General features: G+C 70.5%; 43 protein-coding genes and 3 pseudogenes (2 of these 46 only partly in view). 24 read left to right on the top strand and 22 right to left on the bottom strand.

Features of this window, described 5'->3' with window-relative positions; all coding sequences use genetic code 11:
* From ACZ3IJ_RS01210 to ACZ3IJ_RS01240, 7 genes are all read left to right on the top strand, one after another.
* A protein-coding gene (locus tag ACZ3IJ_RS01210) for a universal stress protein (RefSeq protein WP_467465545.1) crosses the window boundary here: on the top strand, positions 1–146 show its 3' portion. Its footprint begins 865 nt before the window's first position; the window shows 146 of its 1,011 coding nt (coding positions 866–1,011); its start codon lies off the left edge, out of view; the stop codon is at positions 144–146.
* A 127-nt stretch (positions 147–273) separates the two neighbouring features.
* Positions 274–465 (top strand): hypothetical protein, encoded by a 192-nt coding sequence (locus ACZ3IJ_RS01215; protein WP_467465547.1) that lies wholly within the window; start codon positions 274–276, stop codon positions 463–465.
* 244 nt (positions 466–709) lie between these two features.
* Positions 710–1,123, top strand: a complete 414-nt coding sequence (locus ACZ3IJ_RS01220; protein ID WP_467465548.1) for a CBS domain-containing protein — start codon at positions 710–712, stop codon at positions 1,121–1,123.
* 217 nt (positions 1,124–1,340) lie between these two features.
* Entirely contained in the window at positions 1,341–1,799 is a 459-nt protein-coding gene (locus tag ACZ3IJ_RS01225) for an Hsp20/alpha crystallin family protein (RefSeq protein WP_467465549.1), read from the top strand.
* 9 nt (positions 1,800–1,808) lie between these two features.
* Positions 1,809–2,297, top strand: a complete 489-nt coding sequence (locus tag ACZ3IJ_RS01230) for a flavodoxin domain-containing protein (RefSeq protein WP_467465550.1) — start codon at positions 1,809–1,811, stop codon at positions 2,295–2,297.
* Between the two features lie 50 nt (positions 2,298–2,347).
* Positions 2,348–2,938 carry an Rv1733c family protein gene (locus ACZ3IJ_RS01235; RefSeq protein WP_467465551.1) on the top strand — a complete coding sequence of 197 codons (591 nt, stop codon included), beginning with the start codon at positions 2,348–2,350 and terminating at the stop codon, positions 2,936–2,938.
* A complete protein-coding gene (locus ACZ3IJ_RS01240; RefSeq protein ID WP_467465552.1) occupies positions 2,931–5,672 on the top strand; it encodes a cation-translocating P-type ATPase in 2,742 nt (913 codons plus the stop codon). The genes ACZ3IJ_RS01235 and ACZ3IJ_RS01240 overlap by 8 nt, the downstream gene beginning before the upstream one ends.
* 49 nt (positions 5,673–5,721) lie before the next feature.
* Here ACZ3IJ_RS01240 and ACZ3IJ_RS01245 read toward each other — a convergent pair whose 3' ends face one another.
* The 3 genes from ACZ3IJ_RS01245 to ACZ3IJ_RS01255 all read right to left on the bottom strand — a co-directional run bounded on the left by ACZ3IJ_RS01245 (position 5,722) and on the right by ACZ3IJ_RS01255 (position 7,915).
* Positions 5,722–6,627 (bottom strand): potassium channel family protein, encoded by a 906-nt coding sequence (locus tag ACZ3IJ_RS01245; protein WP_467465553.1) that lies wholly within the window; start codon positions 6,625–6,627, stop codon positions 5,722–5,724.
* Between the two features lie 219 nt (positions 6,628–6,846).
* Positions 6,847–7,500 (bottom strand): CBS domain-containing protein, encoded by a 654-nt coding sequence (locus ACZ3IJ_RS01250; protein ID WP_467465554.1) that lies wholly within the window; start codon positions 7,498–7,500, stop codon positions 6,847–6,849.
* Between the two features lie 10 nt (positions 7,501–7,510).
* The gene (locus ACZ3IJ_RS01255; protein WP_467465555.1) at positions 7,511–7,915 is read right to left on the bottom strand and encodes a cyclic nucleotide-binding domain-containing protein; all 405 of its coding nucleotides are present in this window, start codon (positions 7,913–7,915) and stop codon (positions 7,511–7,513) included.
* A 583-nt stretch (positions 7,916–8,498) separates the two neighbouring features.
* Between ACZ3IJ_RS01255 and ACZ3IJ_RS01260 the strand changes: the two genes are divergently transcribed.
* From ACZ3IJ_RS01260 to ACZ3IJ_RS01270, 3 genes are all read left to right on the top strand, one after another.
* Positions 8,499–9,539 (top strand): zinc-dependent alcohol dehydrogenase family protein, encoded by a 1,041-nt coding sequence (locus ACZ3IJ_RS01260; protein ID WP_467465556.1) that lies wholly within the window; start codon positions 8,499–8,501, stop codon positions 9,537–9,539.
* A gap of 75 nt (positions 9,540–9,614) precedes the next feature.
* Complete coding sequence (locus ACZ3IJ_RS01265; RefSeq protein WP_467465557.1) at positions 9,615–10,355, top strand: HAD family hydrolase; 741 nt, start codon at positions 9,615–9,617, stop codon at positions 10,353–10,355.
* Complete coding sequence (locus ACZ3IJ_RS01270; protein WP_467465558.1) at positions 10,352–12,742, top strand: glycoside hydrolase family 65 protein; 2,391 nt, start codon at positions 10,352–10,354, stop codon at positions 12,740–12,742. Before ACZ3IJ_RS01265 ends, ACZ3IJ_RS01270 begins: the two co-directional genes overlap by 4 nt.
* Before the next feature lie 8 nt (positions 12,743–12,750).
* Here the strand turns inward: ACZ3IJ_RS01270 and ACZ3IJ_RS01275 are convergent, their stop codons facing one another.
* Both ACZ3IJ_RS01275 and ACZ3IJ_RS01280 read right to left on the bottom strand, forming a co-directional pair.
* Positions 12,751–13,749, bottom strand: a complete 999-nt coding sequence (locus tag ACZ3IJ_RS01275) for an Acg family FMN-binding oxidoreductase (protein ID WP_467465559.1) — start codon at positions 13,747–13,749, stop codon at positions 12,751–12,753.
* 22 nt (positions 13,750–13,771) lie between these two features.
* The gene (locus ACZ3IJ_RS01280; protein ID WP_467465561.1) at positions 13,772–14,395 is read right to left on the bottom strand and encodes a CBS domain-containing protein; all 624 of its coding nucleotides are present in this window, start codon (positions 14,393–14,395) and stop codon (positions 13,772–13,774) included.
* Positions 14,396–14,639: 244 nt separating this feature from the next.
* Between ACZ3IJ_RS01280 and ACZ3IJ_RS01285 the strand changes: the two genes are divergently transcribed.
* The 4 genes from ACZ3IJ_RS01285 to ACZ3IJ_RS01300 are packed head-to-tail and all read left to right on the top strand — an operon-like array spanning position 14,640 to position 20,816.
* Entirely contained in the window at positions 14,640–15,542 is a 903-nt protein-coding gene (locus tag ACZ3IJ_RS01285) for a universal stress protein (protein WP_467465562.1), read from the top strand.
* Entirely contained in the window at positions 15,539–16,399 is an 861-nt protein-coding gene (locus ACZ3IJ_RS01290; RefSeq protein WP_467465563.1) for a universal stress protein, read from the top strand. The genes ACZ3IJ_RS01285 and ACZ3IJ_RS01290 overlap by 4 nt, the downstream gene beginning before the upstream one ends.
* Positions 16,400–16,405: 6 nt before the next feature.
* Positions 16,406–19,024, top strand: a complete 2,619-nt coding sequence (locus tag ACZ3IJ_RS01295; RefSeq protein WP_467465564.1) for a cation-translocating P-type ATPase — start codon at positions 16,406–16,408, stop codon at positions 19,022–19,024.
* A gap of 49 nt (positions 19,025–19,073) precedes the next feature.
* Positions 19,074–20,816, top strand: a complete 1,743-nt coding sequence (locus ACZ3IJ_RS01300) for a sensor histidine kinase (protein WP_467466248.1) — start codon at positions 19,074–19,076, stop codon at positions 20,814–20,816.
* Here ACZ3IJ_RS01300 and ACZ3IJ_RS01305 read toward each other — a convergent pair.
* The 6 genes and pseudogenes from ACZ3IJ_RS01305 to ACZ3IJ_RS01330 form a co-directional block, all read right to left on the bottom strand.
* Positions 20,813–21,499 carry a response regulator gene (locus ACZ3IJ_RS01305; RefSeq protein WP_467465565.1) on the bottom strand — a complete coding sequence of 229 codons (687 nt, stop codon included), beginning with the start codon at positions 21,497–21,499 and terminating at the stop codon, positions 20,813–20,815. The genes ACZ3IJ_RS01300 and ACZ3IJ_RS01305 overlap by 4 nt on opposite strands.
* A 66-nt stretch (positions 21,500–21,565) precedes the next feature.
* Positions 21,566–22,195 carry a CBS domain-containing protein gene (locus ACZ3IJ_RS01310; RefSeq protein ID WP_467465566.1) on the bottom strand — a complete coding sequence of 210 codons (630 nt, stop codon included), beginning with the start codon at positions 22,193–22,195 and terminating at the stop codon, positions 21,566–21,568.
* Positions 22,195–22,542, bottom strand: a pseudogene (locus ACZ3IJ_RS01315) (cyclic nucleotide-binding domain-containing protein); the annotation flags it as partial. The pseudogene ACZ3IJ_RS01315 and the gene ACZ3IJ_RS01310, both read right to left, overlap by 1 nt.
* 167 nt (positions 22,543–22,709) lie before the next feature.
* The gene (locus tag ACZ3IJ_RS01320; RefSeq protein WP_467466249.1) at positions 22,710–23,255 is read right to left on the bottom strand and encodes a flavodoxin family protein; all 546 of its coding nucleotides are present in this window, start codon (positions 23,253–23,255) and stop codon (positions 22,710–22,712) included.
* A gap of 14 nt (positions 23,256–23,269) precedes the next feature.
* Positions 23,270–23,914 (bottom strand): hypothetical protein, encoded by a 645-nt coding sequence (locus tag ACZ3IJ_RS01325; protein WP_467465567.1) that lies wholly within the window; start codon positions 23,912–23,914, stop codon positions 23,270–23,272.
* A 439-nt stretch (positions 23,915–24,353) separates the two neighbouring features.
* Positions 24,354–25,676, bottom strand: a complete 1,323-nt coding sequence (locus ACZ3IJ_RS01330) for an ROK family protein (RefSeq protein ID WP_467465569.1) — start codon at positions 25,674–25,676, stop codon at positions 24,354–24,356.
* Positions 25,677–25,855: 179 nt separating this feature from the next.
* On the opposite strand from ACZ3IJ_RS01330, the gene ACZ3IJ_RS01335 reads away from it, so the two are divergent.
* From ACZ3IJ_RS01335 to ACZ3IJ_RS01350, 4 genes are read left to right on the top strand one after another with little or no spacing between them, the layout of a single operon-like run.
* Positions 25,856–27,169: an ABC transporter substrate-binding protein gene (locus tag ACZ3IJ_RS01335; protein WP_467465570.1), complete on the top strand. Its 1,314-nt coding sequence runs from the start codon at positions 25,856–25,858 to the stop codon at positions 27,167–27,169.
* A gap of 14 nt (positions 27,170–27,183) precedes the next feature.
* A complete protein-coding gene (locus ACZ3IJ_RS01340) occupies positions 27,184–28,179 on the top strand; it encodes a carbohydrate ABC transporter permease (protein ID WP_467465572.1) in 996 nt (331 codons plus the stop codon).
* 31 nt (positions 28,180–28,210) lie between these two features.
* Positions 28,211–29,050, top strand: coding sequence for a carbohydrate ABC transporter permease (locus ACZ3IJ_RS01345; RefSeq protein WP_467466251.1), 840 nt, complete (start codon positions 28,211–28,213; stop codon positions 29,048–29,050).
* Between the two features lie 34 nt (positions 29,051–29,084).
* Positions 29,085–30,440, top strand: coding sequence for a GH1 family beta-glucosidase (locus tag ACZ3IJ_RS01350; RefSeq protein ID WP_467465573.1), 1,356 nt, complete (start codon positions 29,085–29,087; stop codon positions 30,438–30,440).
* 179 nt (positions 30,441–30,619) lie between these two features.
* Here the strand turns inward: ACZ3IJ_RS01350 and ACZ3IJ_RS01355 are convergent, their stop codons facing one another.
* Positions 30,620–31,639, bottom strand: a complete 1,020-nt coding sequence (locus tag ACZ3IJ_RS01355; protein ID WP_467465574.1) for a LacI family DNA-binding transcriptional regulator — start codon at positions 31,637–31,639, stop codon at positions 30,620–30,622.
* A gap of 296 nt (positions 31,640–31,935) precedes the next feature.
* Between ACZ3IJ_RS01355 and ACZ3IJ_RS01360 the strand changes: the two genes are divergently transcribed.
* The 4 genes from ACZ3IJ_RS01360 (at position 31,936) to ACZ3IJ_RS01375 (ending at position 40,409) form a co-directional block, all read left to right on the top strand.
* Positions 31,936–34,137 (top strand): discoidin domain-containing protein, encoded by a 2,202-nt coding sequence (locus ACZ3IJ_RS01360; RefSeq protein ID WP_467465575.1) that lies wholly within the window; start codon positions 31,936–31,938, stop codon positions 34,135–34,137.
* Between the two features lie 256 nt (positions 34,138–34,393).
* Entirely contained in the window at positions 34,394–36,568 is a 2,175-nt protein-coding gene (locus ACZ3IJ_RS01365) for a discoidin domain-containing protein (protein ID WP_467465576.1), read from the top strand.
* A gap of 139 nt (positions 36,569–36,707) precedes the next feature.
* Complete coding sequence (locus ACZ3IJ_RS01370; protein ID WP_467465577.1) at positions 36,708–37,799, top strand: DUF1996 domain-containing protein; 1,092 nt, start codon at positions 36,708–36,710, stop codon at positions 37,797–37,799.
* 174 nt (positions 37,800–37,973) lie between these two features.
* Positions 37,974–40,409 carry a glycoside hydrolase family 3 C-terminal domain-containing protein gene (locus ACZ3IJ_RS01375; RefSeq protein WP_467465578.1) on the top strand — a complete coding sequence of 812 codons (2,436 nt, stop codon included), beginning with the start codon at positions 37,974–37,976 and terminating at the stop codon, positions 40,407–40,409.
* Between the two features lie 486 nt (positions 40,410–40,895).
* Here the strand turns inward: ACZ3IJ_RS01375 and ACZ3IJ_RS01380 are convergent, their stop codons facing one another.
* A complete protein-coding gene (locus ACZ3IJ_RS01380; RefSeq protein WP_467465579.1) occupies positions 40,896–42,038 on the bottom strand; it encodes an ABC transporter substrate-binding protein in 1,143 nt (380 codons plus the stop codon).
* A gap of 122 nt (positions 42,039–42,160) precedes the next feature.
* Positions 42,161–44,827: a SpoIIE family protein phosphatase gene (locus ACZ3IJ_RS01385; RefSeq protein ID WP_467465580.1), complete on the bottom strand. Its 2,667-nt coding sequence runs from the start codon at positions 44,825–44,827 to the stop codon at positions 42,161–42,163.
* Positions 44,828–45,369: 542 nt separating this feature from the next.
* Between ACZ3IJ_RS01385 and ACZ3IJ_RS01390 the strand changes: the two genes are divergently transcribed.
* Together ACZ3IJ_RS01390 and ACZ3IJ_RS01395 are read left to right on the top strand one after the other, a co-directional pair.
* On the top strand, positions 45,370–47,433 hold the full coding sequence (locus ACZ3IJ_RS01390; RefSeq protein WP_467465581.1) for a SpoIIE family protein phosphatase: 2,064 nt from the start codon (positions 45,370–45,372) through the stop codon (positions 47,431–47,433).
* A 287-nt stretch (positions 47,434–47,720) separates the two neighbouring features.
* Positions 47,721–47,789, top strand: a pseudogene (locus ACZ3IJ_RS01395) (DUF1345 domain-containing protein); the annotation flags it as partial.
* Positions 47,790–48,010: 221 nt separating this feature from the next.
* On the opposite strand, the gene ACZ3IJ_RS01400 reads toward ACZ3IJ_RS01395, so the two are convergent.
* From ACZ3IJ_RS01400 to ACZ3IJ_RS01435, 8 genes and pseudogenes are all read right to left on the bottom strand, one after another.
* Positions 48,011–50,215 carry an ATP-binding SpoIIE family protein phosphatase gene (locus tag ACZ3IJ_RS01400; protein WP_467465582.1) on the bottom strand — a complete coding sequence of 735 codons (2,205 nt, stop codon included), beginning with the start codon at positions 50,213–50,215 and terminating at the stop codon, positions 48,011–48,013.
* A 48-nt stretch (positions 50,216–50,263) separates the two neighbouring features.
* Entirely contained in the window at positions 50,264–51,130 is an 867-nt protein-coding gene (locus ACZ3IJ_RS01405) for a phytanoyl-CoA dioxygenase family protein (protein ID WP_467465583.1), read from the bottom strand.
* Positions 51,131–51,383: 253 nt separating this feature from the next.
* Positions 51,384–51,812, bottom strand: a complete 429-nt coding sequence (locus ACZ3IJ_RS01410) for a hypothetical protein (RefSeq protein ID WP_467466276.1) — start codon at positions 51,810–51,812, stop codon at positions 51,384–51,386.
* Positions 51,813–51,951: 139 nt separating this feature from the next.
* A pseudogene (locus tag ACZ3IJ_RS01415) lies at positions 51,952–53,136 on the bottom strand (sodium:solute symporter family transporter); the annotation flags it as partial.
* Between the two features lie 141 nt (positions 53,137–53,277).
* Positions 53,278–54,378, bottom strand: coding sequence for a phosphotransferase family protein (locus tag ACZ3IJ_RS01420; RefSeq protein WP_467466252.1), 1,101 nt, complete (start codon positions 54,376–54,378; stop codon positions 53,278–53,280).
* Complete coding sequence (locus ACZ3IJ_RS01425; RefSeq protein ID WP_467465584.1) at positions 54,378–55,616, bottom strand: acyl-CoA dehydrogenase family protein; 1,239 nt, start codon at positions 55,614–55,616, stop codon at positions 54,378–54,380. Before ACZ3IJ_RS01425 ends, ACZ3IJ_RS01420 begins: the two co-directional genes overlap by 1 nt.
* Positions 55,617–55,645: 29 nt before the next feature.
* Entirely contained in the window at positions 55,646–56,428 is a 783-nt protein-coding gene (locus tag ACZ3IJ_RS01430; protein WP_467465585.1) for an SDR family oxidoreductase, read from the bottom strand.
* Between the two features lie 3 nt (positions 56,429–56,431).
* A protein-coding gene (locus ACZ3IJ_RS01435) for a class I adenylate-forming enzyme family protein (protein ID WP_467465586.1) crosses the window boundary here: on the bottom strand, positions 56,432–57,671 show its 3' portion. It continues 440 nt past the right edge of the window; only the last 1,240 of its 1,680 coding nucleotides appear in the window; its start codon lies off the right edge, out of view; the stop codon is at positions 56,432–56,434.

Here is a 57,671-nt window from a genome sequence, read left to right on the forward strand (position 1 = left end):
CGGCATGGGCCGATCGGGCCCGTTCCCGTACGACCGACCGGCCCCGGCCGACCGGCCCGCTCGGCACTGGGTCGCGACGACGTCCACGCGGGACTGTGGGGCGAGAGGACGACCCCGGTCCGTCCGCCGGTTCCGCGGAGAGGTGAGCACCATGCAGTGCATCCGGATCAGCCCCCGGCCCCGTCGGCCCGGCAGGTCGAGGCCCCTCGATCTGCGGACCCCGTCCGGCCGACCCCTGCCGTACTGAGGTGCCCGAGAGCCACGGAGGCTGCCATGGAACCGATACGAAGCGTCGTACCGTTCACGGAACTCGGCCGGTCGGACGTCGGCCGGGTCGGAGGCAAGAACGCCTCGCCGGGGGAGCTGACCAACCGGCTCGGTGCCGCGGGCATACGCGTACCGCCGGGCTTCGCCACCACCGCCGAGGCGACGCTCGTCGGCGGCGCGGGACGAAAGGGGCGGTGACCATGCCGAGGAGGACACGGCACAGAGTCGCCCAGGACACCGAGTCCGCGGTCCGGGCCCGTCGACAGGCGGCGGCCACGGACACGCGGCGCGGTCGCCCCGGCGACCGACGACAGCCCGCAGAGGTCGTGAACGGGCGCCCCGGGCGCCCGGTACACACCATCAGGGTGTCGACGCTCTTCCTCTGAACCCATGGCGAACCGGCCGTATCACGAACAGGGGGGCAGGAAAGGAGGACGCGGCCATGACGACCGCAAGGGAAATCATGCACACCGGTGCGAGCTGCGTGCAGGAGAACGAGAGCCTGATGGACGCGGCGCGCCTCATGAGCGAACTGGACGTCGGCGCGCTGCCCATCTGCGGGCCGGACAACCGGCTGCACGGCATCATCACCGACCGTGACATCGTGCTGAAGTGCCTGGCCAAGGGCAAGGACCCCCACCACATGACGGCCGGACTCCTCGCCCAGGGCAAGCCGATCACGGTCGACGCGGACGCCGACAGTGACCAGGTGCTGCGCACCATGCAGGACCACCGCGTCCGCCGCGTGCCCGTGATCGACGACCATCGCCTCGTCGGGATGATCAGCGAGGCGGACCTGGCGCGGCACCTGCCGGAGGAACGGGTGGGCCACTTCGTCGAGGAGATCTGTCGCTGATCGCAGTGGCGACGTGGCGCACCGTGGGCCAGTCGGTCCTTCCCGGTGGGGCCCGTTCGGCCCCGTCGAACAACCCGCTTGGACGCTGCGCCACCTGGCCTCCCGGGCGGACGATGGGGTTACGGAGTCGGACCGGGCGCCTGGCCGATCCGCCGCCCGTCCGCACCGACTGGGGTCCACTGTGCCTTCCCGGACCCCGTACACGAGGAGCAGAACGATGACCGGACACCACGTGGAACGCAGGCACAGCCTCTTCCCCGACTTCGACGCCTGGTTCGGCCGGGAGTTCCCCGGGTTGCCCGGATGGCGCCCCGCCACCGCCGCCCACTCCATCCCGGTGGAGGTGTCCAGCAGTGGCGGCGAGTACGTGCTGCGGGCCGAGCTGCCGGGGATGGACTCGGACGACATCACGATCACTGTCGACGAGAACCTCATCACCGTGACCGCAGAGCACAGCGAGAGCAAGGAGGACAAGGAGCACTCGGAGTTCCGCTACGGATCGTTCCGCAGGACCGTGCGTCTTCCGGGCACGATCCCGGCCGACGACGTCGAGGCGTCGTACGCGGACGGCATCCTCACCGTCCGCGTCCCGATGCCCGACGAGGAGGAGGCGACGAAGGTGCGGACGATTCCCGTCAAGCGGATCGCCAAGCCCGCCGAGGAAGCGGAATCATGAACACCAAGCGTGTCCTGGTCGCCTACGGCAGCAAGGCCGGAGCGACCGCCGGAATCGCGGAAGAGATCGGCCAGACGCTCCGGGACGACGGCTTCGACGCTGTCGTCCTGCCGGCCGACACCGTCACCGACGTCAGCGGCTACGACGGTCGTCCTCGGTGGAGCTCTCTACGCCGGGCACTGGACCGGCAAGGCCCGCCGGTGTGCGCGGCGTAACGCCGAACAACTCCGGCATCGGCCTTTGTGGCTCTTCAGCAGCGGCCCCGTGGACACGTCGGCGGACGAACACGACGTCCCGCCCGTACGCGGGGTCGCCCGGCGGATGAAGAAGCTCGGTGCTCGTGAGCACATGACCTTCGGCGGCGCCGTGACCGGCGAGACGTCGGACCCGGTCGCCCGGCACATGGTGAGCCGCGGCAAGGGCGGAGACTTCCGCAATCCGGAACGGATCCGGGCATGGGCCCACCACATAGGAACGGAACTCGGCGCCCCGACCTGACGGCGGGCGGCTGACGGTCCGGCGAGTCCACTCCCTTCGGGAGGTGCGGCATGCTTCACCACGAGCCGTCGGAGAGCGGGACCATCCCGCCCAGGGGAACAGCACGGCGCGCCGCTTTGGTCTTCGTCCTGCTGGTCTCTCTGATCTGCGGCGCGGTGAGCGCCGGGATGCTCTGGAACGCCGGAGCGAAGGCCGACCGTGAACTCGCCGCCCGACACCACCAGGTGCAGGCGACCACCACCGGACCGGCCAAGGACCCGCCTGCGGTCGCACGCTATGGAGCGACGCCCAAGTCCGTCGCACCAGCGGTCTGGGAACAGCCCGACAACGTCCGGCGGACCGGCACGATTCAGGTCCCTCCCCGGACGCCCGAGGGGCGCACCCTGACGATCTGGGTGGACGACAACGGCACCCCCGCCCGCCCCCCGAACAGCGCCGCCGACCGCGCGCTGACCTCACTCTCGGGCGGAAGCATCGCCGCGGCCGCCGTCGGAGCGATGGGGGCCGGGGCTCTCTTCCTCGTACGACGGTGGAGCGGAGCCCGTCTGCTCGCGGCCTGGGAACAGGAATGGGAACAGGTCGAACCCGTGTGGTCCGGACGGCTCCGTCGGGGGAGCGCTCCGGGGCAGGACGATGACTGACCGAGCGGCCACGGGGCGGGCCGCCACCCCGGCCGTGTCGCTGCCCTTCGACCCCAGCGAGCCCCTGCCCCGGTTGCGCCGGGAACTGGCCACCGGGCCCGAAGGGCTGTCTGCTCGCGAGGCCGCCCGCCGGCTCGCCGTCCACGGGCCCAACGAGGTCCGGCGGAAGGCCCGCTCCTCCTTCGCGCGGGAGCTGGTCGGGCAGCTGGTCCACCCCCTGGCCCTTCTGCTCTGGGCGGCCGCCGCCCTGGCATTCGTCGCCGATCTCGGAGTGCTCGGCTGGGCGATTCTGGCGGTCGTCGCCGTCAACGCGGCCTTCGCGCTGCTTCAGGAACGTCAGGCCGAGCGGGCGGTGGAGACCCTCGCGCGCTATCTGCCCGAGCACGCCCTCGCCGTACGCGACGGCCGGCCCCTCACGGTGGAGGCCCGCGACCTGGTGCCCGGCGACGTGATCCTCCTGGAAGAGGGCGACAAGGTACCGGCCGACGCACGCCTCACCGAAGGGGGCGTGGAGGTCGACCTGTCGATGCTCACAGGGGAGTCCGTCCCCGCCGAACGCATGGCTGCCGCCGGGCTCCTCGGTGCCCCGCTGCTGGAGGAGCCGAACCTCGTCTTCAGCGGGACCACCTGCGTGGAGGGACAGGCCCGGGCCATCGTGTTCGCCACCGGAAGCCACACCGAACTCGGCCGGATCGCCGCCCTCAGCCAGCGGACCCGGCGCGAGGCGAGCCCGCTGGAACGACAGGTCAAGAAGGTCGCCTGGCTCATCGCCGGGGTCGCGACCGGCATGGGGGCCCTGTTCCTGGTCGTCGGGGTGGCCGTCGGACTGCCGGTGACCGACTCCCTCATGTTCGCCATCGGGCTCCTCGTCGCCAACGTCCCCGAGGGACTGCTTCCGACCATCACGCTGGCCCTCGCCGTCGGCGTGCGCGCGCTGGCGCGCGAGGGTGCCTTGGTGAAGCGGCTCAGCGCCGTGGAGACGCTCGGTTCCACGAGCGTCATCTGTACGGACAAGACCGGCACGCTGACCCGTAACCGCATGCGCCTGCGAGCCCTCTGGACCGCCGGTCACGGAGCGGAACCGGGACCCTGGACACAGGAGTTGGTACGAGCGAGCGCCCTCTGCACCACCGTCACCCGTGAGGATGAGGGTGAGCTGCACGGGGATCCGACCGAGGCCGCCCTCGTCGCCGGCGCCACCGACCACGGGGCCCCGGTGGAGCTGGCCCGGCGCGACACGGGACGGCGCGGTCTGTTCCGCTTCGATCCGAGGCTGCGGCTGATGTCCGTCGTGCAGGACGACGAGGCGACGGGGCGTCTGCGGATCATCGCCAAGGGAGCGCCCGAGGCGGTCCTGGATCGGGTTCGTCCCGGCTCCGACACGGACGCCGTCCGCTCGGCGGCCGAGGAACTGGCCGCGGGCGGCATGCGGGTCCTGGCCGTGGCCGCACGCGACCTGCCGCCGGGCTCGGCGCCGCCGTCACGCCGTCAGGACGCCGAGTCGGGACTGGAGCTGCTCGGCCTCGTCGGCCTGTACGATCCGCCGCGCCCCGAGGTGGCGGAGGCAGTGCGCCGCTGCCACGAGGCCGGGGTACGCGTGCACATCGTCACGGGGGACAGCGGAGCCACGGCTGCGGCGGTTGCCCGGGAAGTGGGCATCGGGGTGCCCCGTCTGCACGTGGTCGCGGCCTCCGAGTCGCTGGGCGACGACGAGCTCGACCAGATCCTCGTGCACGGCGACGCCGAGATCGTCTTCGCCCGCTCCTCGCCCGAGACGAAACTCAAGGTGGCCGACACCCTGCGGGCCCACGGCCGGATCGTGGCCATGACCGGCGACGGGGTCAACGACGCCCCGGCGCTGCACCGCGCGCACATCGGGGTCGCCATGGGGCGCTCCGGCACCGATGTGGCCCGCGAGGCCGCCACCATGGTGCTCACCGACGACGACTTCGCCACCATCGTGACCGCCGTCGAGTCCGGGCGCCGGGTCTACGACAACGTACGCAAGTTCATCGTCTACATCTTCGCCCACGCGACCCCGGAGATCGTGCCCTTCCTCGTCTTCGCGCTCTCCGCCGGCGCGGTGCCGCTGCCCCTCACCGTGCTGCAGATCCTCGCCATCGACCTCGGTACCGAGACGCTTCCCGCTCTCGCCCTGGGGCGGGAACGCTCAGAGCCCGGCATCATGCAGCGCCCGCCCCGGCCACGGCACCAGGGAGTGATCTCCCGCGACATGCTGGTCCGGAGCTGGGGATACCTGGGCCTGGTGTCGGCTGCCCTCGTCATGGCGGGCTACTTCTACGTGCTGTGGCGCGCGGGCTGGCAGCCGGGCGATCCCACGGGCACGGGCAGCCCCTTGCACCACGCCTACGTGACGGCCACCACGGCCACCTTCGCAGGCATCGTCACCTGCCAGGTCGGGACAGCCCTCGCGGCCCGCACCGATCACGCCGCGCTGCGCGACATCGGGGTGTTCTCGAATCCGCTGCTGCTCGCCGGTATCGGCTTCGAGCTCGCCTTCACAGCCGCCCTCGTCTACGCGCCCCCGCTCCAGCACCTCTTCGGCACGGCCGCCCTTCCCCTGGACGTCGTCCTGCTCATCGCGACCTTCCCGGTCCTGGTGTGGGGCACGGACGAGCTGCGGCGCGCCCGCCGGCGACGTCAGCCCGCATCCGCGGCGCGCTCGGCCCCGGCGGTCTCGGTCCCGCCCTGGTCGAGGCGGAAGGGCGGATAGGCGTCCGTCATGAGGCTCGCGTAGGCGGCGACGCCCCCACCTCTCAGGATCACCCGCTTCCGTTGCCCGGCGCAGGTCGGGCCGGCCCAGGGGAGCGTCCGTGGTCGTGGGCGTAGGCCCTGAAGACGTGCTCAGGGGTCTCGCCCGTGCGCAGAAATCGCTCGTCGAGCACGGTGGCCAGGTCCTCCAGAGCCGTGCGGAGCACCGATGCGGAGAGCCGGACGTCCGGATGACGTGCCTCCGCCGCCTGGTCGGCCAGGCCGACGGCGTGGCCGAGCTGGCCGGCCAGGGAGGTGTTCTCGTCCCCGTCGTAGAAGTAGTACGACTCGGCGTACTGCAGGAAGTCGACGGTGATGGTGGAGAGGGCCGAGGCGAGACCGTCCAGGAGAGCGGCGCCCCCGTCTGAGTCCAGAGCCGCGGCGGTGACCCGGCTGCGCCGCACGTGGGACAGCCGCAGGGCGAGCGCCCGACGGCGGGCCAGGGCCGGGTAGATGCCGAGGATCCAGGCGACGGTCGCCGACAGCAGGACGAATCCCACCAGGGCCTCCATGGGGGCGAGCACGCGCAGCCAGCCCGAGGCCGGCGCGATGTCCCCCAGACCGAGCGTGGCCAGGGTGACCAGGGAGACGTAAAGAGCGTCGATCGGACCCGCGTGCTGGGCGGGGGCGAGCCCCGTGGCGTACGAGAAGTCCTCGGGCATGTGGGGCCAGTAGATGAGCCCCCATCCCACGGCCACCGTGAGCGCCCAGACGGCGAGGACCGTCACCATGCCCATCGGGCCGGCGAGACCGGCCGACCGCCACCGCGCGCCGAGACGGGCCGACAGCCACCACATGGACCTCATCACCAGCCTGCTCAGACCACCGTGGCGGGTCGGGTGCCAGAGGGTGTGGAAGAGGTCCCGGAGGACGAACAGCACCAGGAAGGCGCCTGCGAGCATCGGAAGCCACGTCATTACGGCACTTTGCCCCGGCGGCGACGCACCCCCTCCACCCGGCCGCCGATCTCAGCCCGGTGGCGGACGGTGGGAGGCAGGGGCACCCCTGCCGTCGGGCACCCGCCCGCGCCTCGATGCGTGGCGAGATCCGCTTCGAAGCCGGCGCGGGCCCCTCTTCACGTTCTCGAGCAGCTCCCACGGCGGACCCCTGACCTCCATGGGATCGGAGTGGCATGGCTACGTCCGGTCCTGGATGGTGAGTTCGCACCGCACATCCACCACCCCTTCGACCGCCCGCGCCAGGCGTGCCGCGAGTGGGACGCGCGCGCCGTCGCGGACCTCGCCGGACAGCGTCACGACACCTGCCTCGACACGAACGTCGACCTGGTGGCGGGAGAGCGGGAACAAGTGATCGATGACCTCGTGGCGTACTTCGTCTGCGAGCTCCTCGTCCGACCGGAGGAACACTTTGAGGAGGTCGGACCGGCTCACGATCCCCTGGATCGCGCCGCTCGCGTCCACGACCGGCAGCCGCTTGACGCGATGCGCGGCCATGAGGCGCGCGGCCTGCGGCAGGGGCGCCTCGGGGGCGACGGTGACGGCGGGCGAGGTCATCAGGTCCCCGGCCCGTCGCGAACCGGCCTTGGCGGTGGCGTCGAGCCGGCGCGCCTGTTCGACGAGTCCCAGGCGGCGGTCGTGGAACTCCTCCTTGAGCAGCAGGTCCGCCTCCGAGACCACGCCCACGACACGGCCCTCGCCCTCGACGACGGGGACGGCGGTCACCTTCCACCGCTGCATCGCGGTGACGATCTCCTTGAAGTCCGCGCCGGGCAGGACCGCGACGACCTTCTTGGTCATGACGTCGGCGACGGTGAACGGCTGGGATGTCATCGCCTGTTCCTCACGTGAGGAGCCGTCGCTCCATCGCGGCGGCCACGGCGGCGGCCAGGGCCTCGTCGATCGCGGTGTCCTGCGCACACAGCTCCCGCACGGCCTGTCCGTCGAATTCGAGGGCGTGGACCTCGGTGGTCGCCGTGGCGCCATGGCGCCAGTGGTACGGAGGGAGCATTCCGGAGCAGCCGAGGAGGTCGCCGGACACGAGCGTTTCGACGAGCGCGGTGCCGTGATCGGGGTGGCGCTCGTGCAGGCTGACGCGTCCCGACTCGATGATCCAGAAGCGGTCGGCGGGCTGTCGTTCGCGGAAGATGGGCGTGTCCGCGGGAATGCGGACCGGCCTGGACTGTCGCAGCAGCCGGTCGCGTGCATCCGGTGCGAGTTCGCTCAGCAGCATGGTCATCGTGCTCATACCGTGCCTCCAGCCCTTTCACGTATAGAATCCAGCGCCGCGTTCGGGCTCCGGGAGGGCCGACAGGGCCCACCCGGGGGGCCGACAGGCCCCTCTCAGCGGACCGGCACGGCCTCACCGGACCGGGGAACGACGGCCGTCCACTCCAGCTCGCGGTCGATGCGATCGCGGCCCACGCCGATCCCAGGATGTGCCCGCAGTGGTGGAGCGTCAGCGAGGTGCCGGCCGTGATCTCGACGTCCTCGCCGACCGGGACCGGATCGAAGGACGCGAGCGTCCTCTCGACATCGGAGTCGTCGTAGAGCGGCTTGGCCGGGCGGTGCGGGCGCTGGAGAGGATCGGCCCCCGGAACGCCGGACGACGTCCGCGGCGTCGGGGGCGAACCGCTCCCGGTTGCGCCGTCGCAGGGTCGCGAAACCCTGGAGGAGTCCGCAGTCGAGGCCCTCGCATCGGGACCGGCCGGGCCCGGAGGGTCCGAGCGGGCCCTTTTCGGGGGCCGATCGGCTCATGTGCGTCCGGAGGGCTCCGCAGAACCTGGTGGAGCAGGACTGCAGCGACGTGCGACAGGAAGTGGGTGGGCGCCATGAAGGCACTTGTCTTCCAGGAACCGGGCCGTATCGCCTGGCAGGACGTACCCGACCCGGCCGTCGAGGATCCCGCCGACGCGATCGTCCGGGTCGACGTCGTCACCATCTGTGGCACGGACCTGCACATCCTGAAGGGAGACGTGCCGGAGGTGACGCCCGGCCGGGTCCTCGGACACGAGGCGGTGGGAACCGTTGTCGAGACCGGAGGCGACGTCCGCACGGTGCGGCCGGGAGACCGTGTCCTGGTCTCGTGCATCTCCGCCTGCGGCAGGTGCAGGTTCTGCCGTGAGAGCCGATACGGGCAGTGTCATGGCGGAGGCGGCTGGATCCTCGGCCACACGATCGACGGCACACAGGCCGAGTACGTCCGAGTGCCCTTCGCCGACCTTTCGGTCCACCCGTTGCCGGCTTCGATCGACGGCTCCGACGCCGTCCTGCTGGCCGACATCTTTCCCACGTCCTACGAGGTGGGGGTTCTGAACGGAGGTGTGCGCCCCGCCGACACGGTGGTCGTCGTCGGCGCCGGCCCCATCGGTCTCGCCGCCGTCACCACCGCGGGCTTCTACAGCCCGGGCCGGATCATCGCCGTCGACCTCGCCGAGTCGCGGCTGGTGGCTGCCCGGTCGCTCGGCGCGGACGCCACCGTGAACGCGGGCGAAGACCCGGAACAGCTGGTCGCCGATCTGACCGAGGGCCTGGGCGCCGACGTCGTCATGGAGGCCGTCGGCGTTCCGGAGGCGTTCGAGCTGTGCACGCGAATGGTCCGGCCCGGCGGCCGGGTCGCCAACATCGGAGTCCACGGCAAGCCGGCGACTCTCCACCTCGAAGACCTGTGGATCAAGGACGTCACGATCACCACCGGCCTCGTGGACACCTCGTCCACGCCCCTGCTGCTGCGCATGATGGCGGCCGGGCGGCTGCCCTCCTCGTCCCTGGTCACACACCGCTTCGCGTTGGGACAGATGGAGGAGGCGTACGACGTCTTCGGTCGCGCGGCGGAGACGGGTGCCCTCAAGGTCGCGCTCGCCGGGTCATAGGACGTGGCGATGCGCCGCCCCCACCACCGTCCGGCACGGGCTGCTCGGGTGGCCGACCGAGACCCCGGACCACGCATGCCCCGAAGCCTGGTCCTGGACACGGACGGCGTGCTCCTCGACTCGGCCCGTCTGCACGCGGCGGCGTGGAAGACCGCATTGGACGCCTGCATAGAAGCGGTGGGGGGCGAGGACCAGCCGCCCTTCGACGCGGAAGCCGACTACCGGCGGTTCGTCAACGGCAGGTCCCGATACGACGGGGCGGCGGCCTTCCTCGACGCCCGGGGCCTCGGTCTCCCGGCGGGAACAGCCGGTGACCCGCCCGGCTGCGCGACGGTCTGGGCGGTCGCGGCACGCAAGGAACACGCGTTCGTCGATCTGCTCCGCACGGAAGGCGTCACGGCCTTCCCCGATGCCCTGCCGGCTCTCACGGCCCTGCGCACGAGGGGCGTGCCATGCGCCGCGGTGTCGGCCTCCCGGCACGCCCGGGCGCTGATCCGTGCCGCGGGGCTCGCGGGTCTCCTCGCGGTGATCGTGGACGGCGAGGACTCCGCTCGGCTCGGCCTGGCCGGCAAGCCGGATCCCGCGCTCTTCCTGCGGGCGGCGTCCCTCCTCGGCAGCCGCCCGCCGGAGGCCGCGGTCGCCGAGGACGCGCTCGCCGGGGTCGAGGCGGCGAGGCGCGGCGGTTTCGGGCTCGTCGTCGGTGTCGACCGCACACCGCTGCGGAGCGCGGCCGGCGCGCTGAGCGAGAGGGGCGCCGATCTGACGGTTCCCGATCTCACGACCCTGGTCCGGAGTGTGTGGGGTGAGCGGGGATGACCACCGGCTGGACATGGCGGTACGACCGGTACGACCCGGAACGCGAGCCCCTCGTCGAAGCGCTCTGCACGCTCGGCAACGGCCGGTTCGCCACCCGGGGCTCGGCTCCCGAGTGCCCTGCCGGAGGCGCGCACTATCCGGGTACCTATCTGGCCGGCTGTTACGACCGGCTCACCTCGGCCGTCGCGGGCGAGCAGGTCGAGAACGAGGACCTCGTCAACCTTCCGAACTGGACGCTTCTGCGCTACCGCTGCCTTCCGGACGACGGTCCGGCGGGCGACTGGCTGACGCCCGACGCCGGGGAACTGTGCCACTACGGCGTGCACCTCGACCTGCGTGCGGGCGTGCTCACCCGACGTCTGTTCTTCGAGGACGCCCAGGGGCGAGGCCTGCGCGTCAGTCACATCCGCGTCGTGCACATGGCGGACCCCGGGCTGGCGGCCCAGTGCACCGTGTTCCGCGCCTACGGCTGGAGCGGTTCCGTCGAGGTGCGGTCCGTTCTGGACGGCGCCGTCACGAATGCCGGAGTCGAGCGGTACCGGCATCTCGAAGGGCGTCATCTCACGGACCACCGGACCGGATTCGAACCCGGGGGCGTCGCGCGGCTCGCCTGCCGTACGGTCGACCCGGGCGTCAGGATCGCCTTGGCCGTGCGCACGGTCACCCGTCCCGTACAGCCCGCTCACGAGGCGGCCACTCGTACCGGCACCGTGCAGACGTTCCGCCTGCCGATGGCTCCTCGCCGTTCGGCGATGGTCGTGAAGACACTGGCGTTGCGGACCTCGATGGACTTGCCCGCCTCCGACCCCCTCGCCGCGGCCGTCGACATGATCGCTCGCGCTCCGGCCTTCCCCCGGCTGCTCGCGGGCCACAAAGCGGCCTGGCAGCGCGTCTGGGAGCAGGGCGAGTTGCACGTGCCCGGGGAAGCGGGCCGCATCCTGCGGCTGCACGTGTTCCACCTGCTGCAGACGCTCTCCCCGCACACCGCCGACCTCGACGTGGGCGTGCCCGCGCGCGGACTGCACGGCGAGGCGTACCGGGGGCACGTCTTCTGGGACGAACTGTTCGTCCTTCCCTATCTCGACCTGCATTTCCCCGAGGTGGCCCGAGCGCTGCTCATGTACCGGCACCGCCGGCTACCGGCCGCCCGCGCGGCGGCTCGCCTCGCCGGTGGACAAGGAGCCATGTATCCGTGGCAGAGCGCGGGTTCGGGCCGGGAGGAGACGCAGGAGCTCCATCTGAACCCGCGATCGGGGCACTGGTTGCCGGACCACTCCCGGCTGCAGCGCCACGTGGGCTCAGCCGTCGCGTTCAACGTGTGGCGGTACGCGGAGGCCACCGGGGACCGTGGATTCCTCCACTCCGCCGGGGCGGAGATCCTGCTCGAGGTCGCCCGGTACTGGGCCGGCGCCGCCGTGTTCGACCCGGCGCTCGGCCGCTACCGCATCCGCGGGGTCGTGGGACCGGACGAGTATCACGACGCCTATCCCGGTGCCGCGGCGCCCGGGATCGACGACAACGCCTACACCAACGTGACCGCCGCCTGGGTGCTCGCGCGCGGCCTGGACCTGCTCGGCGACCTGCCCGAGGCCCGCCGCGCGGAACTCTCGGAGCAACTGGCGCTGGACGAAAGCGAACGTGCGCGCTGGGAGGACGCATCCCGCCGCATGTACGTGCCGTTCCATCAGGGAGTGGTCAGCCAGTTCGAGGGATACGGAGACCTGGCGGAACTCGACTGGGAGGAATACCGGTCCCGTCACGGCGACATCCGCCGACTCGACCGGATCCTGGAGGCCGAGGGGGACACCGTCAACCGCTACCAGGCGTCCAAGCAGGCCGACACCCTCATGCTCGGCTACCTCTTCCGACCCGAGGAGCTGTACGGACTGTTCACCCGGCTCGGCCACCGGCTGGACGACGACGTGTGGCGTGCGACCGTCTCGTACTACCTGCGCCGCACCAGCCACGGTTCGACGCTCAGCAGCCTCGTCCACGGCTGGGTGCTCGCCCGGCAGAGCGGCCCCGACGCCTGGCGCTACTGCGAGGAGGCGCTGCTCGCCGACGTCGCCGACGTCCAGGGCGGCACGACCGGCGAGGGCATCCATCTCGGCGCGATGGCGGGCACGATCGACCTCGTCGAACGCGGGATCACCGGCCTGGAAACCGGGCCGGAGGGGCTACGGGTGGCGCCGGTGGCACTGGCGGAGATCCCGCGGTTCACCTTCACCTTGTGCTGCGGCCGTCATCGAGGGGTGCGCCTGCGGGTGCTTCCCGGGCGGCTGGCCGTTCGGGTTCCCGCCTCGCCCTACGGCCCGCTTGCCGTCGTGCTCCCCGGGGGCCGGCGGCTCACCGTCGAACCGGGAGAGGAGCGTTGGTTCCGTCTGTGAGGAGAGCTTCAGCGGAAGGTGAGCACGTCGGCGGCGGGACGGCGTGGCGTGGTCTCCCCCTGGGGGCCGTAGCCCAGGCGGATCACCATGTGGACGAAGCCGATCGCCGATCGGGGATCGCGTGCGCCGGACCGGAGTTCGGGCCATTCCAGAGGCTGGGACATGAGGGAGGTGGCGAGGCCGTCGAGGGTGGCCTGCAGCAGGACGCGGTGCAACGCCTGGCCGGCCTTGAGCCAGTCCTCCGGCGTGTCCCCGACCGTGCCGAGCAACGCGAGCTGCGGCCTCTTCTCGAAACGCTCCGACGTACGGCCGGGCACGTGCCGGGGAACGCCGAAGTCCCTGACGGGGGAGGTCACGTCGTACTGACGTGGGCCGAAGGCGTACGCCGGGATGCCCTCGGCATCCGGGCCTTCCCCGGCCGCACCGGTGCGTGTCCAGGCGGCGATCTCCTCGCGTACGGCCTCGTCCGCCGCCTCGAACAGTTCTGAGGTGTGGACGAGTTCCATGACGGTGTCGGTGTGCCACGCCCCCGGTACCACGAGCCGGCAGCCCTCCAGCAAGGCCGCCGCCCGGAGCTCGTCGACGACCTCCGGGGGGATCCGCTCCTCGGTGAAGGGGAAGCGGCTGGTGTGCCGCCGCGACAAGGCGTCATGGAGCACGCCCAGGTCGCTGTCGGCGTCGTCGGCGTCGCCGGCGTCGTCGAAGCGTATGTCGGCGAGGTGCCAGGGGTCGCCGGGGGAGGGCAGCAGCCGAACCAGAGGATGCAGGGCCCGGTGCGCGGCGGCGACCCGCAGACCGAACAGGGCGGCGCCGCAGCCGAGGTGGAGGGCGCGATGGTCCGGGTCCTCGCGCGGCATGCCGCGCAGCTGGTCGCCGTGCAGTTCCACGACCTGGGAGGCCGGCCTGCAGACGAACTTCCAGGGCTGTGCGTTGTGCATCGAGGGAGCGGTGACGGCATCTTCGATCAGCGACGTCACGAGTGGTCGCGTCAGAGCGGTGGGAGACACGGTTCGTCCTGCCTGCGGTAGGTCACCATGGGGTGTCGTGTGGGGTATGGGTGGAGGCGGTCAGGTAGGAGTCGTCCTCGTGGAAGGAAAGCTGGTCCACGACGGCCACGACGCCGTCCACGCGCTCGGCGAGTCCGACGAGCGTCAGGAGCTGGCTCCGCCGCCGGACGCGGCCTCCCAGCGTCACCACGCCGTTGAGGACGTGCACGTCCACCGCGTCTCCGGCCAGGCCCATGACCTCTGTGAGGACGTCCTCACGGATACGGCGCCGTATCTCCGAGTCCGGGCGGAGGTAGACGCAGAGGAGATCCCGGCGGGTCACGATGCCCACGAGTCGTTCCTCCTCGTCGACCACGGGAAGGCGCTCGACCCCGCGGCGGACCATGAGCCGTGCCGCGTCCGCCACGGTCTCCTCGGCGTGCACGGTGACGGCCGGGGTGGTCATGAGGTCTCGCGTGGTCAGTTCGTGGCGGGCCAGGAGGTCGCTCTCGGAGACGACACCGAGGACATGATCGTCCTCGTCCACGACGGGGACCCCGCTGATGTCGCGCTCGGCGAGCAGCTTCGCCACCTCCTTGAACGGCGTCGCAGGGACGGCGGAGACCACATCGCCGGTCATCAGGCTGCCGACTTTCACGTGCTTCATCGCCGCGCCTCCTGTTCGTTCGAGGGTTCGGACGGTGCTGTCCCGCGTCACCACCCTCCGACGTGCGCATGGCTTGGGCGAGGGCCGAATGGTCCAACCTCGGGACCGAACGGGCTCGTCCCGGCCGGGCCTGCGCCCCGGCTGGGAAGGGGCCCTTTGGCCCCGCCATTGCCCCCAGCGGCCCTTCGGCCATCCGGGACAAGCTGCCAGGGTGGAAGGAAGTCCCTCGGACCTGGGAGGAGCCATGAACGGAACCACGGCCCGTTCCGGTCTCGGCAGCGTCGTCGTCGGGGTCGACGGGTCGCCGTCCGCGCACACGGCGGTGATGTGGGCGGCGGAGGAGGCGGCCCTGCGGGGCAGCGCCCTCTTCCTCGTTCATGCGGCGGACACGGACCCACCGGCGCCGTTTCTGTCCGAGGCGGAGATCGTCCGAAGCAGGGAGGCGGGGCGGGAGCTGCTCGACCGGACCGCCGACGCGGTAACGGCGCACCATCCTGAGGTGGCGGTCGTCAAGGAACTCACCGGTGGCTCGGCTCCCGGCAGTCTGCGCCGAGCCGCCGCTCTGACCGGCACGATCGTCGTCGGCCACCGGGGTCTTGGAGGGTTCTCCTCACTCTTGCTCGGTTCGGTCGGTCTTGAGGTCGCGGCCGCTGCCACAAGGCCCGTGGTCGTGGTGCGCGGGGTCCCGGAGGCCGTCGAAGCCGGCGTGGTCCTTGCGGCGGTCCGCGACGAGGCCGACGTGGGCTGCGCCCGCGCGGCGGCCCACGAAGCCCTGCTGCGCAAGGTACCCCTGCGGCTCCTCCACATATGGAGTGGAGGGCTGTCCGCCGGCCCCCGGGCGGCGTTGCGCAACGGTGGCGACGAGATGGCCCGCGATCACGTACGCGCACTGTCCTCGGTCTCGGACCGGGTCCAGGAGGAGTTCCCGGACCTGACCGTGCACGCCGACGGCCAGAAGAGCCGCAGCGTGCCCGGAGCGCTCGTCGACGCGTCGCGCCACGCGGACCTCGTGGTCATCGGCGGCCGACGGGCTCCCGGATACCTCGGTCCCACCATCGGGCGGACGACGCTCAGCCTGTTGCAGCACGCCCACTGCCCCGTCGAGTTCATCCCCCGGCAAGGACCCGGACATGGGAGCACGTCGTGACCGGCACCATGGATCGCCGAGACATCGTCATCGGTATCGACCCGGTCAAGAACTGGCACATGGCGCTTGCCTGGGCTGCGGACGAGGCTCACCTGCGATCGGTGGCACTGCGCCTGGTCGTCGCGGTGCCGCCGCAGCACGACACCCAGCACGTCGACGACACCCCGCGTCACCTGGCCCAGCAGCAGGTGGGCACCGAGACTCTGCGTACCGCGCTTGCCTGGGCGTCTGCACGGCAGCCGGGCATCACGGCCACCTCTTCCCTTCTCGACGGGTTCCCGGCAGGCGTTCTGGCCGGGCTGTCCCACGAGGCCGGCCAGATCGTGCTGGGCTCCCGACACCTCAGTCGTACCGAGGAGTTCCTGAGCGCCGGTTCCCTGGTCGTTCCGGTCAACGCGAAGGCGCGATGTCCGGTGGTCGTCGTGGGCGACGCGGAGCACGTCACGCAGGCCGAGCCCTATCTCGTGGTCGGCATCGACGGCAGCGAGTCCTCCCGAGCAGCCCTGGCCTGGGCCTTCGAAGAAGCGGACCTCCGGCACTGCGCCGTGCGCGCCATCGCCGTGTGGCAGGCACCCGTCTTCTCCCTGCACGGCTCCGACACGCTGTTCCACGCCGAGCGTCGCCTGCTCTCGGAGACCACCGCGGGCTGGGCGCAGAAGTATCCCGACGTCCGGCTCACACACGAGGTCCCCATCGGCTCCCCCGTGGAGATGCTCTCCGAAGCGGCGGAGCACGCCCTTGCCGTCGTCGTCGGCCGCCGAGGCCGGGGCGGATACAGCGGGATGCGTGTCGGCTCCGTCGTCCACGGGTTGCTGCACCGCGCCCACTGTCCGGTGATCACTGTCCCCGCCGGGTGAAGGGCCATGACCGCGTCGGCAGACCGAGCGCTCGCCCCGGTGGGAGAGCCGACGGGACTCACCCAGGCGGAGGCGGCGCGCAGGCTCGCCGAAACGGGCCCCAACGAGGTGGCCGCGAGGAAGCCCGTACGACTCCACAAGCGGGTCCTGGCCCAGCTGACCGACCCGCTGATCATGGTGCTCCTCGGCGCGGTCGTGCTGACCCTCGCGATCGGTGACCATCCCGACGCGATCGTCATCGGGCTGGTCGTCCTCGTGAACACGGCCGTCGGCGTGGCGCAGGAGATCCGTGCCGACAACGCCGTCGCCGCCCTCTCCGCCCTCACAGCCCCGCACGCGCGAGTGCGGCGCGACGGCGCGGCCCGCGACGTCCCAGCGGCGGCGGTCGTCCTGGGGGACGTCCTTCTCGTCGGCGAGGGCGACATCGTCGCCGCCGACGCCGAGCTCGCCGCGGCGTCCGCCGTGCTGGTGGACGAGTCCACGCTCACGGGGGAGTCCGTACCCGTCGACAAGGACGCCGGCGCGACGCTGAGCGCGGGCACGGTCGTCGTCCGGGGCCGGGGCGTGGCCGTGGTCACGGCGACAGGGGCCGCCAGTGCCCTCGGTCGCATCGCGGCCCTTCTCGACGAACGGCGCGAGCCGACCCCGCTGCAGCGCCGACTCGCCGCCCTCGGGCGCGTCCTCGCGGCCGTGACGCTCGGCCTGTGCGTCCTGGTCTTCGCCCTCGGCCTGGTGCGGGGGCTTCCGCTCGGCACGATGGCGGTGACCGCCATCAGCCTGGCCGTGGCGGCGGTCCCCGAATCCCTCCCCGCCGTCGTCACCCTGGCCCTCGCGCTCGGAGCCCGCCGCATGGTCGCCCGGCACGCCCTGGTGCGGCGGCTGCCCGCAGTGGAGACACTCGGCTCCGTGTCCGTCCTCGCCACCGACAAGACCGGCACCTTGACCGAGGGGCGCATGGTCGTCCAGCGCGTCTGGACACCACGGGTGAGCGCGGAGATCTCGGGCGTGGGGTACGAGCCCGAGGGCGAGGTCCTTGTCGCAGGGAGGCGGGCGGAGGCGCAGGAGCTCGAGCCGCTGCGGGAGCTGCTGACGGTGACCGCCCTCTGCAACGACGCCACGCTGCGCCCACCGGATGCCATGGCCTCCGACGGCCGCTGGACGGCTCTGGGTGATCCCATGGAAGCCGCCCTGCTGACGGCTGCGGCCAAGGCGGGCTGCCAGGAGCCGGTGGAACTGTCGGTGACTCGTCCTCGGATCGGAGAAGCACCCTTCGACAGTCTCCGCAGACGCATGACCACGCTCCACAGGACCAGAGGAACCGGGGTGCTCGTCTGCCTGAAGGGCGCCCCTGAGGCCGTCCTCGACCCGGCCGTCGTGCGAGATCCTCCGAAGGTGCTCGCCACGGCCCGGCGCGAGGCCGCGGTCCTGGCCGCTCGCGGATACCGCGTGCTCGCCGTGGCATCGGGCATGCGGAACGGCCTCCCGAGCCCGGTCACCGAGGCGGAGTCGGGGCTGGCACTGCTCGGGCTCGTCGCGCTCAGCGACCCGCCCAAGGCGCATGCGGCAGCCACCCTCGCCTCCTGTCGTGCGGCGGGCATCACCCCGGTACTCATCACCGGCGACCATCCGGCGACGGCTCGCGCGGTGGCGTCCCACGTCGCACTCCTGGGCGACGACGGCGAGACGGAGGGACACGTCGTCACCGGGGCGGACGTGGCAGCCGGACGAATCGCCGACCTCACCTCCGTGGGCGTCTTCGCCCGCACGGACCCCCAGCAGAAACTGGACATCGTGGAGGCGTGGCGCGCCAGGGGAGCGGTGACGGCGATGACCGGCGACGGGGTCAACGACGGTCCGGCCCTGCGCCGTGCCGACATCGGCGTCGCGATGGGCGCACGAGGCACGGAGGTGGCGCGGCAGGCGGCGGACCTCGTCCTCACCGACGACGAGCTCTCGACCGTCGTGGCGGCCGTCGAGGAGGGGAGACGCGTCTACGACAACATCCGCCGCTTCCTCGTCTACGGCATGGCCGGCGGCGCGGCCGAGATCCTCGTCATGCTCATCGGCCCGCTCCTGGGACTTCCCCTGCCCCTTCGCGCGGGCCAGATCCTGTGGATCAACCTCCTGACACACGGTCTCACGGGCGTCGCGATGGGTGCCGAGCCTGCGTCCCCGGGAGCGATGCACCGCCCCCCGCGCCCACCTGACCAGCACATCCTCGGTGGTGGCGCCTGGCAGAGGCTGCTCCTTCTCGCGGCCGTTGTCACGGCGGCGTCCCTCGGCGCGGGACTTGCCGCCCGGGCCCTGGACCTCGGCTGGCAGAGCGTCCTCTTCCTTGCCCTGCTCGCCGCGCAGCTCGGGGTCGTTCTGGGGCTGCGCACACGACTCCTGACCAAGGAGAACCCGTTCCTGCCGCTGTCCGTCCTCGCCTCCGCCCTGCTTGCCGCGGCGGCACTCTACGTGCCCCTCCTGAGCTCGGTCCTGGAGACCGAGCCCCTTGACCCGGCGAGCGTCGGCATCGCTCTCGTCTGCGCACCTGTCGGCTTCGTGGCCGCACGCCTGCTACGGACCGCGTTCCACCCCGCCCTGCCGACAGGAAGAGACGGCATCACCGGACTACGGTGAAAGTGCGCGCGGGGTGGACACCGTGCGTCCGTCGCAGCCGGAGGTGTCGATGGGGCGCGAGGCATCCGAGCCCTCGGACGGAAGGCTTCCACGGCTCAGACTCGACGAGCTGCTCGACGAGGTCCAGGTACGCATCGAAGCGGTGCGCGGCACCAGGGACCGGCTCAACGGGCTGCTCGAAGCCGTCATGTCCGTGGGCCGAGAACTCGACCTACCCCAGGTGCTGCACGGCATCGTGGAGGCGGCCGTGACCCTCGTGGACGCCGAGTACGGAGCCCTGGGCGTCATCGGTGACGACAAAAGACTCTCCGAGTTCCTTCCCGTCGGGATCGGAGACGACCTGCGCGAGGAGATCGGCGACCTGCCCTCGGGACACGGGATCCTCGGCGAACTGATCCGCAACCCCCAGCCGCTCCGCCTCTCCGAGTTGTCCGACCATCCCGCCTCGTACGGCTTCCCACCTCACCACCCGCCGATGCGCTCCTTCCTCGGAGTCCCCATCCGGGTCCGTGACGAGGTCTTCGGCAACCTCTACCTCACGGAGAAGCGCGGAGGGGCGGACTTCGACGCCGAGGACGAGGCCGTCGTCACGACCCTGTCGGTCGCGGCCGGCATCGCCATCGAGAACGCCCGCCTCTACGAAGAGGGCCGACTGCGTCAGCGGTGGCTGGCCGCGAACTCCGAGCTGACCAGCGCTCTGCTTTCCGGCGCCAAGGAGCCCCAGGTACTCGACGGGATGCTGGAACGGGCCGTGGACATCGCTGCTGCCGACATGGGGGTCTTCTACCTGGTGGGGGCGGGCGGCGAGCTGCGTGGCTCACGGGCCTGCGGCGAGGGGGCCGAGGCGCACCGGGGCGTGGTCCTGCCCAGCAGCGAAGGCACCCTGGTCGAGGCCGCCCTCGCGCAGGAGGGCCTGGTCATGGTCCCCGACGTCGAGAACGAGCCGCGCATCACGGTGCAACCCGAACGGTGGAAGGGGCTCGGACCGGCGGTGGCCGTCACGGTCGGCACCAAAGAGCGCCTCAGCGGAGTACTGATCCTCGCCCGGCGCCACGGACGGCCTCCTTTCACGTCAGCCGAAAGCACCCCTCTGCCCGGATTCGCGGGACAGGCGGCGCTGGCGCTCGAACTGGCCGACCGCCGCCGGGACGCCGAGCAGGTGAGCCTTCTGGAGGATCGTGACCGGATCGCCCGCGACCTGCACGATCTGGCGATCCAGCGCCTGTTCGCCACCGGGATGACGCTCCAGAGCGCCCGGCGCCTCGTCGAGCACCCAGAAGCCGTGGACCGACTGTCCCGAGCCATCGACGATCTCGACGCCACCATCAAGATCATCCGATCGACCATCTTCGGACTGAGGGAACACGACACCCCCGGAATTGCCCCGAAACTGCGAAACCGCGTGGTCCAGGCCGTGGACGCGGCGGCCGCGACACTCGGATTCGCTCCCGCGCTGAGCATGGAAGGGCTGCTCGACACCGATGTGTCAGGCGAAGCGGCCGAGGAAGTACTCGCCGTCCTCGGGGAAGCGCTCACCAATGTGGCACGGCACGCCCAGGCGCGTAGGGCGGAGGTGTCGGTCGTGGCCGAAGAGGGAGTGCTGGCGGTGACGGTGAGCGACGACGGGGTCGGTATCCCGCATGGCGGGAGGCGTAGCGGACTACAGAACCTGTCCGCGCGGGCCGAGCGGCTGGGGGGCACCCTGTCGGTCCACGCACGGGGTGCGCCGGGCAGCGGAACGGTCCTCGAGTGGCGGATCCCGCTCCCTGCCGAGCGGGAAGGCGCGTCCTAGGTCTCCTCGGCGTCGTGATCGTGGACCTGCGCGGCGATGACGGCCGCTTGGACGCGGCGCTCCACGCCGAGCTTGCCCAGCAGGCGAGAGATGTGGTTCTTGACCGTCTTCTCCGAGAGGTAGAGCCGCTTGGCGATCTGCCGGTTGGTGAGTCCCTCGCCGATGAGGTCCAGTACCGATCGCTCCCTCTCGGACAGCACCGCGAGCCGTTCGTCCTCCGGCGGCTTCGCCGCCTCGGGATCGCGCAGCGAGTGCATCAACCGGGCGGTGGTGGCCGGGTCGAGCATCGACTGGCCCGTGGCCACGGTCCGTACCGCCGACACCAGATCGGAACCCTTGATCTGCTTGAGGACGTACCCGGCGGCGCCGGCCATGATCGCGTCGAGGAGCGCGTCCTCGTCGTCGAACGACGTCAGCATCAGGCACGCCACGTCAGGCATCCGCGAGCGCAGCTCCCGGCACACGGAGATGCCGTCGCCGTCGGGCAGCCGGACGTCGAGAACCGCGACGTCCGGCCGCAGCGCGGGTCCCCTGGCCAGTGCCTGCTCCGCCGTCGACGCCTCGCCGGCCACCTCCATGTCGGGTTCGTCGTCGATCAGGTCGCGAAGGCCCCGACGGACGATTTCGTGATCGTCCACGAGGAAGACCCGTGTGGGTGCGGTGGCTGTCGGACGATCGTTCATGTGGATCCCTGTGGTCGGTCGCGTACGTAGCACGCCCCTCAGGACGATTGTCCGTCATCGAACGCCTCACGGGGCAGGAGCGAGATCCATCCGGACGTCGACGACCCCCTCCACCGCGCGCACCGCCCGGGCCAGGAGCGGCACCAGCGACCGGTCGGAGAGCTCACCCCGGACCGTGGCCACCCCCTCGGCCACTGTGACGTCCAGTTCCGCCGGCGCAGCCGACTCGCTGAGAACGGAGCGGCGGACGTCCTCCTCGATCTCGGTGTCCGTGCGGAGGAACACCTTCAGCAGATCGCTCCGGCTGACCACGCCCTCCAGCATGCCGACGCCGTTGACCACGGGCAGCCGCTTGACCTTCCGCGTCGCCATGATCCGTGCCGCCTCGGCGAGCGTCGCTTCCGGGTGGACGGTGACGGCCGGGCTGGACATGAGCTCCCCGGCCCGTACCGCTCCGGCCTTCGCCGCCTCGGCGAACTCGTCCGGGCGGGGTTCGTCCGCGCGGAACTCCTCCTTCGGCAGCAGGTCGGCCTCCGACACGACCCCGATCACCCGCCCCTCCCCCTCCAGGACGGGCAGGGCGCTCACCTTCCACTGGTCCATGAGCGCGACGATCTCCTTGTACGGAGCGTCACGCCCGATGGCGACCGCGGTGTGGGTCATGACGTCGCTGACGGTGTAGCGCGAGGCGGGCATCACGTTCTCCCAGGGGGCGAGAGGGCCTGTATGCCGCTCCCGTGCGGGGCGTACAGGTCATGCAGCCGCACGCGGGCGGAGAAGAGACGGTGGGCGAGTATCCGCCCGACGAAGTGGTCCAGGGCGAGGCCGAAGCCCGGATCGGCGTCCATCATCATGCGCACGGTCGCCGCGTCGAACTCCTCCGCTCTGACCCGCGTCATGGCTTCGGCTCCGAAGTGCCAGCGGTACGGCTCGAACAGCCGGTACCAGCACAGCAGTTCACCGGCGCTGATGTGGTCGACCACGGCCGGCCGTCTGCCGTGGACACGGACGTCCAGAGTGACCGTGCCGGTACGGACGATCCAAACCGGTCGGTGTATCCGCCTCGGTCGTGGGTCGTGGGTTGTGGGGAGTGCTCATCGGTGCCTCCTGATCGGCGCTCACTCCCAGTCTGGCCTTGTCGTGCGCGGGGAGAGGAGGGCCGCATGGTCCCTTCCGCGTGCTGATCGGCCTGCGCTTCCCGGCTGGGTGATCAAGCGACTTGGAGGGCCGCGCCCCACGCCCTGGCGCGCTCCCTCTCGCCCTCGCGCAGCGGCCCTTCGGTGTCCTCGATGACGAATCCCTCCGGTTCCGCGACGAGTTCGTACCCATGGCTGCGCAGCCGACGTGCGATGCCGCCGGCGGCGGCGCCCGCAAGGCGCATGTCCGCCCGGGTGTCGAAGGCCGCGGCAGCGTGGGTACCGGTGTGGGCCTTCGGAAGCGTGTCGTGGAACCAGTCACGGACGCCGGGGCCCTCGGCGCCCGCCTCGGGGGTGAAGGGACGCTCGTCGTTCTCGGCTTCCTTCGCCTCGGCCTTCAGCCCCATCTTCCGGCTCATCCCCGTGGTCATGCCCCGCATATGGGTCGGCCCGCCGACGACCAGCAGGTCGGTTGGACCGATGCGCTCCGGCAGGGCGTCGACCACCGCCACGCATTCGACCTCGGCGTCCGGGTGCGCTTCCTTCACGCCCTCTCCGATCGCGTCGGCGACCTCGCGTGTGTTGCCGAAGAGGCTCTCGTAGACGATCACGGCACGCATCACGTCTCATCTCCTCAGGTGCTTCGTTCTGCGGCCTCGGAGGCCGCTTCGATCGTCCGCAGCGCCCCGCGCAGCACGACGCCGACGCCCGGGGAAACCAGTGTCCAGTAGCGGCCGAACCGTGTGGTGGACGCCGGGTCGGTGCACCCGGTGCGCGCTTCGTAGGTCAGGAGGGATCGCCGCGCCCCGTAGGGGTGGACGACGAAGGCGGCGGCCATCTTCGCCCAGCCGGGCTCATCGAAGCCCGCGAAGTCACCGGGTTCGACTCGGCGCCACTCGATGGTGGGTTTCCACACCTTCCCGACCGCGCCGAAGACGATCTCGCGCCCCGAACGTTCTCCCAGCGCGACCCAGGGTTGGGCCTCAGGTTTCCCCTGAACACCACCCGCTGCGGTTTCGAACAGGTCGGACACCCGCATCGAAGGCGGAGTGACCACGGGCCGACGGCGCACTCGGGACGGGACCCCACGCGCCCACATGACCGCATCGAACAGCGGCGAGTGGACGGAGAGCATGTCCAGATCTCGGGCTGCGCGGTATACGACGTCCGGCGTGGCGGCGATCACGGCGCACTCCAGGCGGGAGAACCGGAACTCGGGCAGAGCCGCGTCGAGCAACAGAGGCTCGGCTGTCGCGGGGGCGCTCGGCTGGGCATTCATGTAGACCTCCCGGATCCGACACCAACAGTCTGGTTCACAGGCAGGCATCTCGCTGGGGCCGAACGGTCCCCAGTCGTGCGGCCGCCGTGCCGGCTCTACGGCGGCGACGGCCGGCCCTGTGGCCGTTCAGTCCCGGCTTCGAGGCTTCTCTGTGGGCCCAGCTCGTCGACATGCTGAGCCGTCGCGACTTTCGGACGTGTCCATGAGTACCGGCTCGACCATGCGCCGTGACCGTGACTACCGCCGCCACCTGCGGGCTACGTCGATGGTCACGAGAAACGGCGGGTTCGCCGACCGGCGATCCGCTGCTGTGTTGCCGCGCTCCCTGAGTGACAGTGATCACGCCGACCGCTGCTCGATCACGCCGGGCGGAGGATCTGCCCGGCGCCCGACGGGCTGCCCGATCTGGAGGAGCAGCCTCCTCGCATCCCTCTGCCGGTCACTGCACCGCGCGTTGTCTCAGTGTTCTCTGCCATGCGGGGAGGGGTTCCTCGGCTTCGATCGTTCGCTGGTGGCCGCCGCGTGCGAAGAAGTCGGCGAGAGGAAGGGTTCCCGCCCCGACGGTCACGGCGTCCGGGCCGAAGGTGCCGAGATCGATGCGGACGTGCGCGGCGGGATGGGCCAGGGCGTAGGAGGTGGCATACGTCCGTACCGACTCCAGGAAACGGGTGCCGAGTTGCAGGCCTGCCCAGCCGCCGACGAGGATGCGTTCGGGCTGGAAGAGGTTGATGAGGTCGGCGAAGCCGGCCCCGAGGTACTCGGCGGTCTCCTCCAGCACGGCCAGGGCCGTCATGTCGGGGTCGGGCGCGTCGCCGTCGGGACCGGGGGAGGGGTGGGCAGCGGCGAGCAACGCGCTGAGGGCCGTCTCCTCGTCGGCGCCGGCGGGCAGGCGACCGCCCGCCTCCGCCCAGCGTTCCAGGAGCGCCTCCGAACCGGCGTACGCCTCGAGACAGCCCTGGGCGCCGCAACGGCAGCGGCGTCCCCGGACGCGTACGGTGAGGTGCCCCCATTCCACCGCGCGGCCGGTTCGCATGTCGTCGGTGACCACGCAGGCCCCCACGCCGGAGCCGAACAGGACCACGACGGCGCTCTGCGCGCCACGTCCGGCCCCGAACCACATCTCGGCCTGGCCGAGCGTCTTGGCACCGTTGTCGATGTAGAACGGGACGCTCGGTGGCAGCAGCCGGGCGTCGCGCAGCAGCCGCTCCAGTGGCACCGCGTCCCAGCCGATGGTCTGTCCGTGCACGACGGCGCCGTCCTCGGAGGTGCGGGCCACGATGCCGGGGACACCGATGCCGACGCCGAGCAGGCGTTCCGGGGGTGTGCCGGCCGTGTCAAGGACCTCGGTGATGCCTTCGAGGAGGTGTCCGACGACGACGTCGACGTCGTATCGGTCGTTGCGGCGCGGCCCTCCCGGCCTGAGAGGTTTCTCCGCGCGTGCCAGTTCGGTGAGGGCGAGGTCGAAGAGTTCCACCCGCACCCGCGTCTCGCCCACATCCACGCCGATCACGTAGCCGCTGTGGGGGCTGATGCGCAGCAGCGTCCGTGGACGCCCGCCTCTGGAGTCGACGCTGCCCGCCTCCTCCACGAGGCCTTCGGCGATCAGCTCCGACACCACGTTGCTGACGGATCCGGAGCTCAGTCCCGTGACGGGGCCCAGCGAGAAGCGGCTCAAAGGCCCGTCGAAATACAACCGTTGCAAAATGGCCGCACGGCTCTCCCGTCGCAGGTCACGTACCGTTCGGCCGCCGCGTGCACGCACTGTGCCCCCTGTCCTTGAGGTCTCTGGTCGCAACATACCCCGGTGACCGGTCTTGACGAGCACTTCGCTTGGGGTTTAACTCACATCCTAAATTAAGCCGTGGGGTTGCCGGGGTGGCTGCGGACGCCGCCCCCTCCCGCAGTCGGCTTCCCGCCCCTTCCCGAAAGGCCTCTGGAGCCATGCGCAGAGTCAGAGCCGCAGCCGTCGGCGCCGTCACCCTCTCTCTCGTCCTCTCCGCCGCCGCGTGCGGCGGCGGGTCCAACGGCGGCGGCTCCAACGAGCAGCCCAAGACGCTCACCTACTGGGCGTCCAACCAGGGCGCCAGCATCGAGGTCGACAAGAAGGTCCTCCAGCCGGAGCTCGACAAGTTCGAGAAGCAGACGGGCATCAAGGTCAAGCTGGAGGTCGTGCCCTGGAGCGACCTGCTCAACCGGATCCTCACCGCCACCACGTCGGGCCAGGGCCCCGACGTCCTCAACATCGGCAACACCTGGAGTGCGTCGCTGCAGGCCAGCGGCGCGCTGCTGCCGTGGGACGAGGCGAACTTCGCGAAGATCGGCGGCAAGGACCGCTTCGTGGACTCGGCACTCGGCTCCACCGGCGCAACGGGCCAGGACCCCGCGGCCGTCCCGCTCTACTCCATGGCGTACGCCCTCTACTACAACAAGAAGATGTTCGCCGAAGCCGGCATAGCGAAGCCGCCGGCCACCTGGGACGAGCTGGTCGCCACCGGCAAGAAGCTGACCAAGAACGGCAAGGCCGCCATCGGGGTCGAGGGCTCCAACCTGTCGAACAACATCCACCAGGTCTTCGTGCTCGGCAAGCAGCACGGCGCCGACTTCTTCACGCCCGAAGGGAAGGCCGACTTCACCTCGGACGAGGCCGTCGCCGCGGTCAAGCAGTACGTCGACCTGATGGCGGAGCACAAGATCGTCGCTCCCGGCAATGCGGAGTACGCCCAGAACCAGTCCCTGAGCGACTTCGCCAAGGACAAGACCGCCATGGTGCTGTGGCAGACCGCGTCGGCCACCTTCGCCTCGCAGGGCATGAAGGAGGACGAGTGGGGCGTGGCCCCCGCCCCCGTCCAGTCCGGCACCCCGGGCCAGGGCAAGAACACGAACTCCATGGTCGCCGGCATCAACATGGGCGTCTTCAAGAACACCAAGAACATCGACGGCGCCATGAAGTTCGTCAACTTCATGACCGGCGACGAGGAGCAGAAGATCCTCAACAAGGCCTACGGCTCCATCCCCCCGGTCAAGTCCGCCCAGCAGGACCCCGCCTTCGGCGTCCCGGGCCTCGCCGTCCTGCGTGACACCCTCGCGACCAGCGCCGCCGCCCTGCCGCAGGTTCCCGAGGAGTCGCAGTTCGAGACCGTCGTGGGCACCGCGGTCAAGGAGCTCTTCGCCGAGGCGGCGGCCGGCCGGCCGGTGACCACCGAGTCGGTGAAGGCCAAGCTCGAGAAGGCCGAGCAGCAGATGCCGAAGAAGTGAGCACGGACACCTCCATGACCACCACCGTCACTCCCGACACGGGCAGGCGGGCGGCGCGCAGGACCCCTCCCGGAGCGGCGCCCCGCGCCCGCCGCTCCGGGCGGCTGCGCCGCATCTCCCTGCCGTACGTACTGCTGCTTCCCGCCCTCCTCCTGGAGCTCCTGGTCCACCTGGTGCCGATGCTGATCGGCATCGTCGTCAGCTTCAAGGAGCTCACCCAGTTCTATCTGCGCGACTGGAGCGCGGCGCCCTGGGCCGGTCTGGACAACTACGCCCTCAGCGTCGACTTCGACGCCCCCGTGGGCCAGGCGCTCCTGAGCTCGTTCGTCACCACGTGCCTGTTCACGGTGGCCTCCGTCGGACTGTGCTGGCTGCTCGGCACGACCGCCGCGATCTTCATGCAAGAGACGTTCAAGGGCCGGGGCCTCCTGCGCACGCTCTTCCTCGTCCCGTACGCGCTGCCCGTCTACGCCGCGGTCATCACCTGGGCGTTCATGTTCCAGCGGGACAACGGCCTGGTGAACCACGTCATCCACGACCAGCTCGGCCTCACCGACAGCCCGCCGTTCTGGCTGATCGGAGAGAACAGCTTCATCACCCTGCTCGTCGTCTCGGTCTGGAAGGGCTGGCCCTTCGCCTTCCTCATCATGATGGCCGGGCTGCAGAACATCCCCCGCGAGATGTACGAGGCCGCGGCCCTCGACGGTGCCGGGGTGTGGCAGCAGATCCGCCGGATCACCCTGCCGTCGCTTCGCCCGGTCAACCAGGTGCTGGTGCTGGTGCTGTTCCTGTGGTCGTTCAACGACTTCAACACGCCGTTCGTGCTGTTCGGCAAGGCGGCGCCCGAATCCGCCGACCTGATCTCCCTGCACATCTACCAGTCCTCGTTCCAGACCTGGAACTTCGGCACGGGCTCGGCCATGTCGGTCCTGCTGCTGCTGTTCCTGCTCGTCGTGACGGGTGTCTACCTCGCGGTCACCTCCCGGGGAAGGAAGACGAGCGATGTCTGACCACTCTCAGCGTGCGCACTTCAGGTCGCCGATGGCGGCGCCCCGGTCGTTCCTCTGGAGCCGGCGGATCTTCCTGACGCTGCTGACCGCCTTCGTGCTCCTGCCGGTGTACGTCATGGTCTCCAGCTCACTGAAGCCGCTGGAGGACGTGTCGGGAAAGTTCCAGTGGATCCCTTCGGGACTCACGATCCGGCCGTACTTCGACATCTGGGAGACCGTCCCGCTCGCCGACTACTTCGTCAACTCGCTGATCGTGGCCGGCGCCGCGACGGTCTGTTCGGTGGTGATCGCGGTCTTCGCCGCCTACGCGGTGAGCCGCTACAGCTTCCGCGGCAAGCGGGTCTTCACGGTGACCGTGCTGTCGACGCAGATGTTCCCCGGCATCCTCTTCCTGCTGCCGCTGTTCCTCATCTACGTGAACATCGGCAACGCCACGGGCATCGCCCTGTTCGGCTCGCGCGTCGGGCTGATCATCACGTACCTCACCTTCTCCCTGCCCTTCTCCATCTGGATGCTCATCGGGTACTTCGACTCGGTGCCCCGCGAGCTCGACGAGGCCGCCAAGGTCGACGGCTGCGGCCCGCTCGGCGCCCTCTTCCGGGTCATCGTCCCGGCAGCGATCCCCGGCATCGTCGCCGTCGCCGTGTACGCGTTCATGACGGCCTGGGGCGAGGTCCTCTTCGCCTCCGTCATGACCAACGACACCACCCGCACCCTCGCCGTGGGACTCCAGGGCTACTCCACCCAGAACGACGTGTACTGGAACCAGGTGATGGCCGCCTCCCTCGTGGTGAGCCTGCCCGTCGTCGCCGGCTTCCTGCTCCTCCAGCGCTACCTCGTCGCCGGGCTGACCGCCGGCGCCGTCAAGTAACCCTTTTCTGCAGCTGATCACCGAGAGGTTCTCCGTGTCCGACTCCATAGACCTCGGCGCGTTCCCCCGCGACTTCGCCTGGGGCACCGCCACATCCGCCTACCAGATCGAGGGCGCCGTCGACGAGGACGGCCGAGGACCCTCCATCTGGGACACGTTCTCCCATACTCCTGGCAAGGTCGACAACGACGACCACGGCGACCAGGCCTGCGACCACTACCACCGCTGGCCCGAGGACGTCTCGCTCATGCAGCGGCTCGGCGTCGACACCTACCGCCTGTCCATCGCCTGGCCCCGCGTCATCCCCGACGGCAGCGGAGCGGTCAACGCCGTCGGCCTCGACTTCTACGACCGGCTCATCGACGCCCTGCTCGCCGCCGGGATCACGCCGTCGGTCACGCTCTACCACTGGGACCTGCCCCAGGCACTGCAGGACCGCGGCGGCTGGACCGTGCGGGAGACCGCCGAGCACTTCGCGGCCTACGCCTCCGTCGTCGCGGAACGCCTCGGGGACCGGGTCAGACAGTGGGCCACCCTCAACGAGCCGCTCTGCTCCGGCTGGATCGGCCACCTGGAGGGCCGGATGGCCCCTGGGCTCACCGATCTGACCGCCGCCGTCCACGCCTCCTACCACCTCCTGCTCGGTCACGGGCTGGCCGCCCGGGCCATCCGCGCCGCCTCTCCCGACGCGCAGGTCGGCATCGTCACCAACCACAGCACCGTGACGGCGGCCTCGGACGACCCCGCGGACATCGCGGCGGCACTGCGCATGGACGGCCACACCAATCGCTGGTGGCTCGATCCGGTGTACGGTCGGGGCTTCCCCGTCGACATGCGCGAGCTGTACGGCGTGGATCTCCCGGAGCGGGCGGGTGACGCGGAGATCATCGCCGCGCCGCTCGACTGGCACGGCCTCAACTACTACTTCCCGGTCACCGTCACGGGCGACCCGTCGGGCCCCGTTCCGTACGCCCGCGAGGTACGACTGACCGACGTGCCCCGCACGGGCATGGACTGGCAGATCGACGGCAGCGGCCTCGAAGCCCTTCTGCTGCGCCTGACCGAGGACTACGGCATCCAGAAGCTGTACGTCACCGAGAACGGCTCCGCCTTCCCCGACACCGTCGCCCCCGACGGCGAGGTCCACGACCCCGAGCGGACCGCGTACTTCGAGGAGCACCTGGAGGCCTGCGCCCGAGCCATCCGCAAGGGTGCCCCGCTGGCCGGCTACTACGCCTGGTCGCTGCTCGACAACTTCGAGTGGGCCTACGGCTACGACAAGCGTTTCGGGCTCGTCCACGTCGACTACGCCACCCAGAAGCGGACCATGAAGACGAGCGGCCGGCGCTATGCGGAGCTCATCCGCAGCCACCGGCAGATCCACGCGTAACAGGGGCTCGCAGCAGGACGGCCCCGGTTACCAGGGCCGGTCGGGTTCCGTGGCACGGAACCAAACGGCCCTGCGGGTGTCCCCGTCTCCGGCCCGTCCGTCCCCAGGCCGACGGGCCGAAGCCCTGCACGTGCGCACGGCGCGGCCCGTGGTGCCCGGCGTACGTAGTTCGCGGCCGCTCAGGCCGACTCGCGCACCACCAGCTCGGCGTCGAAAAGCACCGACGCGGGCTGGCTGCGCGTCCCTTGAATCTGCTCCGACAGGAGTCGGGCCATCGCTCCGGCCATCTTCTCCACCGGCTGGCGCACCGTGGTCAGAGGGGGTCTGCAGGTCACTGCCACGCTCGAGTCGTCGAAGCCGATGACAGCCACATCCTGAGGGATCCGCTTGCCCTGCTCACGCAGGAACTGGCACGCCCCCTGAGCCATCAGATCGTTCGCGGCGAAGACGCCGTCGAGGTCGGGATGGTCACTCAACAGTTCCGCCATGGCTGCCCCACCGCTGTCGACCGTGAAGTTGCCTTCGGCAACAGGAACGTCGACCACTCCAGCGGAGGCCAGCGCTTCGCGGAAACCGTCGAGACGGTCGCGGGCCGCCGGGATCGACTGGGGGGCCGAGATCGTTGCGATCCGTCGGCATCCCCTGGCCAGAAGGTGCTCGGCTGCCAGCCGGGCTCCTTCGGCGTGCGCGAGGTCGACATGGCTGACGGTGTGCGGACGTTCGGGGCGGGCGAAGAGCACCACGGGAATCCGGGCGGCGATCAGCATCTCCGGCAAGGGGTCGGCGACCTGGATGGACACCACCAGAGCACCATCCGCGGTGCCCTGGCTCAGATAGTCGACGACCTGTTCCCTGGCGGCATCGGACTCGGCCACCAGGAGTACCGGATGCATCGCGTGCGACCGCAGATAGCCGACCACGCCGCTGACCACCCGGCCGAAGAACGGGTCGGCGAAGACGCGTGAGGCGAAGGCGTCGCCCGCACCGGAGATGATCAGTGCGACCGTCTCCGTCCGCTGGGTGACCAGCGATCTGGCAGCGCGGTTGGGCCTGTACCCCGTCTGCTCGATCGCATGGCGCACCAGCTCCTGGATGTCGGGGTCCACATTGCGGATCCCGTTCACGACCCGGGACACCGTCGCCCGCGACACACCCGCCTGCCGTGCGACATCCTCCAGCGTCGGGCCCATTCTGCTCATACGCGGAACCCTAGCGTGCCGTGTCGCTCACGAAGCAGCCGAGCCGACGCCCTGCGCGGGGACATCCGGTCCTCCCCGGCAAGCCGCCGCCGAGTGCCGCGCCGGCGCAGGCCGCCCCGACGCCAACTGCGCTGCCGCAGGGCATCCGTTGCTCACCGCCGAGTCCATCGACCACATACAGTCTTCCACTTAATAGAAGGCTAAAGAAAAGTCGGTCGGAGCCTTGACCGCACCGGCTGCAGCACGCCAAGGTCTGGAGAGCGCTCTCCCGTTTCAGGTTTGTTAAGGAGCCCTTCATGCCTGTCGGCATACCCGTCGCAGCACCATCCCGCAGACGCCGTCCTCTTCCGGCCCGTAAGGGCATCGCAGGGGCGGTCGCCGCCGCCGTGGCGGGCAGCCTGCTCGCCCTTGCCCCCGCCACGACGGCCCAGGCCGCCCCCACCCTCCTCTCCCAGGGGAAGACGGCCACGGCCTCCTCCACCGAGGGACCCGCCTTCACCGCGAGCGCCGCGTTCGACGGCAACCTCACCGGCACCCGCTGGGCCAGCGCGTGGCAGGACGCCCAGTGGCTCCAGGTCGACCTCGGCAAGAGCGCCACGCTCAGCCGCGCCGTCCTGACCTGGGAAGGCGCCTACGGCAAGAGCTACCAGATCCAGGCGTCCGAGAACGGCACCGACTGGCGGACCGTCACCGCCGTCAGCGCCGGCGACGGAGGCACGGACGAGGTCACCCTGTCCGGAACCGGCCGCTACATCCGTATGAACGGCCTCACCCGGGCTACCGGATACGGCTTCTCTCTCTGGGAGTTCCAGGTCTACGGCTCCACCGACACCACCGGCCCGACCCTCCCCGGCGGTGGCGACCTCGGCCCCAACGTGCACGTCTTCGACCCCTCCACGCCCGGCATCCAGAGCAAGCTGGACCAGGTCTTCCAGCAGCAGGAGTCGGCCCAGTTCGGCTCCGGGCGGCACGCCTTCCTCTTCAAGCCCGGTACGTACGACAACCTCAACGCGCAGATCGGCTTCTACACCCAGATCGCCGGTCTCGGGCTGCGTCCCGGCGACACCACCATCAACGGTGACGTGACCGTCGACGCGGGCTGGTTCAACGGCAATGCCACCCAGAACTTCTGGCGCGGCGCCGAGGGTCTGACCCTCAACCCGGTCAACGGCACCAACCGGTGGGCGGTCTCGCAGGCGTCCTCGTTCCGCCGCATGCACGTCAAGGGCGGGCTCAACCTCGCGCCGAACGGCTACGGCTGGGCCAGCGGCGGCTACATCGCCGACTCGAAGATCGACGGCCAGATCGGCAACTACTCGCAGCAGCAGTGGTACACCCGGGACAGCTCCATCGGCGGCTGGTCCAACAGCGTCTGGAACCAGACCTTCTCGGGCGTCCAGGGCGCACCGGCCAACGCGTTCCCCGAGCCCCGCTACACCACGCTCGACACGACGCCGATCTCCCGCGAGAAGCCGTACCTCTACCTCGACGGCGACGAGTACAAGGTGTTCGCGCCCGCCAAGCGCGTCAACGCCCGCGGCACCAGCTGGGCGAACGGCACCCCCCAGGGTGAGTCCATCCCGCTGAACCAGTTCTACGTGGTCAAGCCCGGCACCACCGCCGCCACCATCAACCAGGCGCTCGACCAGGGCCTGCACCTGCTGTTCACGCCCGGCGTCTACCACGTGGACCAGACCATCAACGTGAACCGCGCCAACACCATCGTGCTCGGCCTCGGCCTCGCGACGATCATCCCGGACAACGGCGTCACCGCGATGAGGGTCGCCGACGTCGACGGAGTCAAGCTCGCCGGCTTCCTCATCGACGCCGGTCCGGTCAACTCCCCGACTCTGCTGGAGGTCGGTCAGCAGGGGGCCTCCGCCGACCACGCCGCCAACCCCACCACCGTCCAGGACGTGTACATCCGCATCGGCGGCGCCGGCGCGGGCAAGGCCACCACCAGCATGGTCGTCAACAGCGACGACGCCATCGTCGACCACACCTGGGTGTGGCGCGCCGACCACGGCGAGGGCTGGGGCTGGGAGACCAACCGCGCCGACTACGGCGTCCGGGTCAACGGCGACGACGTGCTGGCCACCGGCCTGTTCGTCGAGCACTTCAACAAGTACGACGTCGAGTGGTACGGCGAGCGCGGCCGCACGATCTTCTACCAGAACGAGAAGGCGTACGACGCCCCCAACCAGGCCGCCATCCAGAACGGCACGACGAAGGGGTACGCCGCCTACCGCGTCGACGACTCGGTGAACACCCACGAGGCGTGGGGACTCGGCAGCTACTGCAACTACAACGTGGACCCGACCATCGTCCAGGACCACGGCTTCAAGGCACCCGTCAAGCCGGGCGTGAAGTTCCACAGCCTCCTGGTGGTGTCCCTCGGCGGCATGGGCCACTACAACCACGTCATCAACGACACCGGGGCCTCCACCGTCCCCGCCGGCACCTCCACCGTGCCCTCGACCGTCGTCTCCTTCCCCTGACACACCCCCGTTTCTCCGCCGGTCTCCGGTAACGCCACGGAACCGACCACAACTCCCCGGGCCGGGCGAACAGTCCCCGCGCCCCGGCCCGGGGCACTTACCGCACCGACCGACCGGCCAGGACGTCCTTACCCGGGCACGTCACTCAAAGTGACAGGTCCATGTCACGCCCGCCCGTCCCGAGAGCGCGGCATCGGCGGGTGAGCCCCTTCCAGGAGCTGGTCGAACGTCACCGCCATTGACACCAGGAGTCGCAATGTCGCATCCCCCCTCCACGGCCGCACCAGCCCGCCGCACACGCGGCGCGGCGGCAGCCCTCACCCTCGGAGCGCTCCTCGCCTCTTCCTTCACCCTCGCCACCGCGCCCGCCGCGAGCGCCGCGGAGTCCCTGCTGTCCCAGGGCAGGACGGCCACCGCCTCCTCGTCCGAGGGCGAGGCCTTCTCCGCCGCCGCCGCCGTCGACGGCAACCTCACCGGCACCCGCTGGGCCAGCCAGTGGAGCGACGCCCAGTGGTTCCAGGTCGACCTCGGCGCGACCAAGGACCTGAGCCGCGTCGTCCTGACCTGGGAGGGCGCGTACGGCAAGAACTACGAGATCCAGGTCTCGGACAACGGAGCCGACTGGCGTACGGCGAAGACCGTCATCGGCAGCGACGGCGGCACCGATGACATCGCGATCTCCGGTTCCGCCCGGTACGTGCGCATGAACGGCCTCGTCCGCTCCAGCGGCTACGGCTACTCGCTCTGGGAGTTCCAGGTGTACGGCGAGAGCGGCACCACCACCCCGCCGCAGGGCGCCGTACGCGTGGCGGGCTCTCAGGGCAACTGGCAACTCACCGTCGGCGGCCAGCCGTACACGGTCAAGGGCCTCACCTGGGGCCCGGCGATGGCCGACGCCTCCCGCTACATGCCGGACCTGAGGTCCATGGGCGTCAACACCGTCCGCACCTGGGGGACCGACGCGTCCAGCAAGCCCCTGCTCGACGCCGCCGCCGCCCACGGGCTCAAGGTCGTCAACGGCTTCTGGCTCCAGCCCGGCGGCGGCCCCGGCTCCGGCGGCTGCGTCAACTACGTCACCGACACGGCGTACAAGAGCACCATGCTCACCGAGTTCGCCAAGTGGGTCGACACCTACAAGTCCCACCCGGCGACACTCATGTGGAACGTCGGCAACGAGTCCGTCCTCGGCCTGCAGAACTGCTACAGCGGCACCGAGCTGGAGAACCAGCGCAACGCGTACACGACCTTCGTCAACGACGTCGCCAAGAAGATCCACTCCATCGACCCCGACCACCCCGTGACCTCCACGGACGCGTGGACCGGTGCCTGGCCGTACTACAAGCGCAACGCCCCCGACCTCGACCTGTACTCGATGAACGCATACGGCGACATCTGCGGTGTGCGGCAGGACTGGATCGACGGCGGGTACAACAAGCCGTACATCATCACCGAGACGGGGAACGCCGGTGAGTGGGAGGTCCCCGACGACGTCAACGGCATCCCCGACGAGCCGACCGACGTCCAGAAGGCCGAGGGCTACACCAAGGCCTGGGAGTGCATCACCGGTCACCGGGGCGTTGCCCTTGGCGCGACGATGTTCCACTACGGCCTCGAGCACGACTTCGGCGGCGTCTGGTTCAACCTCCTTCCGGACGGCCTCAAGCGCCTGTCGTACTACGCGGTGAAGAAGGCGTACGCCGGCTCCACCGCGGGCGACAACACCCCGCCGGTCATCACCGACATGACCGTCAGCACGCCCACGGCGGCCCCGGCCGGACGTGAGTTCACGGTCCGCGCCGACATCCGCGACCCCGACGGCGACCCGATCACACCCAAGATCTACCTCAGCGGAAACTACGCCAACGGTGACAAGCGCCTCGTCGACGCGCAGTACCGCTCCCTGGGCAACGGCACCTTCGCCGTCACCGCGCCCGAGAAGCTCGGCGTGTGGAAGGTCTACATCCAGGCCGAGGACGGCCGCGGCAACGCCGGTATCGAGACGAAGTCCGTCAAGGTCGTCGCCCCGCCCGTCACCGGAACGAACGTCGCCCTGAACAGGCCCACCACCGCCTCCTCCGCCCAGGCCTCCTACGGCGACTGCCCCTGCCCCGCCTCCAACGCCACCGACGGCAACGCCTCCACCCGCTGGGCCAGCGACTGGAGCGACCCGCAGTGGATCCAGGTCGATCTCGGCGCGTCCAAGCCCATCCGCACCGTGCAGCTCGTCTGGGACCCGGCCTACGCCCGCGCCTACGAGGTCCAGGTCTCCGACAACGGCACGACCTGGCGGACCGTCCACACCACCACCACGGGCAACGGCGACATCGACACCATCGAGCCCGCCACCACCGCCCGGTACGTCAGGCTCCAGCTCACCGCGCGTGGCACCGGCTGGGGCTACTCGCTCCACGAGTTCGGCGTCTACAGCTGACGAGCCGGACCCACAGGACGGGGAGCGGGGCCTGCCGCTCGGCCCCGCCACCCCGGCACCACCGCACGGGAACCCCTCACATCAGTCGCGTGGCGTGTTCGCGTCCACGCGAAACCATCCCCATGGGCAGGAGAACCCCATGAGATCGAGTCCGAAACGGCTCCCCGCACTCCTCCTCGGTACCGCCCTCATCGCGAGCGTCCTCGGCGTCGCCACGATGGCCTCCGCCGCGGACACGGACAACACCACCCCGCCCGCCGCCGTCGCGGCCGGCGCCCACAGCGGACACGTCATGGCCGCGTCCACCCAGGCCTCGGGCGACGACCCCGACGGAGACGGCTACATCCCGGCCGTACCCCAGGTCACCGGTGTCACACCGTCCACGGCCACCCCGCCCCCCGCCTACCACCACGAGTTCCAGGCCGGCTGCTCCGTCACCCACACCGCGCCGGACGACCCGATCGTCTACCCGGGCCAGTTCGGCAAGTCCCATGACCACACGTTCATGGGCAACACCTCCACCAACGCCGCCAGCACCACCGCCTCGCTCTACGGAGGCAACACCACCTGCAAGGCGCCCGCGGACGCCTCCGCGTACTGGATGCCCTCGCTGTACAAGGGCGACCAGAAGATCCTGCCCGTGGGCCCGCAGGTCATCTACTACAAGGCGGGCGTCACCGACTACCGCAGCGTCCGGCCCTTCCCCAAGGGACTGCGGTTCGTCGTCGGCAACCCGATGCAGAGCGCCCAGGAGTTCCGGGCCCACAAGGGCTTCGTCGAGGGCTGGGAATGCGGTGACAGCTTCTTCAACACCGACATCCCGGCGAGCTGTCCGAACCGGCCCGACGTGCAGCTCAACCTGCGCATGCAGGCCCCCAGCTGCTGGAACGGCCTGTATCTCGACACCCCCGACCACCAGAGCCACATGGCCTACCCGGTGGTCAAGCCCGGCACCAACGACAACATGTGCCCGGCCTCCCACCCGGTCGCCCTGCCGATGATCGAGTTCAAGATGGCATGGCCGGTCAACGGCGACATGTCCCAGGTCCGCCTGGCCAGCGGCCGCGGCTACTCCTTCCACTACGACTTCTTCAACGCGTGGGAGGAGCGCACCCTGAAGGCCTTGGTCGACCACTGCATCGTCGGCGGCCTGCAGTGCGACACACGGGGCTTCGACCTGTACCGCCCCGAACGCGGCACCGTGCTGAACGCGGACCACCGTCTCCCCTAGGCCTGCCGAAGGTGCGCACGGGCCCGGTCACTCCTCCCGCACTCGGGGCGACCGGGCCTTCCACGTGCGCTGGTGACGGTTCATCAGAAGGGGCTTGACGTGCAGACCCTCGCAGGCGAAAGCTGGGAGAGCGCTCTCCCAATCAGGGGGACGGCTGACGTGACTGGGGTGGGAATGACCGACGACGTGATCGATCTGATGCTGGAAAAGCTCGACCTGACCCAGAAAGTGCGGCTGCTGAGCGGTGCCACCACCTGGCGGACCGCCGACGAGTCGGCCGTCGAGCTGCGCCAGATGGTCATGTCCGACGGCCCCGCCGGCGTGCGGGGAGAGGCCTGGGACGAACGGCGCACCTCCGCGCTGCTGCCGTCGGCGTCCGCGATCGGCGCGCTGTGGGACGAGGAACTGACCGAGCAGCTGGGCAGTCTGCTCGCCTCGGAAGCGGTCCGCAAGGGTGTGGACATCGTCCTCGCCCCCACGCTCAACCTGCACCGCACTCCGCTGGGAGGACGGCACTTCGAGTGCTACTCGGAGGATCCGGAGCTGACGGGCCGTACCGGTGCGGCGCTGATCCGGGGCATCCAGACGGCCGGTGCGGCGGCCACGGCCAAGCACTACGTCGCCAACGACTCCGAGACCGAACGCATGCATGTGGACGTACGGGTCTCCGAACGGGTCCTCAGGGAGGTCTATCTCGCTCCGTTCGAGGCGGCCGTCGAGGCGGGCGTGTGGCTGGTCATGGCCGGGTACAACAGCGTGAACGGCGCGACCATGACCGCCAGCGGTCTTCTCGCCGAGCCGCTCAAGGGCGCCTGGGGCTTCGACGGGGTCGTCGTCTCGGACTGGGGCGCGCTTCGTTCGACGACGGGCCCCGCGCTCGCCGGACTCGACCTGGCGATGCCCGGGCCGCAGGGACCGTGGGAAGCGGAACTGGCCCGGGCGGTGAAGGACGGCCTCGTCCCCGAGGAGGTCATCGACGACAAGGTGCGACGCCTGCTGAGGCTCGCCGGTCGCCTTCAGGCGGTCGGGCCGCGCCGGCCCCGGCGCGTAGCGGCGGTCGGCTCACGCGACACACGGAAGCTGTTGCGCCGCGCGGTGGCCGCGGGATCCGTACTCCTGCACAACCGCGGCGTGCTCCCGCTCGACCCGTCAGGCCTGACGACCGTCGCGGTCATCGGTGTGCACGCGGCCTCCCCACGGGTGCAGGGCGGTGGCAGCGCGGGCGTCTTCGACTCGGGCACGGTCACGCCCCTCAACGGCATCCGTGCCCGACTGCGCGGCCATGCCCGCGTCGTGCACGTGCCCGGTCCTTCCCTGGGTGTGCCTCCGGCCCCGCTCGATCCCGACCGGTGCAGCAACCCCAGATCGGGGCAGCCCGGAGTGCTGCTGCGGCTCCTGGACGCGGACGGCGACGAGCTGCACGCGGAACACCGGCTGTCAGGGAGGCAGCTGGAGCCTCCGGTCGTCCCCGGCACCCGCACCGTGGAGGTCAGCGCGCTGATCAGAGCGGAGGCAACGGGGGAGTGGACCTTCGGCGTCGCCGGCTTCGGCCGCATGTCGCTCACGATCGACGACCGGACGGTCTTGGACGGCGTTTTCCCGTGCACCACCGACGACCCGGCCGTCGTCCATGTGACCCCGCCCCTCCACACCGCGCAGGCGACGATCAGCACGCAACAGCCCGTCCATCTGGTGGCACGGCGCGAACTGGTCCCCGGAACCGGGCGGGCCGTGATCGTCGCGGCAGCACCCCCGGAGCAGGAGTCCGCGGCCGCGCTCGCCGAAGCGGTGGAAGCGGCCCGGGACGCGGACGCGGTGATCGTGGTGGTGGGGACCACCGAGCACACCGAGACCGAAGGGCGTGACCGCACGGATCTCTCCCTGGGCGGACACCAGACCGCACTCGTCCACGCCGTGGCAGCGGTCAATCCGCGCACGGTCGCCGTGGTGAACAGCGGTGGTCCGGTGGAGCTCCCATGGCGCGAGGAGGTGGGTGCGGTCCTGCTGTCCTGGTTCCCCGGACAGGAGGCCGGGTCCGGTCTCGCCGACGTGCTCTTCGGACTCGTCGAGCCCGGCGGCCGGCTTCCGACGACCTGGGCAGCCTCGCTCCCGGACGCACCCGTCACCCGCTCACAGCCGGTCGAAGGCCGGCTCGACTACGAGGAGGGTCTGCACATCGGCTACCGAGCGTGGGCGCGAGCGGAGTGCGAACCCGCCTACTGGTTCGGGCACGGCGAGGGGTACACGACCTGGGAGTACGGCGCGGTGAGTGCCCCGGCACACGTAACGGAAGGAACTCCGTTCACCGTCGGCGTCCAGCTGCGCAACACAGGCGCGAGACCGGGTCGCGAGGTGGTGCAGGTGTACCTGGCGCGCCCGGATTCCGCTGTGGAGCGACCGGACCTCTGGTTCGCCGGCTACGCGGCCGTACAGGCGGAGCCCGGTGCCTCGGTCACCACCGTGGTGGACGTGCCGGCGCGTGCGCTGCGGCACTGGTCCGAGGAGACACGGGCTTGGCGCACCGAGCCCGGGGCCTACCGGATCATGGTGGGGCGTTCTGCCGGCCGTCTTGTATGGCACGGAGACCTGAGCGTCCAAGCGGCCGGGTGACACCAACGCGGGCCTGGCCGCGGGTTCACTCCCGCCCGAAAGCATGATCTTCGTGCCTGCTGACCTGCTGACCTGTCGGCGCAGCCGGATCGAAGCGGCTGCGTCAGCATTCCGGCGAGTCGACCTGTCTCGCGGCAACGTCCTCTCTTTTCAAGGCGCTCTCAGGAGAGTTGGGCTGCTCGATCATGACGGAACCTCAGATGACGAGAGTCGTTCGATCAAAGTCGGCGCGACTACCTCGACAGCGGTGTGCTGCGGGCCGTGCTGGACGGGCGGGCCCGAGTGCCGGAGCTGCCCGAGTTCCCGGCCTGCGGAAGGCCCTCGGCACGTCTGTTCCCGGCGAACAACTGACACGGGCGCTCGCGTAAGCAGGCTAGGAGTACACGGATGAACGGGTGCGCGCCGCGTTCCTCATCTGCCCGGCGTGGCCGCCGGTGGGGGGCCCGGGCGGGCGGGTGCACGACTGGCCAGGAGCGCACTTGGCCCTCAGCTCGAGACAGCCTCGGCCCAGCCGCGGTTGACGGTCTCTCTTGCCTTCTCCGTCTGCGCCTCCGTCGGAAACGTCGGCGTGCCCTCGACCGTCGGCAGTTTCTCCGCGGCGGCCTTGTCGAGGGTGCCGTCCTTCTCCATGGCGTCCATGAGGACGGGGCGTGCATAGGCGCCGAGCCGGATGTTCTGGCCTTCCGGGCTGAAGACGTACTCCTGCCACAGACGTGCCGCCGCGGGGTGCGGAGCGTCTCTGTTCACCCCGTTCGCGTAGTACTGAGCGAAGCTGCCGTCGAAGGGGATGGCGGTCCGCCAGTCGACGTCCGTGCCATTCTCGCGGAATTCGTCGGCGTATCCGAGGTTGAGGAAGTCCCAGTCGATGCTGATCGGGGTCTGGCCCTTCGCGATCGTGGCCGGAGTGGATTCGACCGGGATGAAGTTGCCGTTCTCGCTGAGCTCGGCGAAGAAGTCGATGCCGGGCTGGACGTCGTCGAAGGAACCCCCGTTCGCCAGGGCCGCCGCGTAGACCCCGGCGAAGGCGGAGCCGGACTTGGTGGGGTTGCCGTTGAGCGCGACCTTGCCTTTGTACTCGGGCTTGCGCAGGTCGGCGAAGGTCGCGGGGCAGGTCTTGACGCGCTTGGCGTCACAGCCGATCGAGATGTAACCGCCGTAGTTGTTGTACCAGCGGGCCCGGTCGTCCTTCTGTTCCTTGGGGATCTCGTCGTACGCGGCGACCTCGTACGGAGCGAGCAGGCCCTGCCGTGCCGCGGACTGCGCGAACGAGCCTCCCACGTCGATCACATCGGGGGCGCGGCCTTCGCCCCTGTGCTCCTTCAGGGCGTTGATCTCGTCCTGGCTGGTACCTTCCGGGTTCTCCACGATGACCTTGATCCCGTACTTCTTCTCGAAGCCGTCGATCAGTGCGCCGTAGTTGGCCCAGTCGCTCGGGAGCGCGATCGTGTTGAGCGAGCCCTCCTTCTTCGCCGCTGTGGTCAGTGCTGCCATGCCGCCCGCGTCCGCGGCGGAGGTGGCCACCGCGGGTGCACTGGGCGCGGTGGTGGGCTTGTCTCCGCAGGCGCCGAGGGGCGCCGCGAGGACCAGGCAGGCGGCGACGAAGGCTGTCCGGAGACGAGGTGCGGGCACAAAGGCTCCATAACGGGCGGTCGCGTACTGATCGAGGCCAGCGTACGTTCGGCGGCCTCGGCAGCGCAGTCCCAGACGGTGGTGTCCGCGGTCTTCCCTGCGGCTGCCGCACCGGCACGTTCTCAGAACCCCTCGTCGTCCCACCCGGCCAGGAGCGCCTCCCCGAGATCCATCGCGGGCGGTGCGGCCCCGTCGTGGAGGGCCTGCTCGCTCCAGATGATCTTGCCGCGGGCGGTGTAGCGGGTGCCCCAGCGCTCGGCGAACTGCGCGACGAGGAACAGGCCGCGACCGCCCTCGTCGGTGGCCTCGGCCCGGCGCAGGTGCGGGGAGGTGCTGGACCCGTCGGAGACCTCGCAGATCAGGCTGCGGTCGTACAGCAGCCTCACCCGGATGGGCTCGGTGCCGTAGCGGATGGCGTTGGTTATCAGCTCGCTGAGGATGAGTTCCGTGGTAAAGACGATGTCCTCCAGGCCCCAGTCCGCCAGTCGGCGGGCGCAGGCGTTGCGCACCGGGGACACCGCCGCGGGGTCGGGGGTCACGTCCCACTCGGCGATCCGCGCGGGGTCCAGTCGGCGGGTGCGCGCCACCAGCAGCGCGACGTCGTCGCTGGGCCTGGTGGGCAGCATCGCGTCGATCGCCACGGTGCAGGTTTCCTCCGGGGTGCGGGCGGGCCCGGCCAGAGCGGCGCGCAGCGCTGCCAGGCCCGCGTCCGGATCGCGGTCGCGGCTCTCGATCAGCCCGTCGGTGAAGAGTGCCAGCCGGGAGCCTTCGGGCAGGGTGACCGTCATGGTCTCCATGGGCAGGCCCTCGCCCAGGCCCAGCGGCGGGGAGACCGGCACCTCGGGGAAGGACACGGTTCCGTCGGGAAGGATCAGAGCGGGGCCCGGATGCCCGGCGGTGGCGGCCGTCACCTGCCCCGAGACGGGATCGTAGAGGGCGCACAGGCAGGTGGCTCCGGTGATCCCCTGCCACTCCTGCTCGTCGGTGTCAATGTGGGCGACGAGCTCGTCCAGGTGGCTCAGGAGTTCGTCCGGGGGCAGGTCGAGGGTGGAGAAGTTGTACACGGCGGTGCGCAGGCGGCCCATGGTGGCGGCGGCGTGGAGACCGTGGCCGACGACGTCGCCGACCACCAGGGCCACTCGGGCGCCGGGCAGCGGGATGACATCGAACCAGTCACCGCCCACACCGGCCTGGGCGGCCAGATAGCGGTGCGCGACCTCAACGGCGGACTGCTCCGGTACGCCGCGGGGCAACAGGCTGCGCTGCAGGGTGACGGCCATGGTGTGCTCGCGGGTGTAGCGGCGGGCATTGTCGACGGACAGCGCCGCCCGGGCGGTCAGCTCCTCGGCGAAGGACACGTCCTCCTCGTCGAAGGCCGGGGAGTCCTGGGTCCGCCAGTAGCCGGCCATCCCCAGCACTACGCCCCGGGCCCGCAGGGGCACGGCGATCAGGGAGCGGATGCCGCGGTCCAGGATCTGCAGGGCGTTGGCCGGGTCCTGGGTCCGCCAGCCGTGGGTGGCGCGCAGGTCCGCCTCCAGGACCGCGCGGCTGCCGGCCAGCCCGGCGGCCATGGGGCTGGTGGGAACGAACCGGATCAGCTGGCCGACGGGGTAGAGGGGGTGGTCGCCCTGAAGGCCGACGCGGGCGGTGCGGCGCATCTCGGTGGTTGCTTCGGGCGGCTCCTCGCCACGCAGCACCGGGTCCAGCAGGTCGACGGTGACGACGTCGGCGAACCGTGGGACCGCCACCTCCGCCAGTTCCTCCGTGGTGCGCTCGACGTTCAGCGTCGTTCCGACCTGCATCCCCGCGTCGTAGAGCAACTTCAGCCGCTCGCGGGCCACCTCGGCCCTGCCGGAGAGTGCCCGCAGCTCGGTGGTGTCCCGCAGCGTGACGACGGTCCCGGCCTGCCCGTAGGGCGCGGTGGGCCGGATGTTCACCGCCAGCAGCCGATCGGCAGCCATGTGCAGCTCGTCGGTCGCGGAACGGCCCGATGCGATCGGATCGGCGATCCCCTCTTCCAGACCAAGGTCCGTGACGGGGAGCCCTTCCGCGTCCACCGGCAGGTCCAGCAGCCGCCGCGCCTCGTCATTGGCCAGCAGCAGCCGTCCGCCGCCGCCGACGATCAGTACGCCCTCTCGCACCGCGTGCAGCACCGCGTCGTGGTGCTCGTACATCCTCGTCATCTCGGCCGGTCCCAGGCCATGCGTCCGGCGCAGCAGCCGACGGCTCACCAGGGCGGTTCCGCCCGCGGACAGGGCGAGCACCGCGGCTGCACTGCCGAGGACGACCGGCAGCTGCCGGTTCACCATGCTCTGCACGTTCTGCACCGTGACCGGGGAGGAGACGATGGCGATGACGCGGCCGTCGGCGTCCTTTACGGGGACCACCGAGACCACGGACTGCCCCAAGGACCCTTCGAAGGTCTCGGTGAAGGATTGGCCGGCCACCGCCTTGGAGAAGGGGCCGACGACGTGCTTCCCGATCTGCCGTGCGTCGCTGTGGGCGAGGGTGACCCCGGAGAGTGTGTACACGTTGATGCCGTCGACCCCGGCGATCTTCCGGGCCGCCTCGGCGCTCGGCTGTAGCACTGCGCTCGGATGGGGGCTGCGCAGGGCCGCGACGATTCCCGGAGATTCCGCGAACGTTCCGGCGGCGGCGAGCGTACGGTGCCGGGCGTCCACCATGCCGGCGCTCCGGGCTTGCACCACGAGCGCCACCACCGCGGCGGCGACGAGCAGCACCACGACGGCCAGCTGCAGGAGGAACACCTCGCCGGCCACGCTGCGCATGCTCAGAAGGGAGGACAGACGCTGCGGCCGCCGCGCCTCTCCCTCAGGGGGCTGGGCGTGCTCCTGACGCTCCTGGTGGCTTCCTGAGCGGGGACGCCGAGAGGGGGAGGAAGAGCTCGTGGTTGAGCCGAGCAGCCGACGTCGGACGCGTCCAAGTAGGTGGCTCATACTCCATCTTCTAACCTCTATGGGCCGTCGGCAGCGGGGAGCGACGGTCGCCGAGCCGGCGATCCGGGCCCTTCCGCGGAGCGAGTGTGTGGCGCGGACGTGGGGGCGCGGGCAGGATCCGGGCCGCCGCCGCGCCGATGGGGATCCCACGCCCACACGCCGTGCAAGAAGTCATGCTGGTTCAGAAAAATGGAGGGGTGGACGGGACGAGTCCAACGACGTGCCGGCCGCCGTTACCGCCCTGCTGCGCTGAGCCGGCCACCGGCGGGCGGGGCGTTTCCCTTGGCTCAATCCTCGCCCCGGCGCACTTCGCGCCGCGGAATGCCCATGGTGTCCGGATAATGGGTGGAACGGTGAGTGGAAGGGGACATCTCGTGCCATCGGCTCGGCCGGGGGGCGAGGAGACCCACGGCCCGTTCTGGTCCGAGCCGGGGACGCTGCTCGAGCACGTGCCCGTGGCCGTCTTCGGCCTCGATGACGGGGACCTCGTCTGTTACTGGGGGCCCGGCGCGCGGGACCTCTTCGGATATGACGCCACCGCCGTCCTGTCGAGGCCCGGCGCCGTTCTCTTCGCCGACGGGCCCCGGGGCTCCCCCGATCCGTGCGCCCGGCTGACCGAGCGCGGCCGGAACCAGGGTTACTGGAGGGGGCGGCTGCCGGCCCGGCATCGTGACAGCACCGTCTTCGACTGCGGCTTCCGGGCCTTCTCCGTGACCGGATCCGGCGGACCTTCGGTGGTGATGGTCCTGGCGAGCCGTAGTGACGAGCTCGATCGGGTCAAGACCAACCTCGCCTTCCTCGACGCCCTCTTCGAGACTTGCCCCATCGGTCTGGTCATGCTCGACCAGGACCTCCGGTACGTCCATCTCAACCAGGCGCTCGCCGACATGGACGGTGTGCCGATCGAGGCCCACCTCGGGCGGCGCATGGACGAAATCATGATCATGTCCGACGATGGTGAGTACCAGCGCATGCTCCGCGGCGTCGCCCTGGGCGGAGCACCGGTCGTGGGGACCCTGGTGGGCATGCGTCCGCGGGGGCATCCGGACCGTGACCAGGTGCGGTCGGTGAGTTTCTTCCCCCTGAGCCAGGCGGCCGGCTCGCGCCCCGGAGTGGGCGGGCTGATGCTGGACGTGACCGACCGGGAGCAGGCCATCCTGGAAGCCACCGCCAGCCGTCGACGGCTGGCTCTGCTGGACGGGGCCTCCACTCGCATCGGGACCACCCTGGACGTGAACGTCACCGCCCAGGAGCTGGTCGACGCTGCAATGCCGGACTTCTGCGACGGCGCCGTGGTCGAAGTCGTGGAGTGGATGGACGAGGCAGAGGTCTTTGACCCGGCACGACCGCTGTTCACCCGCAGAATCGCCTCCGGGACGATCCTGCCCCCTCCGGCCACCGAACTCGTGAGTGGGGTGGAGACGGTGCGGTATCCGCCCGGCTCCGTCATCCACGACATGCTGAGGACCGGCCGCGCCATCTCCGCCGTGGTGAACGAGGAGTTCCTGGCCCGGACCGTCCTCATCGAGTCACGCGCACGGCTCTTCGCCGAGAGTGGGTTGGCCTGCGTCCTCGTTGCCCCGCTCATCGCCAGGGGTACGGTCCAGGGAATCGCCATGTTCGGCCGGTCCACGGACCGGCCGGCCTTCACCCGGGACGATGTCAGCCTGGCCAGTGAGCTCGCCTCACGGGCTGCGATCTGCCTGGACAACGCCCGTCTGTACAGCCGCGTCCAGGACATCGCCCTCACTCTGCAGCGGGCGTTGTTGCCCAGCGCGTTGGCGAACAGCCCGTACGTGGACGTGGCCCACCGGTACGTGCCCGGCAGTCGGATCACCGAGGTCGGCGGCGACTGGTACGACGTGATCAGCCTGCCCGACGGCCGAGTCGTTCTCGTGGTGGGCGACGTGATGGGGCACGGTGTGTCGGCCGCCGCCGCCATGGGCCGCCTTCGTATCACCACCAAGGCTCTGGCCAGGCACGACAGCGAGCCCGACGACCTCCTCACCGAGCTCGACGCATGCGCCCAGGAGGCCGGCATCGAGCTGGCGACGTGCCTGTACATCGTCTACGACCCGAAGAGCGGAGTAGCCCGCATCGCCAGCGCCGGCCACCCCCCGCCCCTGGTACTCCGGCCGGACGGCACAGTGGAGACCATCGACGACGTCCTGGGAGTCCCTCTCGGCGTCGGCGGCTGTCCTTTCCGGACGATCGAGATCGAACTCCCCGGGAACGCGAGTCTCGCCCTGTATACCGACGGCCTCATCGAGACGCGAGGCGCGGACCTCGAGGTCGGTCTGAAGGCATTGCGCGCCGAACTGGGCAGGACCTCAGGCCCGTTGGAAGCAATGGCGGACCGCATCCTTGCGAGCCTGCTGCCCGCCCCGCCGGCCGACGACGCGGTTCTGGTCCTCGCCCGCGTCCGCCGCGCCCATTGAGGAGGCGTCGAGTCCGGTGTGTCTTGGCAGCCGCTTCATCGCTCGAGTGCAGCTCCGTTCAGGACGGCGAGCCTGGCTCGTCCACCAGCTCGACACCCTTGTGCGCGTCGACCAGCACCGAGCCGCCGCACCGGCCCTTCCGGGGCTGGTCGGCGGCCTTCACCGGCCCACCACTGGGCCTCGATCGTGCGGCCCGCCGCCTCCAGCTCCCTGGTGATCAAGAGGTGGGTGTGGCCCTTCCGGCGCTGGACTTTCCGGGTGGGGAGACGGCGGCCCGGGCAGACTATGTGTACGTCGCCTTGTCGGTCATGACGACGTTCGGCGCGACGGACGTCACGGTGCTGTCGCGGGAGATGCGCCGGACGGTGGCGGCCCACGCGACCATCGGGTTCGTCTTCAAAACGGTGATCGTGGCCGGCACGGTCGCGGTGCTGGACCGCGGGCAGGGGGCCTGCAACAGGGCTGTCGCCTCTCGGCCGGTGAGGGCGGCGGCAGGATGCCCCGGCCCGCTGCTTGGCCACCGCCCTGGCGAACCCTCCGGCCTCCCGCCTTCGCGGTCCGATCGGTGTCTCGTTCGTCAGGTGGTCGGTCCGCTGCCCGTGGGGAGAGCCTGCTCGGCCCAGATGACTTTTCCCTCGCGTCCGTGTCGCGTGCCCCAGCGCTGGGTGAACTGGGCCACCAGCAGCAGGCCGCGGCCGCCTTCGTCGAAGATCCGGGCGCGGCGCAGATGTGGGGCCGTGCTGCTGGCGTCGGAGACCTCGCAGGTGAGCGTCGACTGGAGGATCAGTCGCAGCTGGATGGGGCTCTTGCCGTAGCGGATCGCGTTCGTCACCAGTTCGCTGACGGCCAGCTCCGTGGTGAAGGCCATTTCCTCCAGCCCCCAGGTCGCCAGGACGTCGGATGCGAAGCGGCGGGCACCGGACACGGCTGCCGGATCGGACGGGAGGTCCATCGTGGCGACGTGGTTCGGGTCGAGGGCATGGGTCCGGGCGACGAGCAGAGCGACGTCATCGGCGGGGCGGCTGGGCAACAATGCGGCCAGGAGCTGGTCGCAGGTCTCCTCCAGAGAGTCCGGTGCCGAGGTGAGGACATCGTGCAGCGTGGCGAGCCCGAGGTCCACGTCACGCGTGCGGCCCGCGATCAGCCCATCGGTGTGCAGGACCAGCAGGCTGTCCTCCGGCAGCTCGAACTCGGTCGTCTCGAAAGGGAGCCCTCCCAGGCCGAGGGGCGGTCCGATCGGCACCTCCGGCAATCCGACCTCCCTGGAGGTCCCGGTGGCCTCGCCGATCGTCGACGGGGTCACCACGGTCGGCGGGACATGGCCGGCACTGGCGAGGGAGCACCGGCGGGAGACGGCGTCGTAGATCGCGTACAGGCAGGTGGCGCTGGTCTCGCCCTCGTCCGCCGACTCCTCGCGCTGCATGCGGATGACCACGTCGTCGAGATGCGTGAGGAGTTCATCGGGCATGAGGTCGATGTCGGCGAAAGCGCGGACGGCTGTGCGGAGCCGGCCCATGGTGGCGGCGGCGTGCAGGCCGCGACCGACCACGTCGCCGACGACCAGCGCCACACGGGCCCCGGACAAGGGAATGACGTCGTACCAGTCGCCGCCCACGCCGGCGCGGGACCCGGCGGGCAGGTAACGCGAGGCCGTTTCGACGGCCGAGTGTTTCACCGTGTTCCGGGGCAGCAGGGTTCGCTGGAGGGCGAGTGCGGTGGAACGTTCATGGGTGTATCGGCGGGCGTTGTCGATGGACACCGCCGCCCTGGAGACGATCTCCTGCGCCAGCAGGAGATCGTCGTCGTCGAAGGGCACTGAGGTGCGATGGCGTACGAACTGCACCAGGCCGAGGGTGTCCCCACGGGCGTGCAAAGGCACGAGGAGTACGGAGTGGAGGCCGAGGTCGCGCAGCACTCGGCCGTGGGACTCCGACGGCGCCACCCACGTGGGCATCTCGGTCCCCGCGATGTGGTGCAGGACGGATCTTCCGGTGGTCAGTGCGCGAACCGGTTCCGAGTCGTCGGGGTAGGCGTGGGTCTCACCGACGCGGAGCAGGGACTCCGGACAGCCGTCGAGGACGGAGCGCTGGGCGACGCGGCGCTGCCTCAGGGCCTCCGGCGAACCGGTGCCCGTTTCGTCGAGTGCGGAGTCGAAGAGGTCGACGGTGACGAGGTCGGCGAAGTCCTCGGTGCAGACCTCCGTCAACTCCTCCGCGGTGCGGGAGATGTCGAGCGTGGTCCCGATCAGCTTGCTCGCCCTGTCGGTGAGGGCGAGCCGACGCTGCAGCAGACGGTCGCGTTCCTCCTGGTAGGCGGCGACGACCTCTTCCGAGGAACGGTCCACGTAGTCGAAACCGATCGTGACCAGCCTCATCGTGGCCTGGTTGATCATGCGCCAGTCGCTGGTGAGGCGGGGAGCTTCGGCCTGCAGCTGTTCGAGCAGGCTGAGATGGTCGAGCCGGTAGGCACGGAGGAGTCGGCTCACCGGGATGGCCCGCCGGGCGTAGAGGCGGGCAATGTCCAAGGCGGCCGGAGGAGCCTTCGACGTGCTCGTGCTGGGGTGGGCTTCCAGGAGATCCAGAAGGGCGGTGACGTGCTGGGCCGTCTCCTCCAGTGTCAGAGCCGCGATGTCCGCGTCTTCCCACAGCTCGGGGAGTTCGCCGTTCAGGCGCTGGAGCAGCAGGCCGGAGAGCTTCTCCACCTGCGGTCTGAGGTGCCGGGCCAGCTGACCGAGGAACGCATCGACGCCGGTTCCCATAGTGCGAATGTACGGGAATGTCATGACGCGCGCTCCTCGGACAGCTGCGGCAGCTTCTGATCGGCTCGGGTCTCAGAGGCCGAGGTAGTCGCTCAGATCGGAGTAGTCGACCTGCCACAGGCCGGGCGAGCCCGTCGGGTACTGGGAGCGGAAGCCGAGCACGCGCTGGACGCGCGGCGAAAGCGTCTTGGCGAGCTCCCTGTCGACGAGGAAGGGGTACGCCTCCTCGCCGGTGAGGAAGCCCGCGTTGAACGCGAAGGCGAGGCCCCGCCGGTACTCGTCGCCGGTCCGGTTCGCCCCGCCGCCGTGCGCGGTCTTGCCGCTGAAGAGAAGGACGTCTCCGGCGTTCATGACGGCGGCGATCGTCTGCTCGGGGGTCCCGCGGTCCTCGAAGTCGCTCCAGTGGTTGCTTCCGGGGATGACGCGGGTGGCGCCGTTCTCCTCCGTGAAGTCGGTCAGGGCGACCAGGAAGTTGATGGTGACTTCCGGGCCGCGGGGTCCCATGCCGATGAACGGGAACCAGTTCTCCAGGTCACGGTGGAGCATCTGCGCCTTGTTGCCGGGGCCGATCTCGATCACCTGTGCGGTGGTCATCCAGTACGTGCCCGACTCCTGGAGGAAGACCAGGTCGCTGATCTCGTGGACCAGGGGGTGGTCGATGACCTCGCTGCGGAACGTGGCGCTGTGCGTCACCAGGTTCGTGAGGCGCTTGGTGTTGCTGCCGTGGAACGCGGCCACGATTTCGTTCTCGTGGGTGGACCCCGGGGCGAGCGCCCGCAGCGGCTGCTCGATCTCGGCGTTGAAGCGGACGATCTGCTCCTGCGTCAGGAAGCCCTTGATGATGACGCCGCCGTCACGGGTCACGATCTTGAGGATCTCCTCCGCCGGCGTGTCGTTCGCCACGGACGTCAGCGCCTGGGCCTTCTTCTGTGTCGTCATGTGCGTCCTCTTTCTCGATCTGAAGCGCGGTTGATCGGCCGTTCGATCAGCCGCGGGCGTTCCGTCTTCCGGGGACTCCTGCACAGCGTCCCCGCGACGGTCAGGTGGGCTCGGTGGTCATGGCGTTTCCGCGTTGTTCCTGTGGTGGTCGTCTCACTGTCGCCAGCCAGTACCGCAGGCGAGAACGACAGCGGGCACCTGCTTCGCCCGGGCCCGGTGCACGATGCACAGTCCGGTCGCGGGCACGGCGGAACTATCCGCTCACGGCGTCCTTGCCGGAGTCGATGCGAGCTCCGGGGGCGCTACGAGCAGAAGTGGGTCCCGGCGCCATGCGCCGGGTGCGTGCGGCCCCCTCCCAGGGACGCGCGCTGCCGAGCCATCCAAGGAGGAAGGCCGCCGGCACGGAGACCAGCGCGGGGGTGTGGAGGGGGAACAGGTTGAAGTCCTGCTCCGGCAGCAGCGCGTATTTCGTCCGGGACACGGCGGGGGAGGCGAGGGTCAGGAGTACGCAGAGGGACAGCCCGCCGTAGACGAGCCACAGCAGCCCGTGACGGTTGAAGCCGGTCCAGAGGAAGGAGTAGACGACCGCGGGGCACACGCATGTGGCCGCGAGGCTCAGCGAGAAGGTGAGGAGGAACTCGATGGGATAGCGGTGCACGGCGGTGGTGAGGAGAAGGCTCACGGCGCAGAGCGCGACGACGGACAGCCGCAGGACTGCCGGCTCTCCGATCCCGATCCGGGGTGCGCCCCTCCCGCCCGAGCAGGTCGCGGGTCACGGAGACGGCGGCGGCGAAGGTCACGCTCGCCACGGCCGTGAGCACCGCGAGGAAGGCGACACAGGCCATGAGGGTGATGAGCACGACCCGGCCGGTGGAGTGGTGGGGGAGGACCTCCGAGGCCAGGAGGATCGGGGCTCCCTGCCCCTTCGCGTCGACCGCCCCGATCCGTCCGCTGCCCACCACCGCGGTCGCGGCGAAGCCGGTCGCGATCAGGAGCAGGTAGAAGAGGCCGCTCAGCCCGACCGCGACGCTCAGTGAGCGCCGGGCGGCGGGCACGTCCCGGCTGGCGCTGACGCGCAGGAGTAGGTGGGGCATCATCGCGGTCCCGAGGATGACGGCGATGTGGTCACTGAGCGTGCCGAGCGGTCCGACGCCGGCGGAGTGCGCCCACAGTCCGGGGCTGAGGTATTCGCCCGGTGACACGCTCTTGTCCATGGCGGCCGACAGCAGGGATCCGGGACTCCAATCGAAGGAGCGGAGCGCCAGCAGGGTCACCGCGGCAAGCGTCGCCAGGGCTACGGGCACTTTGGCGGCCTGGACGAAACTGGTGCCGCGCAGATCGGCCACCCCCGCGAAGCACGTGATCAGGAACCCCATCAGCACTGTGCACACCACCTGGGCCCGCTCGCTCGGCATGCCGATCAGAAGGGCGGCGGTGATGCCGCCGGCACGCAGCTGCACCATGAGCAGGGGTACGGCGATGCACAGCGTCACCACCGCACCGGCGATCCCTGCTCCCGGCCCCTCGGCACGCAGGGAGAACAGCTCGCCCAGGGTGTAGCGGCGGGTCGCGCGAATCCTGGAGGGCGAGGAGCAGGAAGACGCCGAGTGCGAGGGCGCTGTCGACGGCGGTCGAGACTCCGTCGTAGCCGAAGAGGGCGATGGCTCCCGGCAGTGAGACCAGGATGACGACCGTGATCTGTTCCCCCGCCATCGCGACGCCGTTGAAGACGGGCGGGAGAGACCGGCCGGCGACGTAGAGGCGTTCCGGGTCGTCGTCCTGCGTGGCGAGCGTGAAGACCCACAGGAGGCAGAGGCCGATGAAGACGAGGAAGGCGCTGACGACCGCGCCCCTAGCGGCGGTGCGGAGGGCACGGGACCTCTCTCAGGAAGAACAAGGAAGACGGACTCGGCGCGAGGGGGCGCGGGGACGGTTGCAGCCGTCGAGGGCGGGAGGGAGCCGGGCAGCCGTGCTCCGTACCGGTCGGAAGCCGTGTCTGCGACCACGGGGGCTCGACGGCGGCGCGGCGTCCGCAGGGGAGGTCGCGCCGGCTCTGCGACGAACGGCGGCCTCGGCGTGATGTCAGAGCAAGACGGCCTGGCCGCGGGGAGGCTGACGAAGAGCCTCGTACCGCGGCGCGTTGGGTGTCAGCGGCGGCTGGTCGCCGTCAGGCTGGCGTATCGCCCGGCCCGCTCCAGGAGCCGGGGCACACCCGTTTCGAGCGACGGTCCGAAGACCGTGTCATGAGGACGCTCACCACGCTGCCAGCGCGTGTGGATGGCCTCGCAGAAGATCGCCGCCTTCCAGAGGGCGAGGGTCTGGTACCAGGGGAGCGGGGTGAGATCGAGGCCTGTGCGGCGCTGGTAGCGCTCTGCCAGCTGGCGCCGGGTGAGGTAGCCGGGTGAACGGGTCACCTTGGTGAGTTCGAGCGGGGTGGCAGGGCTGCCGGCCTCGGACCAGGTGGCGGTGAGGTACCCCAGGTCCGCGAGCGGGTCGCCGAGCGTGGCCATCTCCCAGTCGAGGATCGCGAGGACCCTGGCCGGGGCCTGTGGGGCGAACATGAGGTTGCCCATGCGGTAGTCGCCGTGCACCACCGAGGCAGCCTGGCTCGTCGGAAGGTTGCGGGCGAGCCAGTCCGCGATGCGCTCCACCGCGGGCAGAGTGCGGGTGGTGTTGACCTCCCACAGGCTGCGGAACCTGTCGACCTGGCGCCGGAGATACCCCTCGGGCAGGCCCAGGGAGGCGAGCTCCCCCCGGCTCACGTCGATGGCGTGCAGGGCGACAAGGGTGTCGACGACCGTCTCGCTGGTGGCTCGGCGCTCCACGGCGGGGGAGAGGTGAGCCGGAATCGTGTCGATGATGACCGTGCCGTCGAGCCGGGACATGAGGTAGAACGGCACGCCCAGGAGCGACTCGTCCTCGCAGACGGCGAGGATCTCCGGCACCGGCACCCCGTGCCCGTGGAGGATCTTCTGGATGCGGGCCTCGCGCACCATGTCGTGCGTCGACTTCGGCAGCGGCGGGCGCGGGCCGCGACGCAGGACGACGGACTCGCTGCCGCGTTCGATCAGGTAGGTGACGTTGGAGTGGCCGTCGCCGATGCGCTGCCACGCGATCGGTCCGCTGCCGATGCCATGTGTGTCGAGGAAGGCGGTGACCGCGTCGAGGACCAGGAGCGGAGGGCTGTCGAGGTGACGGGCCCGCTCGCGGCTCGCGACGACTTCCACGCCGTCGGGGACGGTGTGCATCACGCGCCCCCGTCCCGGCCGACGACGGCGTCGCCCAGGTATCGCTCACCAGCCTGGACGGCGGCGCGCCGGCCGGCCGAGGCTCGGCGGGCGATGGCCCACCGGTGGGTCTCGTTGGAGCCGTCGTAGATGCGGAACGGGCGGACCTCGTTCAGGTACTGGGCGAGGGGGAGGCCGTCGGAGACGCCGTCGCCGCCGCAGATCTGGATGGCGCGGTCGATCACCCGGTAGATCGCCTCCGAGCAGTGGACCTTCGCGATCGAGGACATCGCCGAGCCCGCCTTCGGGTCGGTGTGCAGGAGCGCCGCGGTCTTGGTGATGATCGCGTCGGAGGTCTCGATGTCGATCACGGACTCGGCGATCAGGTGCTGGGCCAGGCCGAGCGAGTCGAGCGGACCGCCGAACAGCTCCCTCTTCGCGGCCCGGTCGAGGGCGATGTCGTGTGCCCGCCGGGCCAGTCCCAGCCAGCGCATGCAGTGCGTGAGCCGCGCGGGGCCGAGCCGTACCTGCGCGTACCGGAAGCCGAGTCCGACCTCGCCGAGGACCGCGTCGTCGGGGACGAAGCAGTTCTCGATGTACAGGTGCGGGTGGCCGCCGTCGATGGAACGGTCGACCGTGTGGATCGCCTCGCCGACCCTGATCCCGGGGTTCGTCATGTCGACGAGGAACATGGTGGCCCCCTCGGGGGAGCCGTCGACGGCCGGGGTGCGCGCCATGACGATGCAGAACCCGGCACCGACGGCACCGCTGGTGAACCGCTTGTGACCGTCGATGATCCAACCGCCGTCGGAGCGCACGGCCGTGGTCCGCAGAGCGGCCGGGTCGGACCCCGCTCCGGGGTGGGGCTCGGTCATGCCGAAGCAGGACCGGACGTCCCCCGCCGCCAGAGGCGCGAGATACAGCTTCTTCTGCTCCTCGGTCGCGATGACGTTGAGCATGTGCATGTTTCCCTCGTCGGGGGCCATGCAGTTGAGCGCGCTGGGGCCGATCGGCGAGTAGCCGGCCTCCTGGAGGACCGGCGACCAGTGCTCGATGGGCAGGCCCTGCCCGCCGTACTCCTTCGGCACGAGCGGCGCGAAGACACCGGCCTCCTTCGCGGCAGTCTGGAGCCGGTCCCGGGTGGCCTGGTCGAGACGTCCGCCCGGTACGGGCTCCGCGTCGACGACGACCTCACGGATGAACCGGCGCGTGCGCTCACGCAGATCAGCTATCTCCGGCGGAAGGTGAGGGAAAGTCATGGCTGTCCTTTGTGGGAGGGGCGAGGTCGTTACGCGGTGCCGCCGGCGACCGTGAGGCCGCCGTCGACGGTGAGGACGTGGCCGGTGACCCAGGAGGAGTCCTCCGAGGCCAGGTACGCCACGGCGGAGGCGATGTCGGACGGCACGCCCAGACGCCGCAGGGGGTATTCGGCGGCCACCTCGGTTTCCCTGCCCTCGTACAGGGCCTCGGCGAACCGCGTCTTCACCACGGCGGGGGCCACGGCGTTGACACGGATCTCCGGGCCGAGCTCGACGGCCAGGGTCCTGGTCAGGTGGGACACCGCCGCCTTGCTCACTCCGTAGAGGCCGATGCCGGGTGACGGGGTGTCGCCGGTGACGGAGGAGAGGTTCACGACAGTGCCGCGGCGTTCGGTGAAGCCGAGCTTCGGGTGGGCCACGGCGTCCTGCACCCAGGCGAGGGTGGCGAGGACGTTGACCTCGAGGACCTTGCGGGCGACGTCGAGGTCCAGGCCGACGACGGGACCGTACGCGGGATTGATGCCCGCGTTGTTCACGAGGACGTCCAGCCCGCCGAACTCGCCTGCGACGGTGTCGAAGACCTCGCGGCGGTGCTCGGGGTCGTCCGCCTTGCCGGCGACGGTGATGACGCTGCCCGGGGGAAGCGTGGCGGCGGCCTCTTCGAGCGGTCCGGCCTTGCGGGCCGTGAGGCATACTCGCGCCCCCTCCGCGACGAGCTGTTCCGCGACGGCGAGACCGATGCCCCGGCTCGCTCCGGTCACGACGGCGGTGCGGCCCGAGAAGCGGCCCCGGTCGGTGTGGTTCTCGCTCATGGATCAGTCCTTCGAGGGGGAATCCGGCCCCGGGCCGTCGAGGCCGCGGAGCTCGGCCCGCCGGATCTTGCCGCTCTGTGTCTTGGGCAGGTCGGACAGGAAATGGATCGTGCGGGGGCATTTGTAGGCGGCCAGCCGGTCGCGGGAGAAGGCGATCAGCTCCTCGGCCGTGGCGTTCAGGCCCGCCTTGAGCGAGACGTAGGCGACGACGGTCTCGCCGCGGTAGGCGTCCGGCTGTCCGACGACCGCGGCCTCGAGGACCGAGGGGTGCTCGTACAGCGCGTCCTCGACCTCGCGCGGCCAGACCTTGTACCCGGACACGTTGATCTGGTCCTTGAGCCGGTCCACCAGGTAGACCCAGCCCTGCTCGTCGATGACGGCGACGTCGCCGGTACGGAGCCGGCCATCCGGCATGGTCCGGCGGGTGGCCTCGGGCTTGTCCCAGTAGCCGGGCACGACCTGAGGCCCGCTCAGTTCGAGTTCGCCCTGCTTCCCGCTCGGCACCGGCTCACCGTTCGGGTCGACGACACGCGCGGTGAGGTGCGGCAGGGGTTTGCCGATGGACAACGTCCCGCTCGGCAGATGCACCGGCGCTCTGTCCCCCGGCGGCACGGCGATGACGGCGGACGTCGTCTCGGTCATCCCGTAGCCGTTGTGGAGGTAGACGCCGAATCGTTCCCGGAACCGCTCGACGGTGGCCGGCGGGATCGGTGCGCCGCCCGAGTACAGGGCCTTCACCGACGCGAAGTGCTCCGGTCCGGCCTGCGGCAGCTCGTAGATCGCGTTGTACGCCGTGATGGAGCCGATCGTGTAGGTCACCCCGTTCTCGGCGAAGGACTCCAGGGCGACCTCGGGATGGAACCGACCCGCCAGGACCAGCGTGGTGTCGGTGAGCAGGGAGATCGTCGCGTTGACCACCGCCCCGGTGATGTGGAACAGCGGGGCCATGGCGAACACGACGTCCCCGTCGCTCACACCCATCCACGACGCGCAGGTTGCCACCACGCTCAGCACGTTGCCGTGGGTGTTCATGGCGCCCTTCGGCGGGCCCGTCGTCCCCGAGGTGTACGTCAGGAACGCGACGTCGTCGAGGGTGAGCTCCACCGGAGCGGGGCGGCGCCCGCGGTACTCGCCGATCAGGGCCACCAGGTCGCCGTCCGGGGCCGGGGCGTGGCGCTCCGTCGTCGCGAAGACCCGTGGATCGTTCCTCGACTGGTAGTCCCGCGCCGATGTGCTGATCAGC

The sequence above is a fragment of the Streptomyces sp. NPDC013317 genome, from assembly GCF_055563155.1.

Coding starts and splice junctions, on each gene's coding strand:
- ACZ3IJ_RS01405 (WP_467465583.1), bottom strand. CDS start 51,130: ATGACGACACAGAAGAAGGCCCAGGCGCTGACGTCCGTGGCGAACGAC.
- ACZ3IJ_RS01280 (WP_467465561.1), bottom strand. CDS start 14,395: ATGAAGCACGTGAAAGTCGGCAGCCTGATGACCGGCGATGTGGTCTCC.
- ACZ3IJ_RS01245 (WP_467465553.1), bottom strand. CDS start 6,627: ATGACGTGGCTTCCGATGCTCGCAGGCGCCTTCCTGGTGCTGTTCGTC.
- ACZ3IJ_RS01340 (WP_467465572.1), top strand. CDS start 27,184: ATGACCACCACCGTCACTCCCGACACGGGCAGGCGGGCGGCGCGCAGG.
- ACZ3IJ_RS01365 (WP_467465576.1), top strand. CDS start 34,394: ATGTCGCATCCCCCCTCCACGGCCGCACCAGCCCGCCGCACACGCGGC.
- ACZ3IJ_RS01285 (WP_467465562.1), top strand. CDS start 14,640: ATGAACGGAACCACGGCCCGTTCCGGTCTCGGCAGCGTCGTCGTCGGG.
- ACZ3IJ_RS01320 (WP_467466249.1), bottom strand. CDS start 23,255: ATGCGTGCCGTGATCGTCTACGAGAGCCTCTTCGGCAACACACGCGAG.
- ACZ3IJ_RS01360 (WP_467465575.1), top strand. CDS start 31,936: ATGCCTGTCGGCATACCCGTCGCAGCACCATCCCGCAGACGCCGTCCT.
- ACZ3IJ_RS01345 (WP_467466251.1), top strand. CDS start 28,211: ATGGCGGCGCCCCGGTCGTTCCTCTGGAGCCGGCGGATCTTCCTGACG.
- ACZ3IJ_RS01265 (WP_467465557.1), top strand. CDS start 9,615: ATGCCCCGAAGCCTGGTCCTGGACACGGACGGCGTGCTCCTCGACTCG.
- ACZ3IJ_RS01370 (WP_467465577.1), top strand. CDS start 36,708: ATGAGATCGAGTCCGAAACGGCTCCCCGCACTCCTCCTCGGTACCGCC.
- ACZ3IJ_RS01300 (WP_467466248.1), top strand. CDS start 19,074: ATGGGGCGCGAGGCATCCGAGCCCTCGGACGGAAGGCTTCCACGGCTC.
- ACZ3IJ_RS01325 (WP_467465567.1), bottom strand. CDS start 23,914: ATGAATGCCCAGCCGAGCGCCCCCGCGACAGCCGAGCCTCTGTTGCTC.
- ACZ3IJ_RS01400 (WP_467465582.1), bottom strand. CDS start 50,215: ATGACATTCCCGTACATTCGCACTATGGGAACCGGCGTCGATGCGTTC.
- ACZ3IJ_RS01420 (WP_467466252.1), bottom strand. CDS start 54,378: ATGCACACCGTCCCCGACGGCGTGGAAGTCGTCGCGAGCCGCGAGCGG.
- ACZ3IJ_RS01355 (WP_467465574.1), bottom strand. CDS start 31,639: ATGAGCAGAATGGGCCCGACGCTGGAGGATGTCGCACGGCAGGCGGGT.
- ACZ3IJ_RS01305 (WP_467465565.1), bottom strand. CDS start 21,499: ATGAACGATCGTCCGACAGCCACCGCACCCACACGGGTCTTCCTCGTG.
- ACZ3IJ_RS01375 (WP_467465578.1), top strand. CDS start 37,974: ATGACCGACGACGTGATCGATCTGATGCTGGAAAAGCTCGACCTGACC.
- ACZ3IJ_RS01250 (WP_467465554.1), bottom strand. CDS start 7,500: ATGACATCCCAGCCGTTCACCGTCGCCGACGTCATGACCAAGAAGGTC.
- ACZ3IJ_RS01220 (WP_467465548.1), top strand. CDS start 710: ATGACGACCGCAAGGGAAATCATGCACACCGGTGCGAGCTGCGTGCAG.
- ACZ3IJ_RS01425 (WP_467465584.1), bottom strand. CDS start 55,616: ATGACTTTCCCTCACCTTCCGCCGGAGATAGCTGATCTGCGTGAGCGC.
- ACZ3IJ_RS01260 (WP_467465556.1), top strand. CDS start 8,499: ATGAAGGCACTTGTCTTCCAGGAACCGGGCCGTATCGCCTGGCAGGAC.
- ACZ3IJ_RS01270 (WP_467465558.1), top strand. CDS start 10,352: ATGACCACCGGCTGGACATGGCGGTACGACCGGTACGACCCGGAACGC.
- ACZ3IJ_RS01310 (WP_467465566.1), bottom strand. CDS start 22,195: ATGCCCGCCTCGCGCTACACCGTCAGCGACGTCATGACCCACACCGCG.
- ACZ3IJ_RS01295 (WP_467465564.1), top strand. CDS start 16,406: ATGACCGCGTCGGCAGACCGAGCGCTCGCCCCGGTGGGAGAGCCGACG.
- ACZ3IJ_RS01240 (WP_467465552.1), top strand. CDS start 2,931: ATGACTGACCGAGCGGCCACGGGGCGGGCCGCCACCCCGGCCGTGTCG.
- ACZ3IJ_RS01235 (WP_467465551.1), top strand. CDS start 2,348: ATGCTTCACCACGAGCCGTCGGAGAGCGGGACCATCCCGCCCAGGGGA.
- ACZ3IJ_RS01215 (WP_467465547.1), top strand. CDS start 274: ATGGAACCGATACGAAGCGTCGTACCGTTCACGGAACTCGGCCGGTCG.
- ACZ3IJ_RS01225 (WP_467465549.1), top strand. CDS start 1,341: ATGACCGGACACCACGTGGAACGCAGGCACAGCCTCTTCCCCGACTTC.
- ACZ3IJ_RS01335 (WP_467465570.1), top strand. CDS start 25,856: ATGCGCAGAGTCAGAGCCGCAGCCGTCGGCGCCGTCACCCTCTCTCTC.
- ACZ3IJ_RS01385 (WP_467465580.1), bottom strand. CDS start 44,827: ATGCGCAGCGTGGCCGGCGAGGTGTTCCTCCTGCAGCTGGCCGTCGTG.
- ACZ3IJ_RS01430 (WP_467465585.1), bottom strand. CDS start 56,428: ATGAGCGAGAACCACACCGACCGGGGCCGCTTCTCGGGCCGCACCGCC.
- ACZ3IJ_RS01255 (WP_467465555.1), bottom strand. CDS start 7,915: ATGAGCACGATGACCATGCTGCTGAGCGAACTCGCACCGGATGCACGC.